The organism is Amycolatopsis sp. NPDC024027 (genome assembly GCF_040638975.1).
Lineage (GTDB): Bacteria > Actinomycetota > Actinomycetes > Mycobacteriales > Pseudonocardiaceae > Amycolatopsis.
Genome location: NZ_JBEZYY010000002.1, coordinates 55632 through 111448, shown reverse-complemented (window position 1 = coordinate 111448; position 55817 = coordinate 55632). Strand labels below are relative to the sequence as shown.

The 55817-nt window shown below is 71.0% G+C and carries 55 protein-coding genes, 1 tRNA gene and 1 pseudogene (2 of these 57 cut by a window edge); 28 read left to right on the top strand and 29 right to left on the bottom strand.

Annotated features, from left to right (window positions below):
• The 7 genes in view from AB0F52_RS05340 to AB0F52_RS05310 are tightly spaced (at most 32 nt apart) and all read right to left on the bottom strand, a layout consistent with a single transcriptional unit that may run on beyond the window.
• Positions 1–1285, bottom strand: partial view of an NACHT domain-containing protein gene (locus AB0F52_RS05340; protein WP_360164823.1) — the beginning only. 1739 nt of this gene lie to the left of the window's left edge; only the first 1285 of its 3024 coding nucleotides appear in the window; it begins with the start codon at positions 1283–1285; its stop codon lies off the left edge, out of view.
• 10 nt (positions 1286–1295) lie between these two features.
• A complete protein-coding gene (locus AB0F52_RS05335; RefSeq protein WP_360164821.1) occupies positions 1296–1823 on the bottom strand; it encodes an isochorismatase family protein in 528 nt (175 codons plus the stop codon).
• Positions 1820–3253: a cytosine permease gene (locus AB0F52_RS05330; protein ID WP_360164819.1), complete on the bottom strand. Its 1434-nt coding sequence runs from the start codon at positions 3251–3253 to the stop codon at positions 1820–1822. Before AB0F52_RS05330 ends, AB0F52_RS05335 begins: the two co-directional genes overlap by 4 nt.
• Positions 3250–4125 carry a PfkB family carbohydrate kinase gene (locus tag AB0F52_RS05325; RefSeq protein WP_360164817.1) on the bottom strand — a complete coding sequence of 292 codons (876 nt, stop codon included), beginning with the start codon at positions 4123–4125 and terminating at the stop codon, positions 3250–3252. The genes AB0F52_RS05330 and AB0F52_RS05325 overlap by 4 nt, the downstream gene beginning before the upstream one ends.
• A complete protein-coding gene (locus AB0F52_RS05320) occupies positions 4122–5117 on the bottom strand; it encodes an ADP-ribosylglycohydrolase family protein (RefSeq protein ID WP_360164815.1) in 996 nt (331 codons plus the stop codon). The genes AB0F52_RS05325 and AB0F52_RS05320 overlap by 4 nt, the downstream gene beginning before the upstream one ends.
• Entirely contained in the window at positions 5114–5806 is a 693-nt protein-coding gene (locus tag AB0F52_RS05315; protein ID WP_360164813.1) for a GntR family transcriptional regulator, read from the bottom strand. Before AB0F52_RS05315 ends, AB0F52_RS05320 begins: the two co-directional genes overlap by 4 nt.
• Positions 5807–5838: 32 nt before the next feature.
• The gene (locus tag AB0F52_RS05310) at positions 5839–6492 is read right to left on the bottom strand and encodes a VC0807 family protein (protein WP_360164811.1); all 654 of its coding nucleotides are present in this window, start codon (positions 6490–6492) and stop codon (positions 5839–5841) included.
• 109 nt (positions 6493–6601) lie between these two features.
• Here AB0F52_RS05310 and AB0F52_RS05305 point away from each other — a divergent pair, with 109 nt between their 5' ends.
• Entirely contained in the window at positions 6602–6943 is a 342-nt protein-coding gene (locus AB0F52_RS05305) for a hypothetical protein (protein WP_360164809.1), read from the top strand.
• Between the two features lie 12 nt (positions 6944–6955).
• On the opposite strand, the gene AB0F52_RS05300 is transcribed toward AB0F52_RS05305, so the two are convergent.
• From AB0F52_RS05300 to AB0F52_RS05290, 3 genes are all read right to left on the bottom strand, one after another.
• On the bottom strand, positions 6956–8572 hold the full coding sequence (locus AB0F52_RS05300; protein WP_360164807.1) for an RICIN domain-containing protein: 1617 nt from the start codon (positions 8570–8572) through the stop codon (positions 6956–6958).
• A 371-nt stretch (positions 8573–8943) separates the two neighbouring features.
• Positions 8944–10083 carry a tRNA dihydrouridine synthase DusB gene (dusB, locus tag AB0F52_RS05295; protein ID WP_360164805.1) on the bottom strand — a complete coding sequence of 380 codons (1140 nt, stop codon included), beginning with the start codon at positions 10081–10083 and terminating at the stop codon, positions 8944–8946.
• Between the two features lie 34 nt (positions 10084–10117).
• Positions 10118–10648 (bottom strand): hypothetical protein, encoded by a 531-nt coding sequence (locus AB0F52_RS05290; protein ID WP_360164803.1) that lies wholly within the window; start codon positions 10646–10648, stop codon positions 10118–10120.
• A 57-nt stretch (positions 10649–10705) separates the two neighbouring features.
• On the opposite strand from AB0F52_RS05290, the gene AB0F52_RS05285 reads away from it, so the two are divergent.
• The 4 genes from AB0F52_RS05285 (at position 10706) to AB0F52_RS05270 (ending at position 14582) form a co-directional block, all read left to right on the top strand.
• Positions 10706–11671, top strand: a complete 966-nt coding sequence (locus tag AB0F52_RS05285) for a Gfo/Idh/MocA family oxidoreductase (RefSeq protein WP_360164801.1) — start codon at positions 10706–10708, stop codon at positions 11669–11671.
• Positions 11672–11731: 60 nt separating this feature from the next.
• Entirely contained in the window at positions 11732–13564 is a 1833-nt protein-coding gene (locus AB0F52_RS05280; protein ID WP_360164799.1) for a DUF2339 domain-containing protein, read from the top strand.
• A 140-nt stretch (positions 13565–13704) separates the two neighbouring features.
• The gene (locus AB0F52_RS05275; protein ID WP_360166535.1) at positions 13705–13998 is read left to right on the top strand and encodes a pyridoxamine 5'-phosphate oxidase family protein; all 294 of its coding nucleotides are present in this window, start codon (positions 13705–13707) and stop codon (positions 13996–13998) included.
• A gap of 95 nt (positions 13999–14093) precedes the next feature.
• The gene (locus tag AB0F52_RS05270) at positions 14094–14582 is read left to right on the top strand and encodes a DUF6328 family protein (protein ID WP_360164797.1); all 489 of its coding nucleotides are present in this window, start codon (positions 14094–14096) and stop codon (positions 14580–14582) included.
• On the opposite strand, the gene AB0F52_RS05265 is transcribed toward AB0F52_RS05270, so the two are convergent.
• Positions 14558–14950 carry a VOC family protein gene (locus tag AB0F52_RS05265; RefSeq protein WP_013230691.1) on the bottom strand — a complete coding sequence of 131 codons (393 nt, stop codon included), beginning with the start codon at positions 14948–14950 and terminating at the stop codon, positions 14558–14560. The two genes, AB0F52_RS05270 and AB0F52_RS05265, sit on opposite strands and share 25 nt — an antisense overlap.
• A gap of 79 nt (positions 14951–15029) precedes the next feature.
• Between AB0F52_RS05265 and AB0F52_RS05260 the strand changes: the two genes are divergently transcribed.
• Both AB0F52_RS05260 and helR read left to right on the top strand, forming a co-directional pair.
• Positions 15030–16847, top strand: coding sequence for a LamG-like jellyroll fold domain-containing protein (locus AB0F52_RS05260; protein ID WP_360164795.1), 1818 nt, complete (start codon positions 15030–15032; stop codon positions 16845–16847).
• A 111-nt stretch (positions 16848–16958) separates the two neighbouring features.
• Positions 16959–19166: an RNA polymerase recycling motor ATPase HelR gene (helR, locus tag AB0F52_RS05255; protein ID WP_360164793.1), complete on the top strand. Its 2208-nt coding sequence runs from the start codon at positions 16959–16961 to the stop codon at positions 19164–19166.
• 42 nt (positions 19167–19208) lie between these two features.
• Here the strand turns inward: helR and AB0F52_RS05250 are convergent, their stop codons facing one another.
• The gene (locus tag AB0F52_RS05250) at positions 19209–19685 is read right to left on the bottom strand and encodes an Lrp/AsnC family transcriptional regulator (RefSeq protein ID WP_360164791.1); all 477 of its coding nucleotides are present in this window, start codon (positions 19683–19685) and stop codon (positions 19209–19211) included.
• A 279-nt stretch (positions 19686–19964) separates the two neighbouring features.
• Here AB0F52_RS05250 and AB0F52_RS05245 point away from each other — a divergent pair, with 279 nt between their 5' ends.
• Entirely contained in the window at positions 19965–21530 is a 1566-nt protein-coding gene (locus tag AB0F52_RS05245; RefSeq protein WP_360164789.1) for an APC family permease, read from the top strand.
• Here the strand turns inward: AB0F52_RS05245 and lysA are convergent.
• The 5 genes from lysA to AB0F52_RS05220 form a co-directional block, all read right to left on the bottom strand.
• Positions 21508–22851, bottom strand: a complete 1344-nt coding sequence (gene lysA, locus AB0F52_RS05240) for a diaminopimelate decarboxylase (protein WP_360164787.1) — start codon at positions 22849–22851, stop codon at positions 21508–21510. The two genes, AB0F52_RS05245 and lysA, sit on opposite strands and share 23 nt — an antisense overlap.
• Positions 22852–23237: 386 nt before the next feature.
• Entirely contained in the window at positions 23238–23420 is a 183-nt protein-coding gene (locus AB0F52_RS05235) for an RGCVC family protein (RefSeq protein ID WP_360164785.1), read from the bottom strand.
• On the bottom strand, positions 23417–24421 hold the full coding sequence (locus tag AB0F52_RS05230; RefSeq protein ID WP_360164783.1) for an acyl-CoA desaturase: 1005 nt from the start codon (positions 24419–24421) through the stop codon (positions 23417–23419). The genes AB0F52_RS05235 and AB0F52_RS05230 overlap by 4 nt, the downstream gene beginning before the upstream one ends.
• A 507-nt stretch (positions 24422–24928) precedes the next feature.
• Positions 24929–25834, bottom strand: a complete 906-nt coding sequence (locus AB0F52_RS05225; RefSeq protein WP_360164781.1) for a dihydrodipicolinate synthase family protein — start codon at positions 25832–25834, stop codon at positions 24929–24931.
• Positions 25831–26535 (bottom strand): GntR family transcriptional regulator, encoded by a 705-nt coding sequence (locus AB0F52_RS05220; RefSeq protein ID WP_360166532.1) that lies wholly within the window; start codon positions 26533–26535, stop codon positions 25831–25833. The genes AB0F52_RS05225 and AB0F52_RS05220 overlap by 4 nt, the downstream gene beginning before the upstream one ends.
• Before the next feature lie 62 nt (positions 26536–26597).
• Between AB0F52_RS05220 and AB0F52_RS05215 the strand changes: the two genes are divergently transcribed.
• The 5 genes from AB0F52_RS05215 (at position 26598) to AB0F52_RS05195 (ending at position 31564) form a co-directional block, all read left to right on the top strand.
• Complete coding sequence (locus AB0F52_RS05215) at positions 26598–27824, top strand: extracellular solute-binding protein (protein WP_360164779.1); 1227 nt, start codon at positions 26598–26600, stop codon at positions 27822–27824.
• The gene (locus AB0F52_RS05210) at positions 27821–28864 is read left to right on the top strand and encodes an ABC transporter ATP-binding protein (protein WP_360164777.1); all 1044 of its coding nucleotides are present in this window, start codon (positions 27821–27823) and stop codon (positions 28862–28864) included. The genes AB0F52_RS05215 and AB0F52_RS05210 overlap by 4 nt, the downstream gene beginning before the upstream one ends.
• A gap of 43 nt (positions 28865–28907) precedes the next feature.
• Entirely contained in the window at positions 28908–29801 is an 894-nt protein-coding gene (locus AB0F52_RS05205; RefSeq protein ID WP_360164775.1) for a sugar ABC transporter permease, read from the top strand.
• Positions 29798–30625, top strand: a complete 828-nt coding sequence (locus AB0F52_RS05200; RefSeq protein WP_360164773.1) for an ABC transporter permease subunit — start codon at positions 29798–29800, stop codon at positions 30623–30625. The genes AB0F52_RS05205 and AB0F52_RS05200 overlap by 4 nt, the downstream gene beginning before the upstream one ends.
• A 105-nt stretch (positions 30626–30730) precedes the next feature.
• Positions 30731–31564 (top strand): MerR family transcriptional regulator, encoded by an 834-nt coding sequence (locus AB0F52_RS05195; RefSeq protein WP_360164771.1) that lies wholly within the window; start codon positions 30731–30733, stop codon positions 31562–31564.
• 277 nt (positions 31565–31841) lie between these two features.
• On the opposite strand, the gene thrS is transcribed toward AB0F52_RS05195, so the two are convergent.
• The 4 genes from thrS to AB0F52_RS05175 all read right to left on the bottom strand — a co-directional run bounded on the left by thrS (position 31842) and on the right by AB0F52_RS05175 (position 34747).
• Positions 31842–33053 carry a threonine--tRNA ligase gene (thrS, locus tag AB0F52_RS05190; RefSeq protein WP_360164769.1) on the bottom strand — a complete coding sequence of 404 codons (1212 nt, stop codon included), beginning with the start codon at positions 33051–33053 and terminating at the stop codon, positions 31842–31844.
• 123 nt (positions 33054–33176) lie between these two features.
• Entirely contained in the window at positions 33177–33800 is a 624-nt protein-coding gene (locus AB0F52_RS05185) for a dihydrofolate reductase family protein (protein WP_360164767.1), read from the bottom strand.
• A gap of 76 nt (positions 33801–33876) precedes the next feature.
• Complete coding sequence (locus AB0F52_RS05180; protein ID WP_360164765.1) at positions 33877–34344, bottom strand: heme-degrading domain-containing protein; 468 nt, start codon at positions 34342–34344, stop codon at positions 33877–33879.
• Between the two features lie 25 nt (positions 34345–34369).
• Complete coding sequence (locus AB0F52_RS05175) at positions 34370–34747, bottom strand: VOC family protein (RefSeq protein ID WP_360164763.1); 378 nt, start codon at positions 34745–34747, stop codon at positions 34370–34372.
• Between the two features lie 68 nt (positions 34748–34815).
• Between AB0F52_RS05175 and AB0F52_RS05170 the strand changes: the two genes are divergently transcribed.
• A complete protein-coding gene (locus tag AB0F52_RS05170; RefSeq protein WP_360164761.1) occupies positions 34816–36765 on the top strand; it encodes a phosphocholine-specific phospholipase C in 1950 nt (649 codons plus the stop codon).
• Here the strand turns inward: AB0F52_RS05170 and AB0F52_RS05165 are convergent.
• Positions 36762–37991 carry a M20 family metallopeptidase gene (locus tag AB0F52_RS05165; RefSeq protein WP_360164759.1) on the bottom strand — a complete coding sequence of 410 codons (1230 nt, stop codon included), beginning with the start codon at positions 37989–37991 and terminating at the stop codon, positions 36762–36764. The genes AB0F52_RS05170 and AB0F52_RS05165 overlap by 4 nt on opposite strands.
• A gap of 77 nt (positions 37992–38068) precedes the next feature.
• Here AB0F52_RS05165 and AB0F52_RS05160 point away from each other — a divergent pair, with 77 nt between their 5' ends.
• The 4 genes from AB0F52_RS05160 to AB0F52_RS05145 all read left to right on the top strand — a co-directional run bounded on the left by AB0F52_RS05160 (position 38069) and on the right by AB0F52_RS05145 (position 39360).
• Positions 38069–38551, top strand: a complete 483-nt coding sequence (locus AB0F52_RS05160) for a tRNA adenosine deaminase-associated protein (RefSeq protein WP_360164757.1) — start codon at positions 38069–38071, stop codon at positions 38549–38551.
• Between the two features lie 23 nt (positions 38552–38574).
• On the top strand, positions 38575–39003 hold the full coding sequence (locus AB0F52_RS05155; protein WP_103338119.1) for a nucleoside deaminase: 429 nt from the start codon (positions 38575–38577) through the stop codon (positions 39001–39003).
• Between the two features lie 20 nt (positions 39004–39023).
• Positions 39024–39239, top strand: a complete 216-nt coding sequence (locus AB0F52_RS05150; protein ID WP_360164755.1) for a CsbD family protein — start codon at positions 39024–39026, stop codon at positions 39237–39239.
• A gap of 33 nt (positions 39240–39272) precedes the next feature.
• Positions 39273–39360, top strand: a tRNA-Ser gene (locus AB0F52_RS05145).
• A gap of 176 nt (positions 39361–39536) precedes the next feature.
• On the opposite strand, the pseudogene AB0F52_RS05140 reads toward AB0F52_RS05145, so the two are convergent.
• Positions 39537–39743, bottom strand: a pseudogene (locus AB0F52_RS05140) (tyrosine-type recombinase/integrase); the annotation flags it as partial.
• A gap of 401 nt (positions 39744–40144) precedes the next feature.
• Positions 40145–40366 (bottom strand): hypothetical protein, encoded by a 222-nt coding sequence (locus AB0F52_RS05135; protein WP_360164753.1) that lies wholly within the window; start codon positions 40364–40366, stop codon positions 40145–40147.
• A 95-nt stretch (positions 40367–40461) separates the two neighbouring features.
• On the opposite strand from AB0F52_RS05135, the gene AB0F52_RS05130 reads away from it, so the two are divergent.
• The 3 genes from AB0F52_RS05130 (at position 40462) to AB0F52_RS05120 (ending at position 43498) form a co-directional block, all read left to right on the top strand.
• Complete coding sequence (locus AB0F52_RS05130) at positions 40462–41070, top strand: RNA polymerase sigma factor (RefSeq protein WP_360166529.1); 609 nt, start codon at positions 40462–40464, stop codon at positions 41068–41070.
• A complete protein-coding gene (locus AB0F52_RS05125) occupies positions 41063–42238 on the top strand; it encodes a CU044_5270 family protein (RefSeq protein WP_360164751.1) in 1176 nt (391 codons plus the stop codon). The genes AB0F52_RS05130 and AB0F52_RS05125 overlap by 8 nt, the downstream gene beginning before the upstream one ends.
• A 477-nt stretch (positions 42239–42715) precedes the next feature.
• Positions 42716–43498, top strand: a complete 783-nt coding sequence (locus AB0F52_RS05120; protein WP_360164749.1) for an NAD(P)H-binding protein — start codon at positions 42716–42718, stop codon at positions 43496–43498.
• On the opposite strand, the gene AB0F52_RS05115 is transcribed toward AB0F52_RS05120, so the two are convergent.
• A complete protein-coding gene (locus AB0F52_RS05115) occupies positions 43491–44063 on the bottom strand; it encodes a hypothetical protein (protein WP_360164747.1) in 573 nt (190 codons plus the stop codon). The two genes, AB0F52_RS05120 and AB0F52_RS05115, sit on opposite strands and share 8 nt — an antisense overlap.
• On the bottom strand, positions 44060–44428 hold the full coding sequence (locus AB0F52_RS05110; protein ID WP_360164745.1) for a hypothetical protein: 369 nt from the start codon (positions 44426–44428) through the stop codon (positions 44060–44062). The genes AB0F52_RS05115 and AB0F52_RS05110 overlap by 4 nt, the downstream gene beginning before the upstream one ends.
• A gap of 309 nt (positions 44429–44737) precedes the next feature.
• Here AB0F52_RS05110 and AB0F52_RS05105 point away from each other — a divergent pair, with 309 nt between their 5' ends.
• Both AB0F52_RS05105 and AB0F52_RS05100 read left to right on the top strand, forming a co-directional pair.
• Entirely contained in the window at positions 44738–45658 is a 921-nt protein-coding gene (locus AB0F52_RS05105; protein ID WP_360164743.1) for a TauD/TfdA family dioxygenase, read from the top strand.
• A 16-nt stretch (positions 45659–45674) separates the two neighbouring features.
• Positions 45675–46121, top strand: coding sequence for a limonene-1,2-epoxide hydrolase family protein (locus tag AB0F52_RS05100; RefSeq protein WP_360164741.1), 447 nt, complete (start codon positions 45675–45677; stop codon positions 46119–46121).
• Positions 46122–46411: 290 nt separating this feature from the next.
• On the opposite strand, the gene AB0F52_RS05095 is transcribed toward AB0F52_RS05100, so the two are convergent.
• The gene (locus tag AB0F52_RS05095; RefSeq protein ID WP_360164739.1) at positions 46412–47350 is read right to left on the bottom strand and encodes a CapA family protein; all 939 of its coding nucleotides are present in this window, start codon (positions 47348–47350) and stop codon (positions 46412–46414) included.
• A 126-nt stretch (positions 47351–47476) separates the two neighbouring features.
• On the opposite strand from AB0F52_RS05095, the gene AB0F52_RS05090 reads away from it, so the two are divergent.
• From AB0F52_RS05090 to AB0F52_RS05070, 5 genes are all read left to right on the top strand, one after another.
• Positions 47477–49942 (top strand): endonuclease/exonuclease/phosphatase family protein, encoded by a 2466-nt coding sequence (locus tag AB0F52_RS05090; protein ID WP_360164737.1) that lies wholly within the window; start codon positions 47477–47479, stop codon positions 49940–49942.
• Positions 49943–50081: 139 nt separating this feature from the next.
• Positions 50082–50717: a hypothetical protein gene (locus AB0F52_RS05085; RefSeq protein WP_360164735.1), complete on the top strand. Its 636-nt coding sequence runs from the start codon at positions 50082–50084 to the stop codon at positions 50715–50717.
• Entirely contained in the window at positions 50714–51928 is a 1215-nt protein-coding gene (locus AB0F52_RS05080) for a putative T7SS-secreted protein (RefSeq protein ID WP_360164733.1), read from the top strand. The genes AB0F52_RS05085 and AB0F52_RS05080 overlap by 4 nt, the downstream gene beginning before the upstream one ends.
• Positions 51928–52500 carry a hypothetical protein gene (locus AB0F52_RS05075; protein WP_360164731.1) on the top strand — a complete coding sequence of 191 codons (573 nt, stop codon included), beginning with the start codon at positions 51928–51930 and terminating at the stop codon, positions 52498–52500. Before AB0F52_RS05080 ends, AB0F52_RS05075 begins: the two co-directional genes overlap by 1 nt.
• 82 nt (positions 52501–52582) lie before the next feature.
• The gene (locus AB0F52_RS05070) at positions 52583–52954 is read left to right on the top strand and encodes a YbaB/EbfC family nucleoid-associated protein (protein WP_360164729.1); all 372 of its coding nucleotides are present in this window, start codon (positions 52583–52585) and stop codon (positions 52952–52954) included.
• Here the strand turns inward: AB0F52_RS05070 and AB0F52_RS05065 are convergent.
• Both AB0F52_RS05065 and AB0F52_RS05060 read right to left on the bottom strand, forming a co-directional pair.
• Complete coding sequence (locus AB0F52_RS05065; RefSeq protein WP_360164727.1) at positions 52951–53352, bottom strand: hypothetical protein; 402 nt, start codon at positions 53350–53352, stop codon at positions 52951–52953. The two genes, AB0F52_RS05070 and AB0F52_RS05065, sit on opposite strands and share 4 nt — an antisense overlap.
• Positions 53349–55817 carry the 3' portion of an FtsK/SpoIIIE domain-containing protein gene (locus tag AB0F52_RS05060; RefSeq protein ID WP_360164725.1) on the bottom strand. Its footprint extends 261 nt past the window's final position, so the window shows 2469 of its 2730 coding nt (coding positions 262–2730); the start codon falls outside the window, past its right edge; it ends in the stop codon at positions 53349–53351. Before AB0F52_RS05060 ends, AB0F52_RS05065 begins: the two co-directional genes overlap by 4 nt.

Here is a 55817-nt window from a genome sequence, read left to right as displayed (position 1 = left end):
CCGTGATCAGGGCGTCGCGTTCTTCGTCGAGCGGCTCGCCCGGCAGCGCGTGGTGCCAGCGCGTGACGAACGTCCGGACATCGCGCGGAGTCATCGGCTGGAGCCGCACCTCGGTGAACCCCTCGCGGCTCAGCCAGCCGGCGGCCACCGCGGCCGGGCGCGTGGTGACGACGAACCGGGCGCGGGGGAACACGCCGACGAGTTCGCGCAGCCACTCGTGCACCTCGCGACGGCGCTCGTCCGGAACCTCGTCGAGGCCGTCGACGAGCACGACGGCCCGGCCGTCGCGCAGGTGCCGGTGCACCCAGCCGGGCGGCATCTCGTCGGCGATGTGCCTGCCGACCTCGTCGAGGAAGCGTTCCGGTGCCGGCAGCGGCGAGTGGCTGAACCGACGCAGCCGCACCAGGAACGGCTCGACGTCTTCCCAGCCGCCGACGTTCCGCAGCTGCCGGCTCGCGCACTGGACGGCCAGCCACTGCAGCAGCGTGGTCTTGCCGGAGCCTGCTTCGCCGCGAAGGAGGATCTTCGACGTCCGCGGCAGCACGTGCTCGATCCGGTCGCCGGGGGCGTCCCCGTCGGACGTGACGCTCAGGCTCAAGTAGGCGACCGACAGCGGGTACAGCCGGGTCGCCTCCGTCAGGCCCGCGCCGTACAGCTCCATCCGGTCGAGCTTCGTCACGACCTGGCGGCGGAAGTCCGCGGCGAAGTCGTCCGGATGACGACGTTCGGGCAGCGTCGCCAGCACGTTCCGGACCGTCTCGAGGATCTCCGTCTCGCGCTGGAGGATCTCGACGAGTGCGCCGGGCTGGAAGCGCGGCAGAGTGCTCGTCACCTGCACCAGGTAGGCGCAGCATTCCCGCAGCACCCGCCGGTACAGCTCGGTCGCGTCGGCCGAGAGGAGCCTGGTGACGCGAGGGACGGTCCGGAGCAGGTAGCGGTAGAGGTACGCGGCGTCGAGGTCGGCGTCGAACAGGTCGTCATCGGTCAACGCGGCGCATTCGAACGTCTCGCGCACCGCCTCCACCGCGGCCGTTCGCTCGTTTTCCGGCACGGCACGGAACTCGACATCGAGGAACGGCAGCAGCCTGTCGGCGACGCGGTCTTCGAGATTGGTGAACAACAGTCGCAGCTTGCGGCGGTCGTTGAGGCCGGTGACCTGCTTCTCCAGCAGATCGAGCGCCTTGGCCGTGGCGTCGGCGGCGACTGAGCGATCCCCGAGCCAGATCTTCGCGGCCGCCTTCACCACCGCAGTCGTCAACGCGATCGCCGAGGCTTCGATGCTCACCGAGCTGAGCCTAGCCGAGTACCTCCGCAGTTGTGACGACAGTCACTAGCGGGGCGTACAGCCTCATGATGTCCAGCGCCTTCGCGTGGCTTTCGTCGTCCGCGCCCGCGCAGGCGTCGGATACCACCGTCACCGCGACGCCCGCGTCCGCCGCTGCCAGGGCTGTCGACAACACGCAGCAGTCCGTCGACACGCCCGCGAGCACCAGGCCCGCGCCGCCGACTCGGGTGGCCATGCGGGCGTTCCACTTGCCGAACGTTGTCGCGACCACAGTGGACGGTGGCTCGAACGGGTCGACCACCTGGTACAGCGGTGCGTCCGGTGGCTGCAAGGCGAACGGCCACTGCTCGTAATACCGGCGCCACGCTCCTTCCGGGTGCGAAGGCGCGACGAACCTCGTGAACACGACGTCGTTGCCGAAGGCCGTCACCAGGCGCTGGATCGGGGGGAGGACCTCGGCGAAGCGGGGGGTGAACCACGGGCTCGACGGGTCGGCGAACACGTTCTGCAGGTCGATGACCGCCAGGATCCTCTTCACGCTGCCTCCTGTTCGCGGACCCGCCGCCGCGTCAGCAACGTCGCCAGGAAGCCCAGGGCCAGCGCCAGCAGCACGCCGAGGTTCGCGAAGGCCCACGCGCCTTCGCGGCCACCGAGCCCGAACGGCTCCAGCAGGTATCCCTGCCACTTCAGCCACTCCGCCGACGTGTTCGTCACCAGGCCCCAGCCGAGCGCCGTCGACACCAGTACCACAGCGATCGGGCCGACGCGGACGTCGCCGTAGCGGCCGGCCGGGTCGAACAGGTCGCGCTCGGCGTAGTCGCGCCGGCGCAGCAGGACGTCCGCCAGCATCACGCCGCACCACGCCGCCACCGGGACGCCCAGCGTCACCAGGAAGCCCTGGAACTGGCCGAGGAACTCGCCGCCGAAGAAGACGATGTAGATCGTGCCGAGGATCATGATCACGCCGTCGACCAGCGCCGCCGCCGGGCGGGGGATGCGCAGGCCCGCCGAGAGCAGGGCCAGGCCCGAGGAATAGATGTCCAGCACCGCACCGCCGACCAGGCCGAGCACCGCGACGATCGCGAACGGCACCAGGAACCACAGCGGCAGCAACGTCGTCAGCGCGCCGATCGGATCCGCCGAGATCGCCTTGTTCAGGTCCGGCGACGAGCCGGCCAGCAGCAGCCCGAACACCAGCAGCACCACCGGCGCCACCGACGCGCCGAACGTCGTCCAGCCGACCACGCCCCGGCTCGACGACGAGCGCGGCAGGTAGCGCGAGTAGTCCGCGGCCGCGTTGACCCAGCCGAGGCCGAAGCCGGTCATCAGGAACACCAGCGCGCCCACCCACTGCTGCGCCGAACCGGACGGCAGCGCGCTGACCGCCTCCCAGTGCACGTCGCCGGCCACGAGGACCACGTAGACGACGGTGAGCACCCCGGTGATCCAGGTGATCCACGTCTGCAGCTTCATGATCGCGTCGAAGCCGAGCACACCGGCGGCGACGGTCAGCGCCGCCACCACGACGAGCGCGACCACCTTCGTCGGTGTCCCGCCGCCCCAGCCGAGGCGTTCGAACACGGTCGCCGTGGCCAGCGTCGCCAGCGCGGCGAGCACGGTTTCCCAGCCGACCGTCAGCAGCCACGAGATCGCCGACGGCAGCCGGTTGCCGCGCACGCCGAACGCCGCCCGCGAGAGCAGCATCGTCGGCGCCGAGCCGCGTTTGCCCGCGATGGCGATGAACCCGCACAGCAGGAACGAGAACAGGATGCCGACGAGGCCGGCGACGAGCGCCTGCCCGAACGAGATGCCGAAGCCGAGGGTGAACGAGCCGTAGCTCAACCCCAGCACCGACACGTTCGCGCCGAACCACGGCCAGAACAGCTGCCGCGGGCGCCCGCGCCGCTCGGCGTCGTCGATCACGTCGAGGCCGTTCGTTTCCACCTCGAGCTTGCGGGAACCGGTCATCGCGTGGCCTCCACCAGCTGGTCGATCTCCTCCCGGCCCGGCGCGGTCGCCGGGCCGCGCCGGGTCACCGAAAGCGCGGCCGCCGCGTTGGCGCGCACGGCGGCGTCGAGGACGGTGCTGCCGCGCAACAGCTCCGCGGCCAGCACGCCGCAGTGCGTGTCACCCGCTCCGGTGGTGTCCACCGCGTCGACCGGGAACCCGGGGACGTCGGTGATCCGGCCGTTTTCGTGGACACGACAGCCTTTCGCGCCCTCGCGGACGACGGCGACGGGCGGCAGCTCGCCCAGCATCTCGGCTTCGCGGGCGGTGCAGCTCAAGATGTCTATGGTGGACAGCAAGTCATGGATGTCTCCAGGATCGATTTCGGTGATGAGCGGGCCGGGGTCGAACAGGATCTTCGAGCCGGGCAGCCGGGGCAGCCACTCGATGAGGGCCGCGCGATTGATCTCGTGCAACCAACTGTATCCGCTGACGTACACGACGTCGTCATTCTTTGGGAGGACCCGGTCGAGCAGTTCCGTCCGCAGCCGTCCTTCGGCGCCGGTACCGGTCGCGAACGTGCGCTCGCCGGTCGCGTCCACCAGCACGACGACGACCCCGGTGTCCATTTCGGACTCCGGTTCGTGCGCCAGTTCCACGCCCTCGGCCGCGAGGGCGGCACGCGCGAGATCGCCGAAGCCGCCGGTGCCGTGGCTGCCCGCGTAAAGCACGCGCGCGCCGGAGCGTGCGGCGGCGGCCATGACGTTGAAACCGCCGCCGGGCAACAAATTCGTCGACGACGCCAGCACATCGCCGCCCGGCGGTGGCAGGGCCGGCACCGCCATGACGAGGTCGAGGACGACCTGCCCGGTGTGTACCAGCCGCCCGGTCATCGGCGGCGCAGCTTCAGGAGTTCGTCGACCAGCGGCCCGAACTCGAGCCGGTTGACGGCGAGCACGGTTTCGACGACGTCGGGGCGGAAGGCGCCGACACCGTGCGTGGCGCCGAGCATCGCCCCGCAGATCGCGGCGACGGTGTCGGTGTCGCCACCGAGCCCGGCGGCCAGGCGCAACGCCGACGGCGGGTCGTCGCCCATGGCCTCGGCCAGCGCGAACGCGGCCACCACGGACTCCTGCGACGCGACCGACGTGCCGATCACCCGCGCGACCGCGTCGGCGACGGCGGCCGGGCCCATGCCCCGCACCCAGTCGCGCGCCCAGCGGATCCGGGCGGCGATCTCCCCGCCGGGGGCCCAGTGCCCGCGTTCCCCGCCGACAACGGCGGCGCGCTCGCCCGCGTCGAGCGCTTCGGCCAGGCTCGCGCCGTCGACCCCGGCGGAGACGGCGGCCGCGACCGCGGCGGCCGACGCGATGCCCAGGCTGGTGTTGTGCGTGACCCGTGCCGTCGCCACGACGGCGTCGACCAGTCGGTGCAGGTCGTGCGACGGCGTCGCGATGCCGACCGGCGTGACCCGCATGGCGGCGCCGTTCGTGGTGCCGGTGCGGCCGGCTTCGTCAGCCGGGACGCCGTCCCGGAGCCGGGTGAGCGCGCGTTTGGTGGACGGCCCGAGCAGGTCCGCGGAACCGCGGCGGACCATGTCGGCCTCCCAGATCAGCAGGGCGTCGGCGAAGACGTGCGGCTCGACCGTGCCGCGGCCGTCGATGAGCAGCCGGGCCAGCAGGACGGCCTGCTCGGTGTCGTCGGTGACCGAGCCGGCGGGCATCGACGGTGCGACCGGCTGCTCGGCGACGGCGGTGAGCAGCCCGGTGACCGGCCCGTAGGTGGCGGCGATGGCGGCGCGGGACATCGACTGCGTCGGCATGCCGAGCGCGTCGCCGACGGCCAGTCCGGTGAACGCGCCGAGCGCCCGGTCCCGCGCGGTCACCGGTGTCCGAACGTGAGGTGGAACTGGAACCGGTCCGGGTCCAGCAGGCTGACGACCCGCTCGACGAGCCGGCCTTCGACGTCGACGGAGGTGCGTTCGGCGCGGAGGAAGAGCTCGCCGATCGAGCGGCCGAGCAGTTCGGCGGCGCAGGCGTCGAGGCGTTCGGTGCTGATCCACTGGTCGCCGCCGACGGAGAGCCGCCCGGCGGCTTCGAGGGTCTTGGTCAGGGACCCGTCCAGCAGGCCTGTCCCGGGGAGGCCGGCGAGCGGCCCGACGGCGGGCACGGTGGCGGTTTCGAGCGAGATCCCGCGCTCGTGCTCCCGCCGCAGCCGCCGCACGGCGACGTAGGCCCGCTCGCCGAATTCTTCCGCCAAGGCCACGTCTTCGACGGCTTCGATGCCGAGCAGTTCGGTGGTGACCGGCGCACCGGCGTCGGCGAGGGCACGGGCCCAGCCGATCCGCTGGTCGAGCTGGACGCCGTCGAAGGTGACGAACGACCCGACGCCGGCCTGGGTGGAGATGAGCTCGAGCTGCTGGAGCTCGGACAGCGCGCTGCGGACGGTGCCGCGGCTGACCTGGTACCGCAGGGCGAGCTGGTTCTCGCCGGGGAGGCGTTCGCCGTGGGCGAGCCGTCCGGAGCGGATCAGGTCGGTGAGGTCCCCGACCAGCTGCTGCCGCTTGCTGTACATGTTCACACCTGTACGCCGTGCGTCCGTGCAGGTCAAGCGGCGACGAGTTCCCGCGGCCGGGCTTCTTCGGCGACCATCATGCCCGCTTCCTTGGCGCTCAGGCCGGCGACCAGCATGATCACCGTGAACGAGCCCACGAAGATGACGGTGCTGAGCCACACCATCGTGGACACCGGCAGGGTGAAGGCCCCGATCACCCGGGCGGCGCTCTCCAGCACGAACCCGACGCCCCAGATGAAGCTGCTGCGGCGCAGGACGGTGTCGAACCGCCGGGTGCCCTGCAGCCGTTCCCAGGCCGCTTCGTGGTCGGCCTTGCCGTGGGTGAGGAAGGGGCGCAGGGCCTTGGTCATGAGCGGCTGCGCGGTGAAGGCGGAGATCAGGATGACCAGCCCGGTGATGCCGCTGCCCAGCGAGTCCTTCGCGATCATCATGCGGGTGTCCCCGGAGACGAAGGTCAGCAGCATGCCGACGACGTTGGTCACGAGGACGACGAGGGCCAGCCCGTTGAGGGTCCGGTTCTTGGCGAACTGGTAGAGGGTCCGGGCGAGCGGGAACACCCCGGAGAGGGCGAGCGCGGTGAAGTCGCTCGCCCCGAGCGAGTGGAGTCCGTAGTAGACGCCGAGGGGAACGGCGATCTCGATCGCGAGGGACTTGAGGGGGGCACCGGCGGCCTGGTTCGTCGTCATGGGAAGAGCTTGTCGCGGCGAGCGGCTCCGCGAGGATGCCGTCCGCCACGACTTCGGGCTGACAGATGTCATGGCCTCACATCCCGCGCCGCCGCGTCGTCGGGTGGGCATGACGACGTTCTTGCGCGGCACGATCGCGCTGCAGACCCTGGTGGTCTTCCTCGCGCCGGTCACCGCCGGCCTGCTGCTGACCACCCCGAACGGGCACGTCCTGCACAGCGCTTCGGCGTACACCGTGTGGGTCGTCGCCGTCGTGCAGGTGGTCGCCGCGGTCCTGGCGTGGCGACCGGGCGGCGGCTCGCCGCGGGCGGTCCGCTACGCGGCCGTGTTCCTGGTACTGGTGACGGCCCAGGTGGTGCTCGGGATCGCGCACGTCACGACCGTGCACGTCCCCCTCGGGGTGGCGCTGTTCGGGGTGAGCCTGGTGCGGCTCACCCGTCAGAGCGCGTGATAATCGCGTGGCTCACGCCGCGGGCACGGTCCACTGCTGGTTCGGCTGGCCGTTGCAGGCCCACAGGAGCACCTTGGTGCCGTTCGCGGTCCCTTGGCCGCTCGCGTCCAGGCACAGGTTCGACTGCACCCCGGCGATCGTGCCGTTCGCGTTCACGGTCCACTGCTGGTTGGCCTGGCCGTTGCAGTCCCAGATGACCACCGGTGTCCCGTTGGCCGTGCCCTGGCCGGACGCGTCGAGGCACTTGTTCCCGTAGACGGTCAGCTGCCGCGACGCCGTGCGGGTCCAGGTCTGGCCCGGCCCGCCCTGGCAGTCCCACAGCTGCAGCTGGGTGCCGTTGGCCGAGGTCGCGTTCGGCACGTCGAGGCAGCGGCCGGACGGCTTGCCGGTGATCGCCCCGCCGCCCGTGGGCGTGCCGTCGGATCCGGTGACCGTGAGCAGGACGGCCTCCCCGGCCGGGACCGAAGCCGCGTAGCTCGAGGCGAAGGTGCCGCGATCGGCCCCGGCCCACACGTCGCGCACGGTGGCCGAGCCCGTCAGGCCGAGGGAAGACCACCGGGCGGTGATCGTCGCGGCCGAGCCGGTGCGGTTGAGGAGCACGACGGCCCGGCGACCGGTGCCGGACAACACCTTTTGGTAGACCTGGAGCCCCGAAGCGTCCTCGGCGACCTTCGTGCCTTGGCGCCCGAGCGAGTCCTGGTCGATCGCGATCATCTCCGGGTTGGTGAGCGCGGCTTTCGTGGCGGCGGTCATCTCGCCGGGCTTGTTGCCCGCGATCAGCGGGGCGCCGGAAATCGCCCACAGGCTCAGGTGGGTGCGGTTCTGCGCGTCCGAGAAGCCGGGCAGGCCGGCGACGAGCATGTCGGGGTCGTTGTAGTGGCCGGGACTCTGCGCGCTCGCGTGCTGGGCGGCGTCGAAGTTGGCCAGCACGCGCGACATCGAGGGCTTCTCGCCCCAGTAGATGATGTCGCCGCTGGTGCGCCACAGGTTGGCGATGGCGGGCGCCCAGTTCCACGGCTGCTGGCCGCCCCACTCGCAGACGGAGAACACCATCGGCCGGCCGGTCTGGGCGGTGGCGCGCGCGATGGAGTCGCTGATCGCGGTGTAGGAGTTGCGGGCGTTGAGGCCTTCCGCCGAGCCGCCGCACCAGTCGACCTTCACGTAGTCGAAGCCCCAGCGGGAGAACTGGAGGAAGTCCTGGTCGTAGTGGCCTTCGGCGCCGGTGCCGGGGTAGGCGGGGTGCCCGGTCGGGTAGTAGTAGCCGCAGCCGTTGCGGCCGGCGTCGGTGTAGATGCCCGCCTTCAGCCCTTTGCTGTGGATGTAGGCGGTGATGGCGGACATCCCGCCGGGCCACTTCGCGGTGTCGACGGTGATGTTGCCTCCCGCGTCACGGGCGCCCGTCCACCAGCCGTCGTCGATGTTGACGTACTCGTAGCCCGCGTCCTTCATGCCGGAGGTCACGAGCGCGTCCGCCTGCCGCTCGATGACGGTGTGGTCGATCGCCCCGGCGAAGGAGTTCCAGGAGTTCCACCCCATCGGCGGCTTGGTGATCGGGGCCGCCGCGGCGGCACTCGACGGAGCCGCGAAGACCACGAGAGCGGACAGCAGGCCCAGGATCGCCGCGAGCACTTTCCACGACGTCCACAAAGGACGGAAGGATCGGCGCGGCGGGGCGGCGGGTGCGGACGCGTGCGACAACGGAACCCCCATCAGCATTGACGGCGAGCCGGGCAGGAGCGAAATGTGAACGCTAACACAAACTCGCTTTTACTGTGCTGCACAGTGAAATTTTCATTTCACGGCCCTCTAAGGCTGGCGACAGCGCCCTCGGCGGAGGTGAGGGCTCGGCGGCAAACGGGGGGCGTTTTGCCGCCGAGCCGAAGCGTCGATGGTCGGGCCGGTCGGGGGGCGTGCCGGACCGATCACCTCAGCACCGGACAAGAGGGCGGGCGGCGGCGATCATGACGTCCGGGGCGGGAAGTCACCGAAACGGGTGACGCTCAGCCGCCGGAGTGCATGTCTTCCGCTTCGGGGACGCAGTCGTCGTCCGGGTCGTCCAGCCAGCCGTGGGGCAGGGTGACCTTGCCAGGAGAGCCCTGACGTCCCCGCGGCCCGGTCGCGGCCTCGGGGAACGGGGCGTCGTGGTCGAGCTGGGCGATGAGGTCGTCGAGCTGGTCCATCGAGGAGAGCATCGCGAAGCCGCGGCGGAGTTCGGAGCCGACCGGGAAGCCCATCAGGTACCAGGCCATGTGCTTGCGGATGTCGCGCATCGCCTTGTCGTGGCCGTCGTGCTCGATGAGGAGCTCGGTGTGGCGGCGGAGCACCTTCGCGACCTCGCCCAGGTTCGGCGGGGTGGGCAGCTCGCGTCCGGCGAAGGCGGCTTCGAGCTCGCCGAACAGCCACGGGCGGCCGAGGCAGCCGCGGCCGACGACGACACCGTCGCAGCCGGTTTCGTCGACCATGCGCAGCGCGTCGGCGGCGGAGAAGATGTCGCCGTTGCCGAGCACCGGGATGCTCGTGACGGCTTCCTTGAGCTCGGCGATCTTCGTCCAGTCGGCCTGGCCGGAGTAGCGCTGCGCGGCGGTGCGGGCGTGCAGGCTGACGGCGGCGGCGCCTTCGGCTTCGGCGATGCGGCCGGCGTCGAGGAAGGTGCGGTGGTCGTCGTCGATGCCGATCCGGAACTTCACCGTGAACGGCGTGTCCCCGGCCGCCTTCACGGACTCGCGCACGATGGCTTCGAACAGCTTCCGCTTGAACGGCAGCGCGGCTCCGCCGCCCTTGCGCGTCACCTTCGCGACCGGGCAGCCGAAGTTGGAGTCGACGTGGTCGGCCAGCCCCTCGCCGACGATGATCCGGACGGCTTCGGCCATGGTCTTCGGGTCGACGCCGTAGAGCTGCATGGACCGGGGCTTTTCGTTCGCCCCGAAGGTCATCATGTGCATGGTCCCGGGGTGCCGTTCGACGACGGCGCGGGCGGTGATCATTTCGCACACGTAGATGCCGGCGCCGTACTCGGCGCAGAGCTGCCGGAAGGCGACGTTGGTGATGCCGGCCATGGGGGCGAGCACGACCGGCGGATCGACCTCGTAGGGGCCTATCTTCAGGGCGGGCTTGCTCAAGGTCGCGGTCACGTCCTCCATTGTCGCCTGTGGTGTCGATCACACCAGTTCGGGCTCACTTGTCCCAGACCGTGACGTCTCCCGTGACTCCTCCGTCGATGCGGTCGCTCACCCCGGTGACGTCGATCCGGAACACCCGGCCCTCCGGGGTCCGGCCGCACACGTGGGTGCCCTTCTCGGCGCCGCTGATGTACGCGGCGCCGTGCTCGTCGACCGCCGATCCGCAGCCCGCGCTGTCCGGGGTTCCGCTGCTCGTCCACACCGCCAGCTTCCCCGCGTCGTGGTAGCTCTCGAACACCCCTCCGGTGCCGCCCACGATGTACGTGTCACCCGTGCGCTTCGGGGGGTTCAAGTCCAGGTTGAAGCGGCCGAACTCCAGGTGGCCCTGGTAGTAGACGGTTGCCGGGGCGGCCGCCTTGGTGCTCTCCGCCGCCGGAGCCGGCGAAGCGGCCGCGGAGCTGCTGACGGCGGGCGAATCGTCCTTGAACAGCCCGCCGAAGTCGGCGATACCGGTCAGCAGTGCGCCGATCGCGCCCATCAGTGCGACGGCTCCCGCGATGCACCCGGCCTTCTTCGCCTCCGCCATCACTCCCCCTCACGACGTAATCGCTTGGTCACTTTAGACAGGCATAGGGTTCGGCGTATGACGAACGCGCCCCTCCGCTGGGGAATCATGGGTACCGGTGGAATCGCCGCCGCCTTCGCCCGGGACCTGCGGCTCACCGAGTCCGGTGTGGTCGCCGCGGTCGGGTCACGCTCGGCCGGGAGCGCCGAAAGGTTCGCCGGCGAGCTGGGCATCCCCACCCGGCACAGCAGCTACGAAGCGCTCGCGAACGATCCGGACGTCGACGTCGTCTACGTCGCCACGCCGCACCCGATGCACCACGCCAACGCCCGGCTCGCGCTCGAAGCCGGGAAACCCGTGCTCGTCGAGAAGCCGTTCACGATGAACGCCGGCGAGGCCCGCGACCTCGTCGACCTGGCCCGGGCCCGGAACCTCTTCCTCATGGAGGCGATGTGGACGCGCTTCCTGCCGCACATCCGGCACATCCGCGAGCTGGTGCCGCAGCTCGGGGACGTCGTCACCGTCGCCGCCGATCACGGGCAGTGGTTCGCCGAAGACCCCGCCTTCCGGCTGTTCGCTCCCGAACTGGGCGGCGGTGCCCTGCTCGACCTCGGGATCTACCCCGTCTCGTTCGCGTCGATGATCCTCGGGCCGCCCGAGCGCGTGGCCGCGATGGCGACGCCCGCCTTCACCGGTGTCGACGCCCAGACGTCGATGCTGTTCGGCTACGAGAGCGGGGCGCAAGCCGTCCTGACCTGCACGTTGAGCGCGGTCTCGCCGACCACCGCGACGATCGTCGGCACGGACGCGCGCATCGAGGTCGACGGGCCCTTCTACGCTCCCGCCTCCTTCACCGTCATCCCGCGCGAAGGGGAGCGAAGCCGCTTCGAATACGTCGATGAGGGCCTTGGCCTGCGGCACGAGGCCGACGAAGTGGCGTTCCGGCTGGCCGCCGGGGAGACCGAGAGCCCGCTGATGCCGCTGGACGAGACCGTCTCGATCATGACGACCATGGACGAGGTGCTGGCCGCGACCAGGACGTGACCCGGGATTGAGTAGTGCTACGGATTCGCAGGTGGACGCCGGTGCGTGACCCTGTCCGGTATGACCACCGAAGCAGATGTGCTCCTCCGGCTCGCCGGCGAGATCGACGACCTGGGGCGTCGTCTCGCCGTGGTGGGTTCCGAACTGCGGACCGTCCGGGAGGTGCAGCCGCAGCAGGCAGCGCAACCGCAGCCTGAGCCGCAACCCCAGCCCCAGCCCCAACCGCAACCACAGCCCCGGCCGATGCGGCCCGAATCGGTCCCCTGGCCGCAGTACCAGTGGCAGCCGCCGCCTCAGCAGCCGTACGTCCCGCCCCAGCAGCACTACTACGGTCCGCCGCCGTCGCCCGCCATGCCGGCTCCGCGGCCGACGCTGGGCGAAAAGCTCGGCCGGGAAGGCGCCGGCAGCCGCGTGCTCGCCTGGGTGGGCGGGGCCGTGACGCTGCTCGGCGTCGTGCTGCTGCTCGTGCTGGCCGTGCAGCGGGGCTGGCTCGGTCCGGTGCCGCGGGTGCTCGTCGGTGCCGGGTTCGGGCTGGCGCTGGCCGGCGCCGGCGTGTGGCTGCACCGCAAGCCCGCCGGCCGCACCGGCGCCTTCGCACTGGCCGCCACCGGCATCGCGACGCTCTACCTGGACGTCGTCGCCGCGACCTCGCTGTACGAGTTCCTGCCGGTGCTCGCCGGGCTCGCGGCCGGGCTGGCGGTCGCCGTCGGCGGGCTGCTCGTGGCCGTGCGCTGGGAGTCGCCGCTGCTGGCCACCGCCGTCGTCATCGGCTGTGTCGTGTGCTCGCCGATGATCGTGCGCGGGTTCACCCCCGAACTGGTCACCTTCCTGCTGATGGTCCAGCTCGCGACGGCGCCGGTACGGCTGCGCCGCGACTGGCCGTCGCTGACGCTCGCCGCCGGCGTCCCGCCGCTGCTCGCCTCCGTCATCAGCACGGCGTGGCTCGGCGGGGGCGGCAGCTGGGCCAACACCGCCGCGGCCGGCGGCACCGGGGTCACGTCCGTCGTGCTCGCGCTGATCGTGCTGCGCCGCCGCGAGAACGACCCCGCGGCCCTTTCGCTGCTGGCCACGGCGGTGGTGCCGGCGCTCGTCGCGGCGGTGCTGCTGCCGAAGGCGCAGGCGGTGCCGATCACCGCCGGAGCGGGCGTCGTGCTGCTCGCCGTCTGGGCGGCCCGCCGCTGGTGGCCCGGGTTCGCCGGGCAGGTGGCCGGGCTGGCCGGGTTGGTCGCGCTCCTGCAGGCGACGGTCACCCAGTTCGACGGCCCGGCGCGCGCCGGGGTGCTGCTCGGCGAGGCGTTGCTGCTGGCCGTGGCCGCGGTGGGCGGCCGCAACCGGGGCGCGCTCGCCGCCGCGCTCGGGTTCGCGGCGATCGGTGGCCTGCTCGGCGTGGCCTTCGACGTCACGCCCGCGCTGCTGATCGTGCCCCGCACCCACGCGGTCGCCGAGCTGGCCGGCGCGCTCGCGGTCGCCGCGCTGATCCTCGCCGTGTCGGTCGTGCTGCCGTGGGCCGCCGCGCGCCTGGCGGTGTTCCGCGGCCCGGCCGAAGACCTGCCGATCTGGCTGCTCGCCGGGGTTTCGGCGCTCTACGGCGCCGCCGGGGTCGTGCTCTGCGGGGCGCTGCTGGCGGTCCCCGGCCGGACGGGGTTCCTCCTCGGCCACGCGCTGATCACGGTGTCCTGGACGATCGCGGCGCTCGTGCTGCTGCTGCGCGGGATCGACGTCGCCGCGCTGCGGGTGACCGGGCTGGTCCTGGTCGGCGCCGCGGTGCTCAAGCTGGTGCTGTTCGACCTGGCGGCGCTGGACGGCCTGGCCAGGGTCGGCGCGTTCCTCGGTGCCGGGCTCGTGTTGCTGGCGGCCGGGACGCGGTATGCGCGAAGGGTCGCGTCGCGCTAGTGTCGCGCGTCGCAGGTTGTTGGGCGTTCGGGGTGGCTGGAACCGGCTCGCTCCCCGAAACCGGCCCTGCCAGTGCGGGCTTCCGGCCGCGGCGATGCAGTGAATGACTCATTCACTGCATCCGACGACATGAATGAGTCATTCACTGCATCGGACCAGCCGCCAGGAAAATCGCCTGGCTGACCACCGTCACGCCGAAGGGGCGTCCCGCGCCCCGGCCCCTGTGGTTCGTCCTCAACAGCGACTCCCGCGGCGGCTCGATCCTCGTCGTCACCGGGAAAGCGCACGTGGAGGCGGGCAAGCCTTCAGAAGCGCCCGGGTACCTCGACAAGTACGGCTCCCACTTCGCGGGGATCGGCTTGACCGCGGACGGGTTCGACGCCAAGTACTCCGTCCGCATCCGCGTGGTGCCCGAGCGCTCCTGGGGGTTCTGACCAGTCCATTTCGGACGGTGCGGGGCCGGGGGTTCGTGGGAAAGTCACGGATTCGCCGCCGTGTGGACACTCCGGTGTCCGGTTATTGTGCTTTCGTGCCCGAACACACCGGCGAAACCCGCAACGAACAGCTCACGCGCAACGTCGGCGAGCTCCTTCAGGAACTGCGGGTCGCGCAGGCGGGAGTGCAGATCCTCTTCGGCTTCCTGCTGTCGGTCGTGTTCACCGACCGGTTCCACGACGCCAGCGGGTTCGAGAAGTCGCTGCACCTGTCCGCGGTGGCGCTCGCGGTGGCGGCCACAGCCTTGCTGACCGCGCCCGCGGCGTGGCACCGGCTGCTGTTCCGCACCGGCAGCCGGGAACGGATCCTGACCGTCGGCAACCGGTTCGTGCTGGTCGGGCTGGTCTGCCTGGCCCTGGCGATCACGTCGACGGTCGCGCTGATCGCCAAGGTGGTCTACGGCTGGATCGCCATGCTGATCATGGCCGTCCTGTGCGTTCTGATCTTCGGGATCCTCTGGTTCGTCATGCCGTTCCGGCTGAACCCGGCCAACGGCGTTCAGCCGACGGGCCCGCCCAAGTAGAGCGTGTCCTCCTGGACGAAGCAGAGCGGGTTGCCGAACGGGTCGTCGGCGTAGAAGGAGCGTTCGCCCCAGAACTGGGTCTCGATGGCGTCGTCGGCCCAGCGGGGCCCGGCGGCGCGCACCCGCTCGAACGTCTCCTCGACGTCCTCGACCGCGAGGTAGACGATCCGCGGGTCCCGCTGCGGGCGCGGCTCGCGGTGTTCGAGCGGCGCTTCGACGCAGGCCAGCACCACGCCGCCGCAGGTGAAGTAGTGCCGGTTGACCGCGATCCGCTCGCCGGGGTCGCCGAAGACGGCGGCGTAGAACGCGACGGCGACCTCGATGTCGTCGACGGGCTGGATCAACCGGAACACCCGGGGGCCGCTCATGCGGGCACAGTACCGCTGTTCATCCGGTGTTCGGCAGCAGTTGCCGGGGTGGTCGGAAGGCGCCCGTAGCTTCCGGCCCGTGACTGACACTTCTCGCCGGACCTTCCTCCTCGGCGCACCGGCCGTCGCCGCCGCGGCGACCCTGCCGAACGTCCTCGGCGCGCCGGCCGCCCAAGCCACCGGCCGGCACCGCCCGGACGCCGAAGATCCGCGCTTCACGCTCGTGGTCATGCCGGACACGCAGTACCTGTTCGACGAGGACCGCGGCGACGCGGCCCCGCTGGACGCCTCGCTGCGGTACGTCCTCGAAGCCGATGACGACAACGTTGTCTTCCTCGCCCACCTCGGCGATCTCACCCAGAACGGCCGGGCGGACGAGTTCGCCAGGATCAGCCGGTCGTTCCAGGCGCTCGACCGCCGCCGGTTCCCGTACAGCACCCTCGCGGGCAACCACGACATCGACGGCTCGAAGGACGACCAGCGCGGCGCCTCGCCGTACCTCGACGCGTTCGGCCCGCAGCGCCAGCGCAACTCGCCGACGTTCCGCGGCGCGACGAAGGACGGCTACAACAGCTACCACGTCTTCCGCGGCGGCGGCCGCGAGTGGCTGCTGCTCGCCCTCGACTGGCGGCCCTCGGCGGGCGGCCTGAACTGGGCGAAGCAGGTCCTCGCGCAGCACCCGACGCTCCCGGCGATCCTCACCATCCACGAGCTCGTCTGGGCCGACGACAACGCCCAGGCGCAGTTCTCGACGTTCGGCGAGCACGTCTGGCAGGAGCTGGTGCAGGGCAACGACCAGATCTTCCTCACGCTCAACGGCCACTACTGGCCGACCGGGCGCACCGTCCGGAAGAACGCCGCCGGGCACGACGTGCACGTCCACCTCGCCAACTACCAGGATCGCTACTACGGCGGCAGCGCGATGGTCCGGCTCTACCAGTTCGACCTCGCGCGCGGCGTGATCGACGTCCGGACCTTCTCGCCGTGGCTGGCCGCGCAGGACCACCTGAGCGAAATGCAGCAGGTCGAGGTCGAGCGCAGCGGCTCGGCCGACTACTTCAGCCTGGAGATCGACTTCGCCGAGCGGTTCAAGGGCTTCGCGCCGCCGCCGGTCCCGCCCGGGCGGCCGGCGAAGCAGCTGCTGGTGCCCGGAACCGTCGCTTACTGGCGGTTCGAAGGCGGTCAGGACGGCAAGGCGGTGCCGGACGACGTCGTCGTGCGCGACCAGACCGGCCGCGGCAACGACCTCACGCGCGTCACCGCGCCCGGCAGCGGGCCGGACGCGCTGAAGTACTCGAACGAGTTCTCGCCGCGGCAGCCGTCGCGGGCGAGCCTGCGGTTCGACGGCGGCCGCGACCCCAGCCGGGGCGCGTACCTGCGGACGGTCGACGCGGCCCCGATCAACAAGCTCAAGTTCGAACGCGGCTACACCGTCGAAGCGTTCTTCCGACTGCCCGCGAACTTCAAGGACGGCCACCACGGCTGGTGCGGCCTGTTCGCCCGGCAGGGCAGCGGCGCGGCCGCGGGCAAGACCGGCGACGACCCGCAGGAATCGGCGGCCACACTGTCCCTTTCGGACGGTGGGGAGCTGCAGTGGGCGGTGTACCCGCTGAACCAGGACCGGACCTCGACGAACTGGGGCCACGAGCTGCCGGTGGAGAAGTGGTGGCACGTCGCCGTGGTCAACGACGGCCGGCGCACGACGATGTACGTCGACGGCTGCCCGGTGGTCCGGAACCCGGCCACGCCCGCCGTCGGGCTCGCCGATCCGGGCGGGTCGTGGCTGGTCGGTGCGTCGTCCTACGGCGGCAAGGTCGACCGCAGTTTCGCGGGGCTGCTGGGTGACGTGCGGGTGGTCGACCGGCCGCTGAACCCGCGTGAATTCATGCTGGGCTGAGACACTTGACAGCGGGTGGACAATAAAAAATCGGCGTGCTCTCTGACTGAAACATGAAACATCAGGAGAACTCGCCGAACTTGATAAGAGTCTAACCGCTGTGAGGGGAACTTGTCAAACCAGGGGTACGACGAGGAATTGCGGGAAGAACGGGCCTACGTCGCCGCGCTGTACGAGCGGCTCGACCGCGAGCGCGCGGCGGCGCAGGCCCGGTACCACGGTGCACTCGGGCAAACCGAAGTGACGCCGGGGGAACGGGAGGACGACGTCCGCTGCCGGTCGCGGGAGGCGGCCCGGCTGGACGTCGCCGACAACGGGCTGTGCTTCGGCCGGTTGGACGCCCTTTCGGGCGAAACCAGCTATGTCGGCCGGGTCGGTCTCTTCGACGCCGAAAACGACTACGAACCGTTCCTGCTGGATTGGCGGGCGCCGGCCGCGCGGCCGTTCTACGTGGCCACGGCGGCGCGGCCGGAAAACCTGCGCCGCCGCCGTCAGTTCCACACGATGGGCCGCCGGGTCCTCGATTTCACCGACGAAGTGCTGCTGGGCCTGCCGGGCGACACCGAACGCGGGGACGCGGCCCTGCTCGCGGCCGTCAACGCGCCTCGCGGCGAGGGCCTGCGGGACATCGTCGCGACGATCCAGGCCGAGCAGGACGAGATCATCCGCCTCGGCCACGCGGGGGTGCTGGTGGTCGAAGGCGGCCCCGGCACCGGCAAGACGGCCGTCGCCCTGCACCGGGTGGCGTACCTGCTCTACACCCGGCGTGCGCGGATGTCGCGCAGCGGCGTGCTCGTGGTCGGGCCGAGCCCGCTGTTCCTCGACCACATCGGCCGCGTGCTGCCGTCGCTCGGCGAGACGGACGTCGTCTTCTCGACCACCGGCGACCTGGTGCCCGGGTTGCACGTCACGGCCGAGGACCGGCCGGAAGTGGCGCGGCTGAAGGGATCGCTCGAGATCCTCGACGTGCTGGCCACCGCGGTCGCCGATCGCCAGCAGGTGCCCGGTGAGCCGGTGTCGATCGACCTCGGCGACGTCACCGTGGAGCTCGATGCCGGACTCGTGGCCCAGGCCCGGCTCGAGGCGCGCGGGACCGGGCTGCCGCACAACGAAGCCCGGGTGGTCTTCCGCGAGCGCGTCGTGGCGCTGGTCGCCGAGCGCGGCGTGGCGAAGATCGGCGAAGGCTGGCTGACTCGGGCGGACCGCGGGTTGTGGGCGGACCTGCGGGCGGAGGTCCTCGACGAGCTCGCGGAACACGAAACTTTCGAGACCGCCCTCGACGAGCTGTGGCCGTACCTGACGCCGGAGACGTTGCTGGCGCCGCTGTACGAGTCTCCGCGCCGGCTCGCGGCCGCCGGGGCCGATCCGGCGTTGTTCCGCGCGGACGGCGCGGCCTGGACGGTGTCGGACGTGCCGCTGCTCGACGAGCTGGCCGACCTGCTGGGCCGGGACGAGGCCGAGGATCGCGCCGCCGCGCGCCGGCGGGCGGAAGCCGAGGCCGAGTACGCCTCCGGCGTCATGGACCTCCTGAAGCTGGACGCCGAGGAGCTGGACGAGGACGTCGCACTGGTCGCCGAGGACCTGCTCGACGCCGACGTGCTGGCCGGGCGGTTCACCGAGCGCGACACGCGCGACCTGGCCGAGCGGGCGGCCGCGGACCGCGACTGGACGTACGGGCACGTCGTCGTCGACGAGGCCCAGGAACTGTCCGAAATGGACTGGCGGGTGCTGATGCGGCGCTGCCCCAGCCGCTCCTTCACGATCGTCGGGGACCTCGCCCAGCGCCGCTCGGCGGCCGGGGCGACGGCGTGGGGGCCGGTGCTCACGCCGTACGTCGGCGACCGCTGGCTGTACCGCGAGCTGACCGTGAACTACCGGACCCCGGCGGAGATCATGACCGTCGCGGCCGCGCTGCTGGCGCGGTTCGCGCCGGCCGTGCGGCCGCCGGAATCGGTGCGCGCGTGCGGGGTCCGGCCATGGTCCAGACGAGTGACGGCCGACGAGCTGTCCGACGCCATCGACGACTTCGTCCGCGACGAGGCCGGCCGCGAAGGCACCAGCGTCGTGCTCGGGCCGCCGGGGGTGCCGGGAACGATCCCGGCCGCGGCGGCCAAGGGACTGGAGTTCGACGCCGTGCTCGTTGTCGAGCCGGAGCGGATCCTGGCCGCGGGCCCGCGTGGCGCGGCGGAGCTCTACGTCGCGCTCACGCGCGCCACGCAGCGCCTCGGGGTGCTGCACCGGGATCCGCTCCCGGTGGCGCTGACCGGCCTCGCCGAGGCCGGGGTGCCCGCCAAGGCCGGGCACCGGCGGTTCCAGTAGGGAACGGGGGTGGCGGGCGGCGGCGCCCGTCATCCCCGGCCGCTACGCCGTGAGCCGGCCCCAGGAGTAGTTCTGCTTGGCCAGCTTCAGGTACACGAACAGCTCGGTCCCGGACACGCCCGGGATCTTGCGGATCTCTTCGCCGAGCACGTCGAGCATGTGGTCGTCGTCCCGGCAGACCAGTTCGGCCAGCAGGTCGTAGCGCCCGGCGCACAGCACGACGTAGTGCACGTTCGTCAGCTCGGCCAGCTTGTCCGCGACTTCCCGGGGATCGACGCCGTCGACGTTGATGCCGACCATGGCCTGGCGCGTCAGGTCCACGTTGGCGGGGTCGGTCACCGCGACGATCTGCATCAGGTCGTCGCGCAGCAACCGCTGCACGCGCTGGCGGACCGCTCCCTCCGAAAGCCCGACCGCCTTGGCGAGCGCGGTGAACGAGGCCCGGCCGTCCTTCTGGAGCAGGTCGATCAGTGCTCTGTCCGTATTGTCCAGCGCGCGCGCACGTGTTTCGTCACCCATGCCGTCCCTCCCTGTGTTTCGGCATGTGATTTGTCAAGTGCGCAGCGTATCGAGACCTGCGGAGAAAGCGAGCCCTCTGCGTCAGCTTCGCGCGATTCGACGTGCACGCCGCGCTCAGCCGAGGAATCGGTGGTCGAAGCCGAAATCGGCAAGGCTTTCCGAGGCGGTTTTGTGCGCCCGCGCACAGCCGGACGCGCGCACCCGCCCACGCCGGGTAGCGTCTGGCCGCCCGGTCGTACCGGCAACCCCCATTTCCCGGCACCCCAGGAGGATCCCCGCATGTCGGAGGCCGTGGCGCTCGGCGCCCCCGCCGTTCCCGCGAAGGGACTGCGCGGCGGCGCGCTGGGCATGGTGTCGTCGATGGTCATCGGGATGTCGTCGACCGCGCCGGCGTACTCCATCGCGGCCACGCTCGGGCTGATCGTGCTGGCGGGCACCGGGTTCAAGGCGGCCGCGTTCGTGCTGCTTTCCTTCGTGCCGGTGCTGTTCGTCGCCTTCGCCTTCCGCGAGCTGAACACCGCGGAACCCGACTGCGGCACCAACTTCACCTGGGCGGCCCGCGCGTTCGGCCCGCACGCCGGGTGGTTCACCGGCTGGGTCGTCACGGTCGCGCAGCTGCTGGTGATGAGCAGCCAGTCCGCGCTCACCGGCCGGTACACGCTGCTGCTCTTCGGCGCGTCCGCAGCGGCGGACAACCGGTGGGTGACGACGGCGATCGGCGCCGCCTGGCTGCTGGCGCTGTGCTGGCTCTGCCACCGCGGCATCGAGGTGTCCGCGCGGGCGCAGTGGATCCTGCTCGGCGTCGAACTCGCCGTCCTGGTGCTCTTCTCGGCCGTCGCGCTGGTCCGCGTCTTCGACGGCACGGCCGGGCCGCAGGCGTCGCTGCCGCGGCTGGACTGGCTGTGGCCGGGCGGGGTTTCCGCCGGGACCGCGGTTTCGGCGGTGCTGCTGGCCGTGTTCATCTACTGGGGCTGGGAAAGCTCGCTGTCGGTCAACGAGGAGTCCGCCGATCCGCGGCACGCGCCGGGTCGCGCCGCCGTGCTGTCGACGGTGTTGCTGGTGCTGAACTACCTGCTCGTGACGGTCGCCGCGCTGGCCTTCGCCGGGATCGGCGCCGACGGGATCGGCCTGGCGAACGAGACCAACTCCGAGGACGTCCTGGCCGGCCTGGGCGGCGCGGTGTTCGGCGACGGCGGAGGCGGCAAGGTCCTCGGCGTGCTCCTGATCGTTTCCGTGCTGACCAGCGGCGCGGCCACCAGCCAGGCGACGATCATGCCGGCGGCGCGCACGACGCTGTCGATGGCCAGTCACGGTGCCCTGCCGCGGTTCTTCGGCCGCGTGCACCCGCGGTTCCGGACACCGACGGTGGCGACCTGGGCGTTCGGGCTGGTGTCGCTGGCCGTGTACGTGCTCCTCGCGCTGGTCAGCGACCACGTGCTGGCGGACTCGGTGGACGCGGTCGGGCTGACCATCGCCATCGAGTACACGATGACGGCGCTGGCCTGCGTGTGGGTGTTCCGCCGGACGCTGTTCGCGAGCGTCCGCAACTTCGTGCTGCGCGGGCTGCTGCCGTTCACCGGCGGCGTGTTCTTCCTGGCCGTGCTGGTGTTCGCGCTGATCGAGTACGCGCGGCCGGACGCGGGCGAGACGACGGTGTTCGGCATCGGCGGCGTCGCGGTGATCGGCGTGGTGTCGATCGTGCTCGGGGTGCCGCTGATGTTCGCGGTCCACCGGGCCTGCCGCGGCTTCTTCGCCGGCCGCCGCCTGCCGCGCGGGTTCGTGCCGCGCGGCGACGACAGCATGGTCAGCACGGTCAGCGTCGTCAGCTCAGATCGCGTCGGCTGAGGTCTTCCTCGGTTTCGCGGCGCACCAGCAGCGTCGCGACACCGTCCCGCACGCCGACCAGCGGCGGGCGGCCGACCTGGTTGTAGTTCGACGCCAGCGAGTGGTGGTACGCGCCGGTGCACGGCACGGCCAGGAGGTCGCCCGCGTGCAGGTCGGCGGGCAGGCTGATGCCGTCGGCGAGGACGTCACCGGCTTCGCAGTGCCTGCCGACCACGGTCATCGGGACGCGCTTCGCCGTCGAACGCCGTCCCACCAGGCGTGTGGTGTACCGGGCGCCGTAGAGGGACGGCCGGGCGTTGTCGCTCATGCCGCCGTCGACCGCGACGAACGTGCGGCTGCCGCGCTTGACCGCGCAGACGCGGTAGACGGTGATCCCGGCGGGCCCGACGATCGCGCGGCCGGGCTCGATCGTCAGGCGGGGCAGGGGAAAGCGGTGTGCCGCGCATTCGTAGGCGAGCGCGACGCGCAGGCGCCGCGAGTAGCCGCCGAGGTCGAACGCGGGCTCGCCGCCGACGTACGGCACCGCGTGCCCGCCGCCGAGATCGAGCTCCCGCAGCGTGACGCCGTGGGTGTCGCGGATCCGGACGAGCACCTCGGCCATCCGCCGCGCGGCTGCCTCGTACCGGTCGATTCTGGTCACCTGGGAGCCGATGTGGCAGTGCAGGCCCTGAAGCCGCAACCCGGGTTGCCGTTTCACGGCCTCGACGGCGGCGTCGACGTTGTCGGGAACGCCGTCGAGGAGCGAGAAGCCGAATTTCTGGCCTTCGGTGCCGGTGCTGATGGCGGTGTGCGCCCCGGCCGTGACGCCGGGCGTCACCCGGATCATCACCTGCTGAGCGCCGTGGGCGAGCGCGCCGAGCTGCTCGATCTCGTCGAGCGAGTCGACGACGATCCGCCGGACGCCGTAGCCGAGCGCGGCCTTGAGGTCTTCAGGCGTCTTCGCATTGCCGTGCAGCAGCATGCGCTCCGCGGGGAAGCCGACCGAACGCGCGACGGCGATCTCACCGGCGGAACAGGTGTCGAGTGACAACCCCTCTTCGGCGACCCAACGCAGTACGGCTCGCGTACAGAGGGCCTTGCTGGCGTACGCGACTTCGACGTCCGGCAGCGCTTCGCGGTACTCGCGTGCGGTGTCGCGGACCTGCTGTTCGTCGATGAGGTAGGACGGCGTCCCGAAGCGGGCGGCGAGGTGGCTGACGGGCGCGCCGGCGAAGAGCAGCTCGCCGTCTTCGCCGATTCGGGTACTTCGCGGCCAGACTCCTGGCTCGAGGTGATCGGCGGCTTCGCAGCCGAGGCTGGGAAGAAGCTCACTGAGCGTCACGGGTGCCTCCGGGCATCACGGCGGATCGGATGTCGCCAGGACACCCCCGCGGGCGCCGTCGGAGATCACCCGTGAATGCCGTCCTGACGGCTTCCGGGCGCTCGCTGACGCCTTGTTAACGCGCGAGTAACATCGGCCACAGCACGGCTGACCTGCGCAGAGCGGCTGCTGGGCCCGGGATGGGTGGTCGGGGTGCGTTCGGCGCGCCCGCTGTGCTGCCGAGCGGGATCCGGCGGCTGGGTTGGTTCGGCTGCCTGCCGGGTCGCGGACCGAGCGATTCCCGAGGACGAGCACCCGGTGATGCGCAGCTGCACCGGGCGCGGCCGCGAGCCGACCGGCCCGGGGCGGCGCGCATCGTGCGCCGGCCCCGCGTCGGCCGGGTTCGGTCAGGAGGCCTGGTGGTCCGCCGCCGAGCCGCACACGCAGCCGCGGTCGGCTCCCTGGCCGGCCGTCGTGGCGGCGCAGTAGCGGCGGGCGATCGCGTCGTGCGTGCCGAGGGGGTGCGGGCAGCTCGGGCACTGCGTGCCGTTGCGGGAGACCTCCGGCGCGTCGGGCACCGGGGCCGTCACGCTGCCACCTTCGCCGTCCGCAGGGGCTCGCTCACCGCGTGGAGGTGCTGCAGCACGTACCCGTACGAGCGGGCCCAGCCGCACTCGGCGTAGGAGATCTCGTGCCGGGCGCAGAAGTCCCGGACGATCACCTGCGCGTGCTTGAGGTTCGGCCGGGCCATGCTCGGGAACAGGTGGTGCTCGATCTGGTAGTTCAGCCCGCCGAGGGCGAAGTCGGTCACCGGGCCGCCGCGGATGTTGCGCGAGGTCAGCACCTGCTTGCGCAGGAAGTCGAGCTTGTGCCCGGCCGCCAGCATTTCCATGCCCTTGTGGTTGGGCGCGAACGAGCAGCCCATGTACAGCCCCCACAGGAACTGGTGCACCAGCACGAAGATGATCCCGGTCAGCGGCGACAGCACGATGAACACCGCGGCGAGGTAGGCCACGAGGTGCGCGATCAGCAGCGCGGACTCCAGCTTGTGCTTGCGGACGTCCCCGCGCCACACGGCTTTCACGCTCGAGACGTGCAGGTTGAGACCTTCGAGCAGGAGCAGCGGGAAGAAGAGGAAGGCCTGGTACTTCGCCACCCAGCGCAGGAAACCGCGCTTCTGCGCACTCTGCGCCTTGCTGAACGCGAGCGCGGCGATGTCGACGTCCGGGTCCTCGTCTTCGTGGTTGGGATTGGCGTGGTGCCGTGCGTGCGTGCCGATCCACCAGCCGTAGCTCAACCCGGTGAGTCCACCGTGGACCAAGCCGGTGGCGTCGTTCGCCTTGCGGCTCTGGAAGATCTGCTTGTGCCCGGCGTCGTGGCCGATGAACGCCAGCTGCGCGAAGACCATCGCGAAGAACGCGGCGAGGAACAGCTGCCACCAGGAGTCACCGAGGTAGACGAAGGCGACCCAGCCGCCGCCGAACGCGGCGAGGTTCAGCCCGATCCGCACGCCGTAGTAGCGGCGGCGGCGGCGCAGCAATCCCGCGTCCTTGATGAGCCGCGACAGCTCGGCGAAGTCACTGCCGGGCATCGCGGGAGTATCCGAAATTTGCGTAGGAGTCATCGGCGCACCGCTCTGGTTAAGTCGTAACGGCTTGTCCAGCAACGGTTTCCAGCCCTGACGGGGTCTGGGTCCGGTTCGGGAAAGGGCACTGGGGCCTGGTCGCGGTGGTACCGCGTCCTCCCCACAGCCTCCCACCCGGCGCTCTCGTTGGCAATTCCCCGCTGACCGCCGAAGAGGTGTACAGTCAGCCACATCGGGATGACGGTGATCTACCACACACCCGAGGCCTTCCGGCCGGTTCGCCTGGCCGGAGACAGGAGTCGCAGCCGGGTTCGTGAACCCGTTCGTCTCGCAGCCGTGCCGGCCGTTCGACCGGCGAGCAGCCGCCCGCAGTCGCGCAGAGTGACGCCCGGGGCGCCCAATCAGGTTGCTACAACGAGGTTCGTGTCCCGGAGACTCCTGTCAGCGGGCGGCTCGTCGACGAGCCGGGGTTCGGCAGTGTCGCCGCCCCCCGACCCGCCGACGAGCCGCCATTCACAAGAGGCCCCACGAGGAAAGCAGTCCGGAGAGCTGTTCCCGTTCGGCGCCGGTCAGCAGCCGGCTCGGCGGGCGGACGTCCGGGCGGCACAGTCCCAGCTGGCCCAGCGCGTCCTTGACCACACTGACGTTGTTGGCGTTCCCGTTGGCGGCCCGGAGTTCTTCGAACGGCCGGATCCGCTCCCAGACGGTCATCGCCGCCGGGTAGTCCCCTGTGGACAGTGCGTGGACCATCTCCAGCGAGATCGCCGGGTCGACGTTCACCAGCCCGGACGTGAAGCCGGTGGCGCCGACGGCGAAATAGCCGGGTGCCGAGAGCTCCGCCAGTCCCGCGATCCACACGAACCGGTCGAAGCCCGCGTCCCGGGCGACCGAGCCGAACCGCACCGGGTCCGGCACCGCGTACTTCACCCCGATGACGTTCGGCGCCGCCTCCCCGAGCGCGCGCAGCTGCTCACCGGCGATCGCCGGGTTGCGGACGTAGAGCACGACGCCGAGTTCCGGCACCGCCGCGGCGATCGTCGCGTGGTAGTCGACCCAGCCGTCGCCGGAGATGTACGGGTGCACCGGCTGGTGGATCATGATCATGTCGGCCCCGGTGTCCCGCGCGTGAGCCGCGGCCCGCGTCGCCGACGCGACGTCGTGGCCGATCCCGGCGAGCACGCTCGCCCGGCCCGCCGCGGCTTCGACGGTGACCTCGAGGCATTGCCGCGCTTCGCTCGCGTCGAGGGCGTAGAACTCACCGGTGTTGCCGTTCGGCGTCACGACCTCGATGCCGCCGGTGATCAGCCGGTCCACCAGCTTCGCGTACGTCTGGCCGTCGACGGCGCCCTCGGCGTCGAACGGCGTGACCGGGATGGCCACCACCCCCGACAGCCGCCGCCTCTGCTCCTCGAACGTCATCGGGCCCCCTTCGGATCGCCGGTCTCGGTGGTGCGTTCGCCGGGCAGCCCGAAGGCGACCCGGTCGATGAAATCGGTGATGTGCTGGCGCAGCAGGTGCTCGGTCTGCCGGGCGTTGCCGCTCTCGGCGGCGTTCAGGATCGCCCGGTGTTCGGCCGCTTCGCCCTGCCAGGTGGGGCTGATGCCCCAGCCGGTGACGGTGATCAGCGCGGCCTGGTCGCGCAGCCCGTCGAGGACCTCGACCAGCAGCGGGTTCCCGCACCCGGCGTAGAGCGCCCGGTGGAACAGGCGGTTCGCCAGGCTGGCCTTCGCGCGGTCGCCGGCGGCCGCGCCGGTCTCGACCCCGGCCAGCACCTGCCGCGCTTCGCCGAAGTCCGCGCCCCGCTCGACCGCCCGCCGGACGGCTTCGGGCTCCAGCAGCGCCCGCAGGTCATAGACCGCGTACGCGCTCTCGGCGTCCATGACGCGGACCGCGGCCCCCTTGTACGTGCTCATCGTGACCAAACCGGAACCCGCCAGGATCCGCAGGGCCTCGCGCACCGGTGTCTTCGACACTCCCAGCAGGGCGCCGACCTCGGCTTCGACGAGCGTTTCGCCGGGCCCGAACTCCCCGCTCAAGATCGCTTCCTTGATCGCGTCACGCACGAAATCCGTCCGCGAGACGGGCGGCGGCGGCCTCCGGGCCGAAGAAGTGCTCGCCACTGGCATGTCCGATCTGATATACGATGCGACATACAACATTATCACGGACCTAGGGAGCAGCCATGCAGCGTTGCACCGGCTTCCGATTCCGACGAGCGTTGCTGGCGATGGGTCTCGCCGCCGGTCTGGTGGCCTGCGGCGCGCCCGGCGGCGACGGCGGCCAGGCGGCGAACCCCCAGGCCGTGCCCGACAAGCCGGGCAAGCCCGTCGAGCTGAACATCCTCGACGTCGCGGGCAACCTGCAGCTCACCAAGCAGATGATCGAGAACTTCAAGGCCGCGCACCCCGAGGTCCTCGCGAAGGTCACCTATTCGACGGCGCCCGCACCGAGCATGGCGGGCAAGCTGAAGGCCGAGCAAGACGGCGGGGTCGCCCAGACCCACCTGGTGCTGAGTGGAACCGACGGCCTCTCCGCCGGCATCGCGAACGGCACCCTGGCGAAGCTCCTGCCCGACTTTTCGGGCCGGTTCCCGAACCTGATGCAGAACTACCTCGAGCCGGCGGCCAAGATGCAGGAGCTGGCCAACGGCTACGGCGTCGAGGTCGTCTACTACCCGTCGGGCCCGCTCCTGGAGTTCAACCCCGGTGCGGTGCCCGCCGCACCGGCGTCCCCGCAGGAGCTGCTCGACTGGGCGAAGGCGCACCCGGAGAAGTTCCAGTACGCCCAGCCGTCGAACTCCGGCCCCGGCCGGACGTTCCTGATGGGCCTGCCGTACCTGCTCGGCGACAAGGACCCGAAGGACCCGGACAAGGGCTGGGACAAGACCTGGGCGTTCCTGCAGGAGCTCGGCAAGTACGTGAAGTACTACCCGTCGGGCACCACGGAGACGATGAAGAACCTCGCGTCCGGGGCGGTGGACATGATCACGTCGACCACGGGCTGGGACATCAACCCGCGCAAGCTCGGCACCGTGCCCAACACAGTCAAGACGGCGATCATGCAGCCGATGCACTGGGTCACCGACGCCCAGTACGCCCTGATTCCGAAAGGGCTCTCGCCCGACCAGGAGTCGGCGATCCTGCAGCTGATCGCGTGGATGCTCAAGCCGGACCAGCAGGCGATCGCCTATGACGACGGGTACTTCTACCCCGGCCCCGCGGTCAAGGACGTCACCCTGCAGATGGCGCCGCAGAAGAGCCAGGACACGATCAAGCAGTTCGGACGCCCGGAGTACGAGCAGTGGATCGCCCAGTACCCCAAGGAGACCTCGCTGCCCGCCGAACAGCAGGTCAAGGCGTTCGACAAGTGGAACCAGCTGGTCGGCGGCTCGAAGGTCGGCAAGAAGTGACGTTCGGGCAACTGCGGCTGGACGGCGTCTCGCGCAGCTTCGGCACCGCGAACGCCCTGCGCGGCCTCGACCTCGCCATCACGCGCGGCGAGTTCGTGGCCCTGCTCGGCCCGTCCGGCTGCGGCAAGTCGACGGCGCTGAACTGCCTGGCCGGCCTGCTTCCCCTGACCGCGGGCAGCATCTGGCTCGACGACACCCGCATCGACGGGCGGCCCCCGGAGCAGCGCGGGTTCGGGATGGTGTTCCAGAACTACGCGCTGTTCCCGCACATGTCCGTCCGCGCCAACGTGGGGTTCGGCCTCAAGATGCGCAAGGTCGGCCGCGCCGAGGCTCGCCGGCGCGTCGACGAAGCGCTTCGCCTGGTGCAGCTGACCGAGCACGCGGCGAAGTTCCCCGCGCAGCTGTCCGGTGGGCAGCAACAGCGCGTCGCCATCGCCCGCGCCGTGGTGCTGGAGCCACCGGTCGTCCTGATGGACGAGCCGTTGTCCAATTTGGACGCGAAACTCCGGCTCGAGATGCGGATGGAGATCCGCCGCCTCCACCAGACACTCGGCCTGACCACGGTGTACGTCACCCACGACCAAGAGGAGGCCCTGTCGCTGGCCGACCGCTTGGTGGTGCTGCGCGAGGGCGCTGTGCAGCAGATCGGCACCCCGGAGGAGGTGTACGCCCAGCCGGTGAACAGCTACGTCGCGTCCTTCATGGGCTACCGCAACCTCCTGGACGTGACGGTCACCGGCACGGCGGGCTCGTCGGTCACCGTGGAGGGCGCGGGAGTCCGCCTCGCCGGCCGCGGCACGCTCACCGAGGGCCCGGCGAAGGTGGCGATCCGCCCGGAGGACTTCGTCGTCGGCGACGGCACGGAGAACGCCCTCGACGTGACGGTCGAGATCGTCGAGTACCACGGCCGCGAGCTGTCGGTCTCGGCCCGGCTGGAGACCGGGGTGCCGGTCTACTTCCGGACGGACAAGCGCCTCGCGCCCGGGGATACCGTCAAGATCGGTGTCCCCGCCGAACGGGTCCTGGTGTTCGCGCCATGACCGCGGCGACGGTCCATGCCGCTCGGGGCGCGGAGGTGGCGCCATGACCGCCGTGGCGACCGCCCGGCCCGCGCTGCGGCACCGCCTGGCCGAACGCGGCATCGATCGCACCCTGCTGCTCCTGGTGCCCGGCCTGCTGGTGACTGCCTGCCTGTTCCTGTACCCCTTCCTCTACGGCCTCCAACTGTCGTTCGCGCCGCGCAAGGGCGGTGTCTTCGCGAACTACGCCCGGTTCTTCGGCGACCCCTACCTGCGCGACACCGTCTGGACGACGCTCGGCATCGCACTCCCGGCGACCTTCATCAACGTGCTCGCCAGCATCCCGATCGCCTACGTGATGCGCGGCCGCGTCCGCGGCAAGCGCCTCCTGACGACGATCCTGGTCGTGCCGATCACGCTCGGCACGGTGCTCACCGCGCAGGGCCTGATCATGTACGGCGGGCCGGCGGGCTGGCTGAACAAGGTGCTCACCGTCCTCGGCGTCACCGACCAGCCGCTCCCGCTGATCCACAACTACACCGGCGTGCTGCTGTCGCTGGTGATCACCGGCTTCCCGTTCTCCTTCCTGCTGACGTTGTCCTACCTCTCGGGCATCGACCCCTCCCTGGAGAAAGCGGCCGCGACGCTCGGCGCGAACGGCGTCCAGCGCTTCCGGCGCATCACGCTGCCCCTGCTGGCTCCCGGTCTGGCGATCACCTTCTGCCTTTCGTTCGTCATGGCCTTCTCGGTGTTCCCTTCGGCCCAGCTCGTCGGCGACCCCGCGAACGAGACCCGGGTCATCTCGATCGCCGCCTACCACGCCGCGTTCGAGGAGTACGACTACTCGATGGGCTCGGCCGTCGCGATGCTCATGGCGGTGGTCATGCTGATCGTGATCGGCCTGGTCATGGCGTGGCGCGGCACGCTGTACCGCGGAGCGACCGGAGGCAAGGGATGACCGGTTGGGTCGCGCGTCCCGGACGTTGGGTCGTCTGGGCCGTCGTCGTGTTCTTCTTCGTCAACCTCGCGGGCGTGGTGCTCTCGGTGGTCGTCGACTCGTTCGGCAAGCAGTGGTTCGGCACCTGGCTCCCGGACGGCTTCACCACCCACTGGTACGCCGACGCCTGGCGCGAGTTCGGCCTGTCGGACGTCCTCCTCACGACGGCGATCGTCGCGCTCGTGGTGATCGCCGTGTCGGTGGCTGTCGGCGTCCCGGCCGCCTACGCGCTGGCCCGCCGCTCGTTCCCCGGCAAGCGCCTGGTGATGCTGCTGTTCGTGCTGCCGATCCTGATCCCTCCCATCACCTACGGCATCCCGCTGGCCACCGTGCTCTACAAGTTCCACCTGGCCGGCACGATCACCGGCGTCATCCTGGCCAACCTGGTGCCCTCGGTGCCGTTCGTCGTGCTGACGATGACGCCGTTCATCGAGCAGATCGACCCGAAGATCGAGGCCGCGGCCCGCATGTCCGGCGCGCGGACCGTCTCGGTGTTCACCCGCATCCTCGGCCCGCTGCTGCTGCCGGGCATCCTGGCCGCGTCGATCCTGGTGCTGGTGCGCACGGTCGGCATGTTCGAGCTGACGTTCCTCACCGCCGGCCCGGACTCGACGACCCTCGTGGTGGCGCTCTACAACTCCGTGTTCGCCGCGGGCATCCGCGCCAACCAGTCCGTCGACGCCATGGCGACCATCTACACCGCTTCCATGCTCGTGCTCCTTCTCGTCGCGTTGCGGTTCGTGAACCCGACCCAGCTGGTGACCCGGATCCGGGAGGAAACCTGAGCTCGTGTGCTCGACTTTACCGCGAAAAGTCGAACACCTGATCGACACGATCGGGCGAATTTGACCCTTGTGCCTCCCCTGAGGGGAGGTGTCAGGCTGACGGGCATGCGCTATTCGATCGGCGACCTGGCCCGCCGGACCGGGCTGACGATCAAGGCCGTCCGCTTTTACTCCGACCACGGCCTCGTACCGCCGTCCGGCCGCAACACCGCAGGTCACCGCCGGTACGACGAGGCCGCGCTCGCCCGGCTCGACCTCGTCCGCACCCTCCGCGACCTCGGGCTCGGCCTCGCCGTGATCCGCCGGATCGTCGACGGGGAAGCGCCCATCGCCGACGTCGCGGCGACGCACGCCGAGGCCCTGGAAACGGAGATCCGCGTGCTGCGCCTGCGGCAGGCGGTGTGGACGGCCGTCGCCGCCCGCGGCTCGACCACCGAGGAGACGAGACTCGTGCACGAACTGGCTCGACTGTCCGAAATGGAGTGCATCAGCGACTTCCTCGCCGACGCGCTGGGCGACCGCCCCGAGCTCGCCGGGATCGCCCGCACGCTGACCCCGGAGCTCCCCGAGGACCCGGCTCCCGGCCAGCTCGACGCCTGGATCGAGCTGGCCGCGCTGACCCGGGACGGCGACTTCCGCGCCGCCCTCCGCCGCCTCGCCGACCAGCACGAAATCGGTCTGCGTCGCGACCTGGCCGCCGAGGTGCGCGACGCTGTCCAGCCGGCACTGGCGGCCGGGGTCGACCCGGGCTCGCCGCAGGCCGCGGCGATCGTCGACGGCCTCGGCCGCGACCCCGCCGAGCTGCGGGAATGGCTCGGCGTGGTGCACGATCCGCGCCGCGAGCGGTATCTGGAACTGCTCGCGGTGATCAACGGCTGGGCGGCTCCGGAGAGCCTGACGCCGGCGCTCGACTGGCTGACCGCGGCTGTGGCTTCCTGACCCCTGGGGCGTGGGGCCTGCCGCGGCGCTCGCCCTGCTCGCCTGGCTGACCGCAGCCGTGGCCCCCCCGGACCCGGTGCTCGCCTTGCTGAGCGCGGCTGCGGCTTCCTGGCCACGCCTGGGGTCTGAAGCGGGCGCTCGCCCCACTCGCCTGGCTGACCGCAGCTGTGGCTTCCTGACTCGACCCGGCGCCGCCGCTCGCTTGGCTGGCCGTGGCCGTGGCTCCTCGGCCCGGCCCGGCCCGGCCCGGCGCCGCCGTTCGTTTGGCTGACCTCCGCTACGGCCTCCTGACCTCCGCCCCGATCCGCGCAAGGACCTCTTCCGCACCAGCCGCGTCGAGCCGGCGTCCATCACGCAGCCGCACGGAAAGCTGCCCCGCCGCGACCTCCTGCGGGCCGATCACGGCCTGGTACGGCACCAGTCGCCCGTCCCGGATGCGCGCGCCGAGGCTGCCTTCCGATGCGATCTCCGCGCGCACGTCGCCGCACCGGGCCAAGACCTCCCTTGCGTACGGCACTTCGGCCGCGGACACCGGCAGCAGGCGGAGCTGCACGGGCGCCAGCCAAGCCGGGAACGCGCCGCCGTGGACCTCGATCAGCTGGGCCACCGCGCGTTCGACGCTGCCGATGATGCTCCGGTGCACCATGACCGGGCGGTGCTTCGCCCCGTCCGCGCCGACGTACTCGAGGCCGAACCGCTCGGGCTGGTGGAAGTCGACCTGGACGGTGGACAGGGTCGACTCGTGGCCCGCGCCGTCGGCGATCTGGACGTCGATCTTCGGTCCGTAGAACGCCGCTTCGCCCTCGACCGCGTCGTACGGGAGGCCGTCGAGGACCGAACGCAGGATCTCCACGGCGCCGGCCCAGTTGCCGGGTACGTACTTCCCGCCGGGACCGGGCAGGGAAAGCCGGTAGCGCGCCGGACTGATGCCGAGGGCGTCGTAAGCCCGCCGGATCAGGGCCAGCGCGGCCGCCGCCTCGGCTTCGACCTGGTCGAGGGGGCAGAAGACGTGCGCGTCGTTGAGCTGGATCGCGCGCACCCGGCTCAGGCCGCCGAGCACACCGGACAGTTCGCTGCGGTACATCCCGCCGATTTCGGCCATCCGCAGCGGCAGCTCGCGGTAGCTGCGGCCGCGCGAGCGGTAGATCAGCGCGTGGTGCGGGCACAGGCTCGGCCGCAGCACGAGCTGCTCGCCGCCGACGTCCATGGGCGGGTACATCTCGTCGCGGTAGTGCGACCAGTGCCCGGAGATCTCGTAGAGCTCGCGTTTGCCCAGCACCGGCGAATGGACGTGCTGGTAGCCCGCGCGCCGTTCGAGGGCGCGGACGTACTCCTCCAGGCTGTGGCGGATGATCGCGCCGTCGGGCAGCCAGTAGGGCAGGCCGGCGCCGATCAGCGGATCGGTGCCGAACAGGCCGAGTTCGCGGCCGAGCTTGCGGTGGTCGTGCATCGTGGACTCCCTCGTGGACGGCGAGGCGGAAGACCACAAGACGAAGCCCGGGGCAACCGCCCCGGGCCGGAAACATCGTTCAGCGCGCCGGGACACTCTCCGGCGTCGTCGTCAGTGCAGCGCGCTTCATGGGATCGACGGTAGCAAGCGCTGCCAAGCCGTTTACCCCTCCGGAAGCTGGAACGTGTCGAACCGAGGTTTCCCGGCCGGCCGCAGCACGAGCACGTTCACGCCCCCGGCGGTGTGCCGGGTCTCGACGTGCTCGAACGCCTTCGGCACGACGCCGTCCGGGAAGAGCCGGCGCCCCTTGCCCAGCACGACCGGGTACAGCCACAGCCGGTACTCGTCCACCAGGTCGTGCGCGATCAACGTCTGCAGCAGGGCGCCGCTCCCGTGCACCTGGAGCTCGCCGTCCGTCCTCGCCTTGAGGTCACGGACGGACTCGGCGACGTCGCCGTCCACGACGGACGTGCCGGACCAGGACGGGTCCGTCAGCGTTCGTGACACCACGTACTTCGGCAGGGTGTTGAGCCGGGACGCGACCGGGTCGGCGGGGTCGGTGACCTTCGGCCAGTGCGCGGCGAAGATGTCGTACGTCCGCCGTCCGAGCAGGAACGCGCCCGCGCGGGAGAACCAGTCGGCGACGAGCCGGCCCATGTCCTCCTCGTAGAACGGCGTCACCCAGCCGCCGAGGTCGAAGCCGCCGGAAGTGTCCTCCTCCTGGCCGCCGGGCGCCTGGTAGACGCCGTCGAGGGTCAGGAACGTCGTCGCGGTGAGGTGGCCCATGGTTTCTCCTTCGGGTCGGTCTGCACTGACCCGTCGAACGGCGTCGTACCGATTCGACAACCCCGCCGGAAGGAGTTCAGGAGTCCAGGAACAGCTCCAGCTGCTCGACGACGAACGCGTGGTCGTCGGCCTGCGGGAGCCCGGACACGCCGACCGTGCCGACCGGCCCGACCCCGCGCACCAGCACCGGGAACACCCCGCCGTGGGCCGCGTAACGGGCCTGGTCGAGGCCGGACTGCTCCTCGAACGAGCCGCCCTTCGCGCGGAACTGCGTCCCGACGAAAAAGGAGCTGTGCCCGTAGCGGTCGACGACGCGGCTCTTGCGGTCGATCCAGGCGTCGTTGTCGGCCGACGTCCCGGGCAGCGCGGCGTGGAAGAGCCGCTGGCCGTTGCGCCGGACCGAGATCGTCACCGGCAGCCCGCGGTCCCGGGCGGCCGCCAGCAGCTGCTGGCCGAGGGCGAGGGCGGTCTCGTTGTCGAACCGCGCGAACTGGAGGCGTTCCTCCTGCTCGGCGAGCTGGGCGAGGCGGTCGGCTTCGGTCATGGACATATTAAATCAACAGTGTTGTTTAATCGCCAGTGAACTCGGTCAGGGACAGCACGTTGCCGTCCGGGTCCCGGAACCAGGCGATCCGGCCGCCCGGCGTGGTCCAGATTTTGTCGGTGTCCTGTGGCAGCGTGTCGAAGGTGAGGAATTCCACGCCACGGCCACGCAACTCGGCCACCGCCGCCCGGATGTCGGCGACGGCCCAGCCGAGCACCGTGAACGGCTGGGGCGTGAACTCGGCGACGGCGGTGACGCGCAGCATGGTCGCGCCGCTGCGGAACACGCACGCGAAGGGGGACTGCTCGATGAACTCGAGCCCGACGACATCCGTGTAGAAGGCGCGCGAGCGCTCGAGGTCGGCCGACGGTGCGAAGGCGACCAAATCCGCTGAGTTGAGCATGGCTTCACCTCTCTCGGTGGCGAACGTACCCCTCGGCCGAGCCGCGGCCGGGGGACGAGGAGGTGGGCATGGGGCGGATCCGTCGTCGCACGGTGCTGGGCGGCGCGGCCGCGGCCACCGTCGCCGGCGCGCTGCCGGTGGCGTGCGCCCCCGTGCCGCGGACGGGCAAGATCGACGACGTCCGCCACGTCGTGGTGCTGATGCAGGAGAACCGGTCGTTCGACCACTACTACGGCACCATGGCCGGCGTACGCGGCTTCGGCGATCGCGCGGCCCTGCGCGACGTCTTCCGCCAGCGCGGCGACAAAGGCGGCCCGGTGCTGCCGTTCCACCTCGACACGTCCGTTGTGGACGGCCAGGACCTCGGCGAGCTGCCGCACGACTGGAACAGCACGCACCGCGCGTGGAACGGCGGCGCGTACGACCGCTGGACAGCGGCGAAGAGCCCCATGACGATGGGGTACTTCACGCGCGAAGACCTCCCGTTCCAGCGCGCGCTGGCGAGCGCGTTCACCCTCTGCGACAACTACTTCTGCTCGATTCAGGGCCCGACGCACCCGAACCGGCTGTACCACTGGACCGGCACGATCGACCCGGACGGCCTCGCCGGTGGCCCCGCGACGCACAACGCGCCGGACTACGAACCGTCCTTCCGCTGGACGACCTACCCCGAACGGCTCGAGGCCGCGGGCGTCTCCTGGCGGATCTACGCGAACGACGAGGAGCGCGGCGTCCCCGAGCACTTCGTCGGCGACTACGGCGACAACCCGCTCTGGCTGTTCCAGAACTTCCACGACGCGCTGTACTCGATGGACCCGGCGAAACGCCGGCTGGCCGAACGCGGGAACCTGCGCAAGCGGCTCACGCCCGACTCGGGGAAGGGGAAGGACCTCGACCACGTGCTGGCCGAGTTCATCGCCGACTGCGCGGCCGGCACGCTGCCCGCGGTCTCGTGGGTCGTGGCTCCGTACGGCTACTGCGAGCACCCGGCGGCGCGGCCGGTCGACGGCGCCGCGTACGTCCAGCGCATGCTGAAAGCGTTGTGGGACAACCCGCAGCTGTGGGAGTCGACCGTCGTCTTCATCAACTACGACGAAAACGACGGCTTCTTCGACCACGTCGTCCCGCCGACGCCGCCGCCCGGCACTCCCGGCGAATACCTGCCGGGCAACCGGCCGGAGAAGGGCGAGCCGTCCGGGCCGCCCGTCCCGATCGGGCTTGGTCCGCGCGTGCCGATGACCGTCGTTTCGCCGTGGAGCCGCGGCGGCTGGGTGAACTCGCAGGTCTTCGACCACACGTCGGTGCTGCGGTTCCTGGAGACCTGGACCGGGGTGCGCGAGCCGAACATCTCGGCGTGGCGCCGGGCGATCTGCGGCGACCTGACCAGCTGTTTCGACTTCCGCGCGCCCGACACGACCATCCCGCTGCTGCCCGACGCGAACGCGTTGCGCGCCGAAGCCGACCGGACGCAGGCCCGGCTGCCGAAGCCCGGGCTGGGGCCGGGCTCGCTGGTGCAGGACGCCGGCACGGCGAAGGCGCGCCCGCTGCCCTACCAGCCGGTCGCCTGGGTCACGGCCGAGTCGGGCGTCTTGAAGCTCCACCTGGCCAACCACGGGACGCAGGCGCTGCAGCTGGCCGCGTACGCCTACCACGCGAGCGGAGCGTCGCAACGCTTCGACGTCGGCCCGGGTGCCTCGATGGCGGGCGAAATCGCGCACGGCGGGACGTACGACGTCGCCATCCACGGCCCGAACGGCTTCGTCGTCGAGGCTTCGGGTGGCCTGGGCCTCGATGCGGCCGTCACGTTCACCCCCGCGCCCGCACTGCGGGTCACGGTGACCAACAGCGGGCCGTCACCGATCACGCTGAACGACGTCACCCTCCCGCCAGGTGGCTCGCACGACTTCCCGGTGCCGGCGCGCCACGGCTGGTACGACGTCACGTTCGAGACGCCCGGGTGGCGCCGCCGGTTCGCCGGTCACCTGGAAGACGGCCGCCCGTCGCGGACCGGGCCCTAGCGGAGGGAGTCGAGCGCGAAGGCGGCGAGCATCGCGACGCCGTGGGGCATCGCGTCCTCGTCGAAGAGCACGCGGTTGGAGTGGTTCGCCGCCGCTTCCGCGGGGTCGACGCCGGGCGGGCACGCGCCGAGGAACGCGTACGCGCCGGGGACGCGTTGCAGGACGTAGGAAAAGTCCTCGGCGCCCATCAGCGGGTCGGCGAGCAGTTCGACGTTGCCCGGGCCGAGCACGGCCGCTCCGAGCCGCAGCACCTCGGCGGCGACGCGGTCGTCGTTCACCGTCACCGGGTAGCCCGGCTCGACGTCGGCGACCACGCGGCAGCCGTAGGCCGCACCGACCTGCTCGCACACCTTCGGCAGCTCGGCGCGGACCAGCGCGCGCGTCTGCTCGGACAGCGTGCGGATCGTGCCCTCGAGCTCGGCGGTCTCGGGGATGATGTTCGTCGTCGTGCCGGCCTGGATCCGGGTCACCGAGAGCACCGCGGGGTCGAACACGCTGACCCGGCGCGTGATCATCGTGTGCAGCGCCCCGACCATGGCCGCGGCGGCCGGCACCGGGTCGATGGTGTGCTGCGGCGCCGAGCCGTGGCCACCCTTGCCCGTGACGCGCACGTGGAACGAGTCCGCCGACGCCATCAGCGGGCCGGGCCGCAGCTGCAGCAGCCCGCTGGGCGCGTTGGCGAGGATGTGGACGCCGAACGCCCGCTCGACCCGCGTGCCGGCGGCGTCGAGCACCCCCTCGTGGATCATGAACCGGGCGCCGTGGTGACCTTCCTCACCCGGCTGGAACATGAACACGACCGACCCCGCCAGCTGGTCCCGGCGCTCCGCGAGCAGCCGCGCCGCCGAAGCGAGCATCGCGACGTGCGTGTCGTGCCCGCACGCGTGCATCGACTCCGGGTCCTCCGACGCGAAGTCGAGGCCGGTCTCCTCGGTCAGCGGCAGCGCGTCCATGTCGCCGCGCAGCAGCACCGCCGGACCGGGCCGCGCGCCGCGCAGGACGGCCGTCAGCGACGTCGTGGCCTTGCCTTCGGTGATCTCGAGCGGCAGGCCGTCGAGGGCCTCCCGGATCGCCGCCTGCGTGCGCGGCAGGTGGAGGCCCTGTTCCGGGTGGCGGTGCACGGTCCGGCGGAGGGCGACCGTGCGGTCCTGCAGCGCCCGCGCGTCGTCGAGGAGCCCGGCGAACGGCGTGCCGGGCAAGGTGGGCAGGTCAGTGGGGCCGGTCATGGTCCCGATAGTGCCGCATGCGGCGCTTCGGGCGCACCGTGCGTGCGCGAGATCGACCGGCGGAATACGGTGTGCGCATGGCGGTGGAAGAGCCGGTCACGGGCTTCGCGGTGGCTGTGGTCCGGGAAGACGGTCGGTGGCGGTGCAGTGTGCTCGACCCGGGGGCGTTGACCGAGCTGGACGCGGCGATCACTGAACTGGGCAAACTACGTTCCACCGGCGCGAGCTTCGGGCTGCTGGCGGTCGACGACGAGTTCTTCGTGATCGTCCGGCCGAGCCCGCGGGGGCCGTCGTTGCTGCTCTCGGACGCGGCGGCGGCGCTGGACTACGACATCGCGGCGGACGTCCTCGACGTCCTGCGCGTCGACCCGCCGGACGAGGAGGACGACTCCGTCTGGCCCGAGGGCGACCTGGAGATCCTGGCCGATCTCGGGCTGCCTGCGCCGGAGCTGGAGGTCATCGTCGGCGAGGTCGACCTCTACCCGGACGAGCAGCTGCAGATGGTCGCGCAGCGCTGCGGGTTCGGCAGCGAGTTCGCCAAGCTCCTGGACGAGCTCTGAGACGCCCGTCCGACACCGAGGCCGTGGAGGCCGCGCTGGAAGCGGCGCGGGCCCCCGGCGCGGACGTGCCGATCGGGGCGGTCGTGTTCGGCCCCGACGGCGTCCCGCTGGCCGCGGCCCGCAACGCGCGCATCGAGCTGGGCGACCCCACGGCGCACGCGGAGATCCTCGCCCTGCGCGCGGCGGCCCAGGTGGTGGGCGACGGCTGGCGGCTCGAGGGCTGCACGCTGGCGGTGACGCTCGAGCCGTGCACGATGTGCGCGGGCGCGCTGGTGCTGGCCCGCATCGCCCGGCTGGTGTTCGGGGCGTGGGAGCCCAAGACGGGCGCGGTGGGGTCGTTGTGGGACGTCGTGCGTGACCGCCGTCTCAACCACCGCCCTGAAGTGCACGGAGGCGTCCTGGTGGACGAGTGCGCCGGGCTCCTGGAGACGTACTTCGCGATGCGCCGCTGAGATTTGGGTACTCCTCCGGTATGACGATGAAGCACCGGATCCAGCAGGCAGTGGGCAGCGCTCGCGAGAAGGCCGGCGAGGTCACCGGCAACCGCCGTCTGGAAGCATCGGGCCGAGCCCAGCGCCGCACGGCCCAGCTGCGCTCAACGGCGTCGGACGTCGGCCGCCGAGCTCGCCGCGTGGCGCGCGAGGCCCAGGTCAGGCTGCGCGGCAACCGGCCCGCCGACCCCAGGTGAGCCCCAGCTCCGCCCTCGGGTATTGTTCTTCGCGGTGGCGTGTCCGAGCGGCCGAAGGAGCACGACTCGAAATCGTGTGACGGCTAATCCCCGTCCGTGGGTTCAAATCCCACCGCCACCGCTCTACACAGGCAAAACGCCCGGCGACCCTCATGGGGTTGTCGGGCGTTCTGCTGTCCCGTCTCAGTTTCCGTCTCAGATGCCCCGATCAGGCGGGCACGAGCGCGCCTTCCGGGCCGTCGTCCTACTCCTCCTCGTCTTCGTCGTCCGGATCGGCCCACATGTGGGCTCCCACCTGCTCCGCCAGCCCATCAGCTCCATCACCGCGGGCAACGGAACCTTGAGCTCAAGCAGCACTGTGGCGGCCGTGTGCCGCGCGTCGTGGAGCCGGGCGTTACGCACGCCTGCCAGGCGCAGCAACGCCTTCCACGCCCGGTTGTCCGGCCTCGGGTGCGTCGGCCGGCCGATCGGCGTGGCGAAGACCCACTCCCTTCCCTCCCCCCAGATCCGCCGCCGCCTCGCGCTCCTCCGCCTGCTGGACCCGGTGAGCCTCCAGGGCCGGAGCTAGAAGAGGCTGAGTCAACGGCTGGTGGCTCCTGACCTGCGGCTTGTCACGTCGTCCACGGGTGGTGTGGCGGCTGGCGAGGCTGTCACGCCACCCGTCACAGGCGCTTGCGCAAGCTCAACGACCGAGTACCTGGACCAGCTGCGCGCGATTCAGCGGCGACCGCGAGAATCGGAGAAGTGCACCTTCCTAATAGCGAATCCTGTTTCCATATCTTCGGGAGCAATTCGGTGCTTGTTCGACTCGATTCCGTCCAATGGGCCTTCGGTCTCCCCTAATATTCTCAGCTCTCCGGGTGGTACCGTGATTCGGGAGAAGTGCTCAGTGTGATGCCGAAGTCTTACGGTGGCGCGCGGAGTGTTTGTATTAGCACCGTCGATGTGGTGATCATCGTCTTCTCGGCCGACAGTCGTAGACCCATCGGCGCGAGCACCGCCGCCACCTCGGGAAGGAGCGCTTCGGCCTGTGCCTGGTTGCCGGACACCATGATCACGAAGTCGTCCGAGTACCGGATGAGCCGGTAGTTGGCGAGTCCGTGCCGACGCCGTTTCGCTCGTTCCACGGTGCTGATCGTGTGCTGGTCGAAGTGCTCGTCCCGCACCGACAGCGCCCCCGCGTGAACGCTTCCGCCGCGCAAACCCAATACTTGCTGTGACTATGACGCGGCAATCAACTCCGCCAAGCGGTGATGATCGGCCTGACCTGCGCCGCGGTGATCTCGAGGAGACTTTCCGGCGTCTGTTCGACGAGCACGCCGCGGTCCTGCACCGCTATCTGGTCGGGAGGATCGGTGTCGACATTGCCGGTGACCTGCTCAGCGAGACGTTCCTGATCGCATTGCAGCAGCGCGACCGCTACGACGCTGAGCGAGGAAGCGCCCGGTCCTGGCTGTTCGGTATCGCGACGAACCTACTGCGCACGGAGGTCCGCAACGAGGTCGCTGCCCAACGCAGGCAGTTGCGCCTGGCCGCGCACGAGCACAGCAGGCGGGTTGTGCACGGGCATGCCGATCGGGTAGCCGAACGGATCGACGCGCAGACCCGGGTGCAGCACCTGGCCGGGGCGTTGGCGGAACTCTCGCCGAACGATCTGGACGTGCTGCTGCTGACCAGTTGGGCGGAACTGGCGCCGACCGAGATCGGCGAGGCGCTCGGTGTTCCCGCCGGCACCGTGCGCTCCCGCTTGCACCGGATCCGGCGCTTGCTGAAGGCGTCCGCGGCATCCAGCTCCGCGCGCGATGAGGAAGGAGTACAGGCCGATGACTGAGGACAACGTCCACCGCTTGTGGACCGACGAAGAGCTGGACGAAGGGCTGATCTTGATGCGCCCCGGCGAACTCGCCAACCGGCAGCCCCTGGTCGAGGCACGAAACACACTGTTGAACGCAGTGCGCTCACTCGAAGGAAGGGACACCCTGGTGGCCGACACCGACCCAGTGACCGAGCCGACACGAAAGCCAGGGCTCCCCGCAGGACGGCGCTGGTGGCTCAGCGCGGCGGCCGCCGCGGTAGTGGTCGTTGCCGTCGGCGCCACCGTGGCGATCACCGGCGGAGACCGCGGTGCCCCCTCGGCCCAGTCGACGTCGTCGGTGCCGGTGGTGAAATTCGCGTCGGTGCAGCAGGCGCTGGGCCAAGCGGCCGACATGATCCACGTCACGGGCGAGGCACCCATTCCCGCGGGGAAATTCCGGTACACCGAGACCCGCGGCTGGTACCTGGTCGCCAGCAAAGAGCGCCAGTTCGCTTTCCTCGCCGAAGAGCTGAGGCAGACCTGGCAGCCGAGCGACTTCGACAGTGAATGGCTGCTCAAGATCGGGCAGACGGGGAACAAGCAGTGGCTGGTGGGCAACGAGCAAACTCCCACCACCGAGGGCCAGAGCATAAACGAAATCCGTCAGTCCGGTGAGTGGCGCGCGCGGGGTGGCCAGTTCCCCGAGAAAGCGTTGATCTTCGCGGGCCGGGGCGCCGGCGAATGGAGCGCACCCACCAAACAGCAGTTGGCCGACTTGCCCCGCGACCCGCAACAGCTCTACGACCTCATGCTCAAAGATCCCTTTCTGGTGAACAAGCCCCGCGGCGGAGGTGTGCTGAGACTCGCGGCCGATCTGCTGAAGACCGGTGTCGTACCCGCCGATCTCAAGGAAGCGGTGTACCGCGCGGTGGCCAAGATCCCCGGCCTGAAGATCACCGCGCAGGTGGCGAACCTCGACGGCCGCAAGGGCGTCGCCCTGGGAGTCACCCCCCCGGACGGTACCTATCTCTACGAGATCATCGTCGACTGCGACACCGGCGAGTTCATCGGGGAACGGACGACCCAGTTCACACCAGGAGGCGACGCGGGGATCGAAGGCATCAAAGCCGACACCGTCACCTCCTACAGTTCGGTCCACACCGCCATCACCGACCAGGCGGGGACCGTTCCGGCGGGAAACTGACCGGCCCACGAGGCCGGCCAGAGTGGGCCCGGCACTCGCTCGGGGCGGGTGCCGGGCCCACTTTCCGCTCGGTTGCGAACCGGCATCTGCGCGCCCGCACCTCCGATTAAACAGTCAAAGCTGTCGCAGTTGCGTCTGTGTCGCAGTTGTCGACCCGTTCGGCGGGTCGCTGGTGTTGCAGAGGCCACCGCTCGCGAGTGGGCGAGGTGTGTCGACGGAAAGCGTCGACGTGCCTCGCTCGCCGTGTTTCTGGGGGTGCAACCCCCAGACCCGCCCGGCGGGCTCCGCCCCCGGACCCCCGGTGTGGTCACCGGGGCGGGTGGCTGGGGTCGAAGATTCGGCGTTGTCTGGAAGGCGCCAGTGCGTTTGCTGTCTTCGGTAAGAATTGCCTCATGCAGACGCCGAGCCGTCCGCTTGACTTGAAGGGCTCTTGAAGTGTGACCGTGGTCGGCACAAGCTGATCACCAGGAGCGCACCATGACTGTTCTCGTCACCGGGGCCACCGGCCACACCGGACGCCACGTCGTCGCCGGACTGCGGGCCGCGGGCGTGGAAACCCGAGTCCTCGTCCGGGATCGCGCGAAGGCGCCGGACGGCGTCGACGTCGTTCAGGGCGACATCACCGATCCCGCCGAAGCCGCCGACGGGGTCGACGCCGTCTACCTGCTCTGGCCCTTCTTCTCCGCCGACGGCATCGAGAAAGCCGTAGAACCCTTCGGTGGCAAGAAAATCGTCTACCTCTCCGCCATGTCCGCCGAAGACGGGGGCGTGTGGGGCGATGTCGAAGCCGCCGTCGAGAAGGTCACCGGCGACTGGACCTTCCTCCGCGTCACCGGGCTGGCCACCAACGCACTCGCCTGGGCGCAGGAAATCAAAACCGGGGTCGTCCGGGCGGCGTACGGGCAGGCGAAACGGTCGGTCGTCCACGAACGCGATGTCGCCGACATGGCCGTCAAGGCGCTCACCGAGGACCACGCGAGGCAGATTTACCTGGTCACCGGCCCGGAATCCGTCGCGCAGGCCGAACAGGTCCGGCTCATCGGCGAGGCGCTCGGAAAGCCTGTCACGTGGGAAGAACAGCCGCCGGAAGAGGCGATAGCGCAGCTGAGTGGCCACCTGGGTGCGGAATTCGCGGCTGGTGCGGTGAACCACTGGGCGTCACTCGTCGACGACCCGGAACCCGTCTCGCTGGACGTCGCCCGCGTCACCGGGCATCCCGCGCGGCCCTTCGCGGAGTGGGCGCGCGAGCACTTCAGCTGAGTTCGACGGCCGGGGCCGTCAACGGCTCCAGTTCGGCCGCCAGCGCGGTCAGCGCCGCGATCTTGTCCTGCACGGCCCGGACCACCGCCGCGCACGTGGCGCCGACCTCGCTCACCACCTCGGCCGAACGGTCGCCGGCCAGCACCGCCGACACCGAGGCCGCCGCGGTGGAAGCGAGCGCGCACACCTCCTCGGACGCGGTCACCGCCAGCTCGTCCAGCCGGTCGGCGATGCGGACGCCCAAGGCCGCCGTCGACGCGGCCGCGCGCGCCGCCGCCGCGTACTGACCGTCCACTGTGTCCGCCCACGTGCCGAAAGTTTCGGTGCTGCCGCCGGTTTCGGCGTGCTCGACGCCGGCGCGGAACTCCGCCTGCGCCGAGGTCACCCCGAGCGCGCCGGTGTCGATCGCCGAGGCGGACGTGCGGATCGACGCCGGTGCGCAGTCGAGGTGCCGCAGCGCCGCCACCGGGTCCGCGACGCCGAGCCGGCCGGCCGCCGCACGCAACGCGGACAGCTGCGTAGCCGCCGACGCCAGCGCCGGGTGTTCGAAGACCTCGGCGGTCACGGTGCCACCGCTAACCGCCCCCGGAACCCGGTGCTCCGCGTGCTCACCGCCGCCATGCGCAGCCGACCCGCCAGGTCCGACGTCGCGTCACCGAGGACGCGCGCGTCCGCCTCGCGCGCCGCCAGCGCCGTCGCCCAGCGCGCGGCCAGCTCACGGGCCTGCGGCGAAATGCCGAACGGCGTCGAATCGACGCGGGCTTCGGCGAACCTCCCCGCTGCCTTGTCGTCGGCGGCCGCGGCCTGGTCGAGCAGGTCGGCGGCGGCACGCAGCCGGTCCGGCTTCTGCGGGGGGTTCCGGGCGAAACCCATCGCCCCGGGGCGGAGCCCCGGGTTGTCACCGATCCGCGAGCCTCTGCCTTCCGGCATGGGGACCTCCGTCATCAAGAGCGCTCACCCGATCGGGGAAGATCTTGCCTCATGCTCCCGAGCCGTCTGCACCGCGGTGACCTGCGGCGTTGAACAGTGTTCCACCAAGTGGACGGCTTGACCGCACGTCGGGAAGAAAGCGACCATGAACGCATGTCCGCCACCTGGGAAACCACGCTGATCCGGGCTTGCGTGCGGTCGATCGGGGAGGGCGTCGTGGAGCTCCTGCTGCGCCGCGGCCGCCTGGGTTCGCCGCCCGCCTGACGCGAACCCGGCGTCCGAATTCCCCGAAACCCTTGGAGCACAACCATGTCCGTAGATCTTCCTGCCCGGATTCAGCTGCGCGGGGCCGTCACACCCGCGGATGGCATCTTCGAAGGCCCCCGAATCCTCCGGGAACCGCAGCGGAGGCCGTACGAGCTGTTCACCCTCCGCCCGCTCGGCCGGGTGATCGGCGCCGAGGTCGACGGCGTCGACCTCGGCGCGCCGGTGGGCGCTGACCTGCGCGAAGAGCTCAACCACGCCCTGCTCGAGTGGAAGGTGCTCTTCTTCCGAGACCAGCGGATCACCTCGGCGCAGCAGCGCGCGTTCGCCGCGAACTGGGGCGAGCTGGAGACCAACCCGTTCATCCCGCAGGGGGACGACGACGCCGTCACGCGCTTCGAGCGCACGGCGGCCATGCCCGGGTACGAGAACATCTGGCACACCGACGTCACCTGGCGGCCCGCCCCGGCGCTCGGCTCGGTGCTGCGGCTGGTCGAGGTGCCGCCGGTCGGCGGCGACACGATGTGGGCCGACATGGCCGCGGCCCACGACAACCTGCCCGAAGACGTCCGCGCCCGCATCGACGGGCTCACCGCGGTGCACGACTACCTCCCCGGCTTCGACCGGTTCTCCGATCCCGCGCTGCTGGCGCGGTGGCAGGACCGCTTCCCGCCGGTGGAACACCCGGTGGTCCGGACGCACCCGGAGACCGGGCGGCGCACCCTGTTCGTCAACCAGGCGTTCACGACGCACATCACCGGCCTGGACCGGGCCGAGAGCGACCGGCTGCTGCGGTACCTGTTCCTGCAGGCTCACACGCCCGAATTCCAGGTCCGGTTCAGCTGGCGGCCGAACTCGGTCGCGTTCTGGGACAACCGCGCGACCCAGCACTACGCCGTCAACGACTACCACCCGCACGTCCGGATCGCGGAGCGCGTCGCCATCGCGGGCGACCGGCCGTTCTGAGCCTTAGCCTGGGGGTATGACCGATGAACCCCAGGTAGTGGTGACCGGTTTCCTCAAGGCTCTCGAAGACCTCGACATTGACCGGGCGCTGACGTTCGCGGCGAGCGACATCGTGTACCAGAACGTGCCGTTGCCGCCCGCCCGCGGCGTCGCGGCGGTCGAAAAGCAGCTCAGGCTGCTGGCCCGGTTCGGCTCCGGGTTCGAGGCACGCACACACCACATCGCCGCGGACGGCAACGTCGTGCTCACCGAACGCACGGACGTCCTGCGCCGCGGCGCGTGGGAAGCGGAGTTCTGGGTGTGCGGCACGTTCGAGGTCGAGGCGGGCCGGATCGTGCTCTGGCGCGACTACTTCGACTGGACGACGGTGCTGGCCGCGAGTGCGAAGGGCGCCGGGCGGGTCGCGCTGGCCGGCGCGCGCACGCTCCTCGACCGGTACAAGGGAAGGCAGGCGGTGCGCTAGACCCGGTGTTCGCCGCGGTCGTGGTCCCGAAGGTCCACGACCGCGGCTATCCCCAGCACCAGCACGAACACGCAACTGAGAACAATCAGCCCCCACATGATCGTTCTCCCTCCCCCCGTGTCGTGCCGATCGTGAGCTGTCGGGAGTGGTCTGTGCCACTTTTCCGGCGGCTCACGCAGACCGTACCGCCGCTCAACTCAGGTTGTTCCGACCCTTGACCTTCATTTAAGGCAGATGCGCCGGATGGGTGACAAGCCGGCGTCCCGTTGTCACACACTGCGCGCGATCCGTTACGCACCAACAGGTACCGAGGCGATTCCGTCCTGGACGGTCACCGTCGTGGAGCGCAGCGCCGAGACCTCGGCGACGTACCGCAGCACCTTGTCCGCTTCGTCCCCGGCGAGTGGCTCGCACTCGTTGTCCGCGTTCCGCCGCACCGGGATGAGCTCGAGCCGCGGCTCGTCGCCGAACAAGCACCCGGCCAGGAGGCCGTCCGGCCAGCCGGAGACGAGGCTGCCGAGGCTGTAGAGGATGGGACGGCGGCGGTACACCTCGACGGCCTGGATGGTGTGCGGCCCGTGCCCGGCGACGAGGTCGGCGCCCGCGTCGAGCGCCGCGCGCCCGTACGCGACCTGGTACTCGGCCAGGTCGGGGCCCGGGAGGCCCCAATGCATCGAGACGACGACGTGGTCATAGGCGGCCTTCGCCTTCCGCACGTCGGCGACGAGCCGTTCCAGGTGTTCGGGGACCGGCGCCGTGCGCACGATCGGCGGGCGGCCGGGGATCTCCGCGACGCGGGGATCGGGCTGGTAGGCCGTGGTCGCAAACGCTTGCGCGACCCCTGGCGCGCTGGGCTGGGCGACTTGGCCGGGTGCGCGGAGCGCGGTGTACGCGAGGAAAGCGACCTTTTCGCCGGATCGCTCGAGCACCGCGGGGGCGTGGGCGCTGTCGAGGTTCGCGCCCGCGCCGCAGTGGGCGATCCCGGCCTGGTCGAGCACGCCGAGACCCGCCAGCGCGGCCGCCGGCGGGTGAGGGGCGTCGTTGGCGGCCGAAACGACGTCGATGCCGGTCGCCTTCAGTGCTTCGGCGGCCGCCGCGTCGACGGGGCCTTCGAGGTTCACGAACCGGAGGTCGGCCCCTTCGAGCAGCGGGTTCAGCCGGCCGAGTGCGGCCGCGGGGGTGGTGCGGGCGGGGATGGTGACGTCTCCGCCGAGGACGAGCGTGATCACGAAACCTGCTCTGCCGAATGAGTGACGACGAAAGTAGTTGTTACGAATCGTTGCACCGTTGTCTTCCTCCTCCTCACTTGTTCGGGGGACTATGCCACGACTGTTCAAGCACAAAGGGGACTCAGGGTGACCAAGACCCACAGATCCAAGGCTGCCTTCACGGTGGCCGTCGCGTCGGGCCTGGTGCTCGGCGGCGTGGCCGCACCGGCCGCGCTCGCCGCACCGAGCGCCGACGCGGTCATCGCCGAGGTCTACGGCGGTGGTGGCAACTCCGGCGCGACGCTCACCAGCGACTTCGTCGAGCTCGCCAACCGAGGCGCGGCCGCCGCGAGCTTGGCCGGCTTCAGCGTCCAGTACCTGCCCGGTTCGGCGAGCCCGTCGAGCACCTGGCAGGTGACGCCACTGGCCGGCAGCGTCGCACCGGGTGGGCGTTACCTCGTGGCCGAGGGCAAGGGCGCCGGCGGCACCGTCGAGCTGCCCACGCCGGACGCGACCGGCGCGATCGCGATGTCGGCCACCGCCGGCACGATCGCCCTCGTCTCCGGCACCACGGCGCTGACCTGCAAGACCGCGGCCGACTGCGCCGCCGACGCGCGCATCAAGGACCTCGCCGGGTTCGGCACGGCGACCGTGCGCGAGGGCAACCCGACCGCGGCGCCGTCGAACACGACGTCCGTCGCGCGCGGCACGGCGCTCGCCGACACCGACGACAACGCCGCCGACTTCACCGTCGGCGCGCCGACCCCGACCAACACCGCGGGCGAGTCGACCGGCGGCGACCCCGGACCGGCGCCGGCCCCGGCGAAGATCCACGACATCCAGGGCACCACGCGGATTTCGCCCTTCAAGGACAAGAAGGTCTCCGGCGTCACCGGCGTCGTCACCGCGACCCGGACGTTCGGCTCGTCGCGGGGTTTCTGGGTCACCGACGACAAGCCGGACACCGACCCGCGTACCAGCGAGGGCCTGTTCGTGTTCACCGGTTCGACGAGCCCGGCCGTCGCGGTCGGCGACGCGGTGACCGCGACCGGCACCGTCCGCGAGTTCTACCCGGACGCGCCCGCGACGTCGAACTACCAGTCGCTGACCGAGCTGAGCAGTGCGGAGTGGACGGTCGGCTCGCACGGGAACGCCCTCCCGGCGCCGACCGTGCTCGACCCGGACACCGTGCCGACGGCCTACGCGCCGGCGCCCGGCGGCAACATCGAGCCGCTCACCCTGGAGCCGGCGAAGTACGCGCTGGACTTCTGGGAGGCGCACGAGAGCGAGATCGTTTCGATCAGCGACGCCCGGGTCGTCGGCCCGTCGAACTCGTTCAACGAGCTGTACGTGACGTCGAAGCCGGACCAGCACAAGTCGGTCCGCGGCGGCAGCGTGTACCTGGGGTACGACCAGCTCAACAGCGGGGTCATGAAGGTTTCGTCGCTGATCCCGTTCGCCGAGCGGCCGTTCCCGAAGCTCAACGTCGGTGACGTGCTGACCGGCACCACGTCCGGGCCGGTCGAGTACAGCAACTTCGGGGGCTACACGCTGTTCGCCAGCGTGCTGGGGACCGAAAAGGACAACGGGCTGCAGGGCGAGACCACGCGCAAGCAGCGGACCGGCGAGCTCGCCGTCGCGACGTACAACGTCGAGAACCTGGCACCGGGCGACCCGCAGGCGAAGTACGACCGCCTCGGCGAGGCGGTCGTGACGCACCTGGCGACGCCGGACATCGTGAACCTGGAAGAGATCCAGGACAACACGGGGGCGACCGACGACGGCACCGTCGCGGCCGACCGGACGCTGCAGAAGTTCACCGACGCGATCGTGGCCAAGGGCGGCCCGCGCTACCAGTGGCGCGAGATCGACCCGGTGAACGACCAGGACGGTGGCCAGCCGGGCGGCAACATCCGCGTGGCGTTCCTGTTCAACCCGGCCCGCGTGTCCTTTGTGGACCGTCCAGGTGGGACCCCGACGACGGCTGTCGGCGTGGTGCGCGAGCACGGCAAGGCGCACCTGACGGCGTCGCCGGGCCGCGTCGACCCCGCGAACGAGGCGTGGACGACCAGCCGCAAGCCCCTGGCGGGCGAGTTCGTCTTCAAGGGCCGCACGGTGTTCGTCATCGCCAACCACTTCAACTCCAAGGGTGGCGACCAGCCGACGCACGGCCGGTTCCAGCCGCCGGCGCGCAGTTCCGAGGTGCAGCGCGCGAAGCAGGCGACGGTGCTGCGCGGGTTCGTCGATTCGTTGCTGGCGGCCGATCGCAGCGCGAACATCGTCGTGGCGGGTGACCTGAACGACTACCCGTTCTCGCCGGCGGTCCAGACGCTCACCGCCGGTGGCGTGCTGAAGGACCTGATCGCGTCGGTGCCCGAAGCCGAGCGGTACAGCTACGTCTTCGAGGGTCAGTCCCAGGTGCTGGACCACATCCTGGCGTCGAAGGCGCCGCGCGGGGTGGACTACGACGTCGTCCACATCAACGCGGAGTTCGCCGACCAGGCCAGCGACCACGACCCGCAGGTGATCCGGTTCCGGCCGGGCGCGGGCAACCCGCTCGAGGACGCGCTCTACGACTTCCTCGACTGGCTGGAGCAGGTCTTCGGCAAGTAGTTTTCGGTGCGGCAAGGCCACCTCCGGGCGATGCGCCCGGAGGTGGCCTTGTTCGTGGTTGACACATTTGGGTGACGAGGAAACCGCGGAGCGTTGACGGCCGTCCTACGGTGGACTGGGACCACAAGGGGAGGGTGGCGTGGACGGGCACGGGTATGCGGTCAAGGTCGACGAGCTGGGCAAGCTCATCGACGACCTCGGCACGGCGGCGGACCGGATGGCCGAGGCCGACAAGAAGCTCGGCGGCGGTGGGGCGTTCGGCTCGCTGGGGACGGCGGAGCTGGGCCAGGCCGGGGTCGAGTTCGAGGAGGCCTGGAGCTTCGGCATCGGCCGGCTGGGCGAGGCGGCTTCGGGGGTGACGGAGCGGCTGAAGGCGGCGAAGCAGAAGTACGAGCAGATCGAGGCCCAGTTCGGGGGCGAGCTGGGAAAGTTCGGCTCGGCGGTGCTGGGTGACCTCCCGGACGGCGGCCGACCGGGCGGCGCGCGGGGACACTACCCCGTGGTCGGGCAGCCGGGCGGAGGCCCGGTCGGCGGCGGGTACACCGGCGGGGTGCCGGGCATCGGCGGCTTGGCCGAGCGGTCCGAGTCAGGCGCTGACCTGGGCGACGGACCCGTCGGCGGCGGGTACACCGGTGGGGTGCCGGGCATCGATCGGCTGGCCGAGTCCGCAGGCCCGGCAGCCGGGGCGCCGGGGACCGAACCCGAGGACGACCGGCCCGTCGGCGGCGGCGCGACCGGCGGCATCACCGACCTCCTGAACGGCCTCGACCGATGAGCGCGCGCGACTTCCCGGCCCTGGGCTTCGACCCGGCGCCCGGCGACCTCGACGGCATCACCGACCTGGCCGGCAAGTACCGCGCCGTGGGCGGCGACCTGGCCGAGGCCGACCTTTCGCTCCGCCGGATCGTCCGGCAGCAGGGCATCTGGCAGGGCGAGGCGAGCGAAGCCTTCGCCCGCCGTCTCGGTCCGCTGCCGGACTACCTCGACGATGCGGCCAAGTCGATGACCCAGGCCGCCGACGCGCTCGAAGGCTGGGCGCAAAACCTCGGTGACCTGCAGAAACGCGCAGCCGAGCTGGAAGCGCGCGCGGAAGCCGCGGCCCGGGCGGCCGAGCAGGCGCGGGCGAACCCGGATCTCGCGCTGGCCAACCGGACGTTCCCGGACCAGCAGTCCCTGCGGATCGCCCAGCGTCTGCTGGACAACGCCGGTCAGCAGCTCCAGACGGCCATCGACGGCTGCCAGAACGTCCAAGACGCGGCGAAGCAGCTCCAGCAGGAGCACACGGACGCCGCCGCCCGGGTCGCCGAGCAGCTGCGGCAGGCCAAGGCGCTGGCCCCGGACGAGCCGGATGTCCTCGACAAGCTCGGCGACGCCGTCGGCGGGGCCCTTGTCGACTTGTCGGCCACTCTCGCCGACGGGGTCGACGAAGCGCTGAACTTCGTTCAGGACCACGCGGGACTGCTGGCCAAGGCCTCGGACGTGGTGGGTGACATCGGCAATGCCCTGGGGCTGGCCGGTGAGTTCCTCCCCGATCCGTTCAAGGAGGTCGCCGGAGTCGTGGCGACCACGTTCGGGGTGGCAGCGCTGGCAGGCCACGCCACGGCCAAGTTGGCCGGCGCCGATGTCGCCGGGGAAACCTTGATCTTCGACGGAATCGGGGCGGGGACTTCGTTGATCGGCGGCTTCTTGCCGATGGGCGGCGCGGCGGTGGCGAAGGCCCTCGGCTACGGGGCCGTCGGCGCGCAGTTCCAGGCCGATGTCGGCGCCCGGACGCTCGGCGTGGATTTCGAGGGGCCGATCGGCGACTTGCTCAACTACTGGGTCCCGAAGGACGTGGGCCAGTTGGCCGCCACCAGCTCGGCGCTCGTCGTCGGGCCCGCTCCGTTGGTGGTCGTGGCGGCGGAAAACGCGGCCGATGCCGGAGAACAGGCCGACAACGCGCCGGAGCGCCGACGTCAGCGGGCGGAAGACGAGGTGTGGAACTGATGCCTCTCGAAATCGACCTGCCGCCCGGCTTCGCCGGCCTGCCGGTGGGCAACGACGACCAGCTCAACCGCGGGCACGCCCGGATGGTCGCCGAAAACGTGGCGTCCGGGACCAGCGTCGAACAGTTCGGCAGCTACCTGATGGCCCTGGTGCCGGCCATGCAGGCCAACGGCGTCCGCGTGTTCGGCAAGTTCGCCGTCGGCCCACGGAAGGGTGACGTGGCCACCCTTACGCTCGGCGTGGCGCACTGGCCGGAGACCGCGCCGGGCAGCCGGGACGCCCTCGTCGCCGCGATGGCCGAGGAGTACCGCGGCCGGCACAAGCGTGCGGTGGTGCAGCCGGTGCGGCTGCCGATCGGGCCGGCCGTCGTCGCCATCAGCGGTGGCGAATTCTCCCTGCCCGAACGGGACGTCCGGACGCAGATCAAGGCGGAGTACCAGATCCCGCTGCCGGACGGCCGGTCCGTGGTGATCCTGTCGGTCGTCGCGGAGTCCGAAGACGCCTGGCCGGCGGTCGCCGAAGCGACGGCGAAGGTGGCCTGGAGCCTCCGCAGCGGCGAGGCGGCGCGATGACGGTGAGGATCATTCGGATCGCGCGGGGCCGCGCACCACACCAGGTGCCGCCCGGAAGCCCGGGACCGTGGCAGGGGAGACCATGAACAACGCGCAGCTGATCGAGGAACTGCGCTGGCAGCTCAGGCAGATCGAAGACCGCAAGGCCGAGAACCAGCGCCTCCTGGCCGGGATCGCCGGGAGCGACCACACGACCGTCGTCTCGCCGGATCGGAGCGTCACCGTGCTCGCCGGGCCCGGTGGGGTCGTCAGCGAAGTGCGGCTCGCGCCCGAGGCCATGCGGTTCGACGCGGTCTCGCTCAGCCGCACCATCACCGCCGCCGTCCGGGAAGCCGTCGCCGCCGGGAACGGGTCGGCACCGGCCAGGCCGTCTCCGGCGCAGCGCCCGGCGCCGCCGCCGCGCAGACCGGCTCCGGCCGACGACGATCCCTACGACACCGTGTTCGACATCTAGGCCGGCGGCGGCTGCTCCCGCTTCGCGGCCGCCCGCTTGGCGCGCCACCCCAGGGCCAGCACCGCCTGGACCAGCTCCTGGTAGCTCGGCTTGACCTCCTCGAGGTACCGCTCCAGGTAGGCCGCGCGTGCCGTCGGGACCGGGCGCGGGTTGTCGCCCGGGTCGAGCCACGGCAGGCCCTGGATGTTGTGCAGCGCCATCTTCCACCAGCGCGTCGCGCGCTCGGCCGCCCTCGCTTCGCGCTCGGCGGCCACTTCGATCGCCGCCTCGGCGGCCTCGATCTCCGCGTCCAGCGCCTTGGCCCGCGCCAGTTCCCACTCGCGCAGGTTGTCCGCCGAACCCCGGGAGAGGGCGATGATTTCCTTGTACCGCATGGCCGCGGTGGCGTCGTCGGTCATCGGTCGTTCTCCGGACGCTGGAACGGGATGATCACTTCGGGTGCGCCGTGGGTGGTGCGGTCGAAGAACAACGCGCGGCCCGGCCGCGGCGACCAGTGCACGACCTGACCCGCCGCGAACGGCGACAGCTCGTTGCCCTGGACGTCGAGCGCGGCCCACGTGCCGATGTCGTCGGTGCCGCCGAAGCCCAGCGTGTCCTTGAGCCGGGCGATGCTGCGCCACCAGCCGATCGTGTGGATGCCGTGGCCCGGCCCCTGCTTGAGCACCACCCGCAGGTGGTCGAGGCCGCTCTTCAGCTGGCCGACCGCTTTGGCTTCCAGAGAAGGCAGAGCCGCGTCGACGCCGTACAGCAGCAGCACCTTCGCGCCGCCGGACATCGAGCCGGTCATCGACTCCAGGACGCCGGTCAGGTCGTCCACCAGCGACGCCGCGTGGCCGTCCTCGCGCAGCCGCTCGGTCAGCTCCAGCGCGGCCGGCGCGCACGCCTCGATCGGGCAGCTCAGCACGAACTCGACTTCGCCCGGTTCGTACTGCCGGGACAGCGACCGCGCCGACGAGTCCATGATGGACAGTGCTTCGGCGGTCGCCGAGCCGAGCACCGCGACGTTGCGGCCCGGCGCGCGCGGCAGGTCCACGCCGCACGCCGTCTCGGTCACGTCGATCGACTGGCCGAGCAGGGCCCGCGGCTTCGAGTTCGGCTTGAGGTCCAGGTACGCCTGGAACCGTTCCAGGACCGGCTGGTGCGCGCCGTCGAACAGGCGCGGCCGCGGGAAGTGGCCCGCGTACTGCTCCCACAGCCGGTGCTGCAGCCGGACGAACACGTTCTTGCTGCTCGCGTCCGGGATGTGGGCCAGCTGGTTGCCGTGCGCGACGCCGGAGTCGTGGTTGATCACCGCGTGCCACTTCGGTGCCGACACGGCCGCGTTGTTCGTCTCGGCCAGCACGCGCCGCGCCTTCGGCATCGCGATCCGCAGCGTGCACTGCTCGAACACCGCCGGCTTGCCCCAGAACGCTTCGATGCCGGCGACGTCCTGGCTGGCCAGCACCAGGTGGATGCCCTGGGACCGGCCGCGCCGTGCGATGTCCTCCAGCAGCTGCGTCGCCGTCGCGGTCACCTGGTCGCGGCCCGCGAACAGGTACTGGAACTCGTCGATCACCGCGACGATCCGCGGCCAGTGGCCGCCCGGATCGGCTTCGCGGAGGTCGGCGAGGTTCGTGACTTCGTGTTCCTTCGCGGCCGCGGACCGGCGGCGCAGCTCGTCGGCCAGGAACCGCAGCAGCGCCAGGCCGAACTCGCGGTCGGTGTTGACGTTGACGCCGACGAGCCGCGCGTGCGGCAGCCAGCTCGCGTCCTTCCGGCCCGGCGCCAGGCCGGCGAACGAGACACCTTCCTTGAAGTCCAGCAGGTACAGCGCCAGCTCTTCCGGCGTGTACCGCGCCGAGAGGCTGCCGAGCAGCGCGTACAGGAAGTTCGTCTTGCCCGAACCGGACGGGCCGCCGATCAGGGCGTGCGGGCTCGCGTCGCCGATCACGACCTCGACCGGCTCGCCTTCGAAGAACCCGACCGGGCCGCGCAGTTCGCGCGCCGAGCTCTCTTGGCCCAGCTCCGTCGGCAGGAGGTCGTCGAACGACCGCGGCCCGCCCTGCTTGGCGATCAGCGCCTTGGCGATCGTGTCGATGGCCCGGATGACCTGCGCGGACGGCATCGGGGGATCGAGGTCGACGACCAGGTCGGTGCCGGACATGCTGCTGATCGCGCGCCGGTCGTCGAGCAGGCTCAGCGTCTCGACCGGCGCGCTCACCGCGGTCGGCACGTCCACCATGATCAGGCAGATCCCGGCGGCCAGCGCCCCGCTCGCGACGCGCTTGAGGTCGCGGGCGCGTTCGGGTTCGAGGGTCTCGCCGTTGCCGTAGAGCACGACGATGCGGAACGGCTCACCCCGTTGCTCGTTGTGCGCCCGCATTTCCCGCAGCGACGTGAACCCGGCGGACATGCAGCTGGCGTGGATGCGCCGGATGTGGCCGGCCAGCTCGTCGAGGAGGTCCTCCAGCCGGCCGGGGTCGTACAGCGAGAGCGCGCTGGTGTGGCTGAGCGGGTAGAGGTCGGGCAGGATCGCGGTCAGCTGCCCGATGTCCCACAGGTGCACGCGCACCGCGCCGGGCTCGAACGTCGAGAGCACGCGGACCAGCAGGTTCTGCACGATGCCGTCGATCGCGGACCGCGTTTTCGGGGCCGACGTGATCGCCAGGTGCGACTCGTCGAGCAACGGGACGGCGACGTCGAACGTGCGGGTCGGGTCGCCACCGGCGGCGGTGGTGGTGCCGACGTGCCACAGCCCGGGCGACGTCAGGCCGGGGTTGTGCCCGACCGTGCCGAGCCAGTCGCCCGCCGGCAGCCCGGCCGGGCCGGGTGCGTTCTGCGCGACCAGTTCCCGCAGCGTGGCGGGACCTTGGCTCCAGTCGGT

Coding starts and splice junctions, on each gene's coding strand:
- AB0F52_RS05200 (WP_360164773.1), top strand. CDS start 29,798: ATGACCGGTTGGGTCGCGCGTCCCGGACGTTGGGTCGTCTGGGCCGTC.
- AB0F52_RS05310 (WP_360164811.1), bottom strand. CDS start 6,492: ATGACGACGAACCAGGCCGCCGGTGCCCCCCTCAAGTCCCTCGCGATC.
- AB0F52_RS05185 (WP_360164767.1), bottom strand. CDS start 33,800: ATGGGCCACCTCACCGCGACGACGTTCCTGACCCTCGACGGCGTCTAC.
- AB0F52_RS05125 (WP_360164751.1), top strand. CDS start 41,063: ATGACTGAGGACAACGTCCACCGCTTGTGGACCGACGAAGAGCTGGAC.
- AB0F52_RS05265 (WP_013230691.1), bottom strand. CDS start 14,950: ATGAGCGGCCCCCGGGTGTTCCGGTTGATCCAGCCCGTCGACGACATC.
- AB0F52_RS05075 (WP_360164731.1), top strand. CDS start 51,928: ATGCCTCTCGAAATCGACCTGCCGCCCGGCTTCGCCGGCCTGCCGGTG.
- AB0F52_RS05105 (WP_360164743.1), top strand. CDS start 44,738: ATGTCCGTAGATCTTCCTGCCCGGATTCAGCTGCGCGGGGCCGTCACA.
- AB0F52_RS05175 (WP_360164763.1), bottom strand. CDS start 34,747: ATGCTCAACTCAGCGGATTTGGTCGCCTTCGCACCGTCGGCCGACCTC.
- AB0F52_RS05120 (WP_360164749.1), top strand. CDS start 42,716: ATGACTGTTCTCGTCACCGGGGCCACCGGCCACACCGGACGCCACGTC.
- AB0F52_RS05150 (WP_360164755.1), top strand. CDS start 39,024: ATGACGATGAAGCACCGGATCCAGCAGGCAGTGGGCAGCGCTCGCGAG.
- dusB (WP_360164805.1), bottom strand. CDS start 10,083: ATGGAGGACGTGACCGCGACCTTGAGCAAGCCCGCCCTGAAGATAGGC.
- AB0F52_RS05305 (WP_360164809.1), top strand. CDS start 6,602: ATGACGACGTTCTTGCGCGGCACGATCGCGCTGCAGACCCTGGTGGTC.
- AB0F52_RS05160 (WP_360164757.1), top strand. CDS start 38,069: ATGGCGGTGGAAGAGCCGGTCACGGGCTTCGCGGTGGCTGTGGTCCGG.
- AB0F52_RS05215 (WP_360164779.1), top strand. CDS start 26,598: ATGCAGCGTTGCACCGGCTTCCGATTCCGACGAGCGTTGCTGGCGATG.
- AB0F52_RS05130 (WP_360166529.1), top strand. CDS start 40,462: ATGACGCGGCAATCAACTCCGCCAAGCGGTGATGATCGGCCTGACCTG.
- AB0F52_RS05080 (WP_360164733.1), top strand. CDS start 50,714: ATGAGCGCGCGCGACTTCCCGGCCCTGGGCTTCGACCCGGCGCCCGGC.
- AB0F52_RS05225 (WP_360164781.1), bottom strand. CDS start 25,834: ATGACGTTCGAGGAGCAGAGGCGGCGGCTGTCGGGGGTGGTGGCCATC.
- AB0F52_RS05290 (WP_360164803.1), bottom strand. CDS start 10,648: ATGGCGGAGGCGAAGAAGGCCGGGTGCATCGCGGGAGCCGTCGCACTG.
- AB0F52_RS05230 (WP_360164783.1), bottom strand. CDS start 24,421: ATGCCCGGCAGTGACTTCGCCGAGCTGTCGCGGCTCATCAAGGACGCG.
- AB0F52_RS05280 (WP_360164799.1), top strand. CDS start 11,732: ATGACCACCGAAGCAGATGTGCTCCTCCGGCTCGCCGGCGAGATCGAC.
- AB0F52_RS05325 (WP_360164817.1), bottom strand. CDS start 4,125: ATGACCGGGCGGCTGGTACACACCGGGCAGGTCGTCCTCGACCTCGTC.
- AB0F52_RS05250 (WP_360164791.1), bottom strand. CDS start 19,685: ATGGGTGACGAAACACGTGCGCGCGCGCTGGACAATACGGACAGAGCA.
- AB0F52_RS05285 (WP_360164801.1), top strand. CDS start 10,706: ATGACGAACGCGCCCCTCCGCTGGGGAATCATGGGTACCGGTGGAATC.
- AB0F52_RS05170 (WP_360164761.1), top strand. CDS start 34,816: ATGGGGCGGATCCGTCGTCGCACGGTGCTGGGCGGCGCGGCCGCGGCC.
- AB0F52_RS05195 (WP_360164771.1), top strand. CDS start 30,731: ATGCGCTATTCGATCGGCGACCTGGCCCGCCGGACCGGGCTGACGATC.
- AB0F52_RS05330 (WP_360164819.1), bottom strand. CDS start 3,253: ATGACCGGTTCCCGCAAGCTCGAGGTGGAAACGAACGGCCTCGACGTG.
- AB0F52_RS05315 (WP_360164813.1), bottom strand. CDS start 5,806: ATGTACAGCAAGCGGCAGCAGCTGGTCGGGGACCTCACCGACCTGATC.
- AB0F52_RS05100 (WP_360164741.1), top strand. CDS start 45,675: ATGACCGATGAACCCCAGGTAGTGGTGACCGGTTTCCTCAAGGCTCTC.
- AB0F52_RS05065 (WP_360164727.1), bottom strand. CDS start 53,352: ATGACCGACGACGCCACCGCGGCCATGCGGTACAAGGAAATCATCGCC.
- AB0F52_RS05205 (WP_360164775.1), top strand. CDS start 28,908: ATGACCGCCGTGGCGACCGCCCGGCCCGCGCTGCGGCACCGCCTGGCC.
- AB0F52_RS05180 (WP_360164765.1), bottom strand. CDS start 34,344: ATGACCGAAGCCGACCGCCTCGCCCAGCTCGCCGAGCAGGAGGAACGC.
- AB0F52_RS05165 (WP_360164759.1), bottom strand. CDS start 37,991: ATGACCGGCCCCACTGACCTGCCCACCTTGCCCGGCACGCCGTTCGCC.
- AB0F52_RS05110 (WP_360164745.1), bottom strand. CDS start 44,428: ATGCCGGAAGGCAGAGGCTCGCGGATCGGTGACAACCCGGGGCTCCGC.
- AB0F52_RS05245 (WP_360164789.1), top strand. CDS start 19,965: ATGTCGGAGGCCGTGGCGCTCGGCGCCCCCGCCGTTCCCGCGAAGGGA.
- AB0F52_RS05070 (WP_360164729.1), top strand. CDS start 52,583: ATGAACAACGCGCAGCTGATCGAGGAACTGCGCTGGCAGCTCAGGCAG.